Annotated in this window: 47 protein-coding genes and 2 pseudogenes (1 of these 49 running past the window's edge); 12 read left to right on the forward strand and 37 right to left on the reverse strand. The window is 64.2% G+C overall.

Annotation, left to right across the window (positions count from 1 at the left end; translation table 11 throughout):
- The 6 genes from AC1D1G_RS06565 to AC1D1G_RS06590 form a co-directional block, all read right to left on the reverse strand.
- Positions 1–912: thiolase family protein (locus AC1D1G_RS06565; protein ID WP_477951542.1), on the reverse strand; the 912-nt coding region annotated here is incomplete at its 3' end.
- 175 nt (positions 913–1,087) lie between these two features.
- The gene (locus tag AC1D1G_RS06570; protein ID WP_167114268.1) at positions 1,088–2,107 is read right to left on the reverse strand and encodes a fumarylacetoacetate hydrolase family protein; all 1,020 of its coding nucleotides are present in this window, start codon (positions 2,105–2,107) and stop codon (positions 1,088–1,090) included.
- Positions 2,108–2,178: 71 nt separating this feature from the next.
- Positions 2,179–3,456, reverse strand: a complete 1,278-nt coding sequence (locus AC1D1G_RS06575; protein ID WP_477951543.1) for an MFS transporter — start codon at positions 3,454–3,456, stop codon at positions 2,179–2,181.
- Between the two features lie 457 nt (positions 3,457–3,913).
- A complete protein-coding gene (locus AC1D1G_RS06580; protein ID WP_477951544.1) occupies positions 3,914–5,155 on the reverse strand; it encodes an NAD(P)/FAD-dependent oxidoreductase in 1,242 nt (413 codons plus the stop codon).
- A 1-nt stretch (position 5,156) separates the two neighbouring features.
- Positions 5,157–5,483, reverse strand: coding sequence for a 2Fe-2S iron-sulfur cluster-binding protein (locus AC1D1G_RS06585; RefSeq protein WP_477951545.1), 327 nt, complete (start codon positions 5,481–5,483; stop codon positions 5,157–5,159).
- A gap of 18 nt (positions 5,484–5,501) precedes the next feature.
- On the reverse strand, positions 5,502–6,800 hold the full coding sequence (locus tag AC1D1G_RS06590) for a cytochrome P450 (RefSeq protein ID WP_283351854.1): 1,299 nt from the start codon (positions 6,798–6,800) through the stop codon (positions 5,502–5,504).
- A 122-nt stretch (positions 6,801–6,922) separates the two neighbouring features.
- On the opposite strand from AC1D1G_RS06590, the gene AC1D1G_RS06595 reads away from it, so the two are divergent.
- Positions 6,923–7,888, forward strand: a complete 966-nt coding sequence (locus tag AC1D1G_RS06595) for a LysR substrate-binding domain-containing protein (protein ID WP_167114277.1) — start codon at positions 6,923–6,925, stop codon at positions 7,886–7,888.
- Positions 7,889–8,145: 257 nt separating this feature from the next.
- On the opposite strand, the gene AC1D1G_RS06600 is transcribed toward AC1D1G_RS06595, so the two are convergent.
- Complete coding sequence (locus tag AC1D1G_RS06600) at positions 8,146–9,045, reverse strand: ABC transporter substrate-binding protein (protein ID WP_166680756.1); 900 nt, start codon at positions 9,043–9,045, stop codon at positions 8,146–8,148.
- 130 nt (positions 9,046–9,175) lie between these two features.
- Between AC1D1G_RS06600 and AC1D1G_RS06605 the strand changes: the two genes are divergently transcribed.
- The 3 genes and pseudogenes from AC1D1G_RS06605 to AC1D1G_RS06615 form a co-directional block, all read left to right on the forward strand.
- Entirely contained in the window at positions 9,176–10,696 is a 1,521-nt protein-coding gene (locus AC1D1G_RS06605) for a bifunctional 3-(3-hydroxy-phenyl)propionate/3-hydroxycinnamic acid hydroxylase (RefSeq protein ID WP_477951546.1), read from the forward strand.
- Positions 10,697–10,745: 49 nt separating this feature from the next.
- Complete coding sequence (locus AC1D1G_RS06610) at positions 10,746–11,684, forward strand: VOC family protein (protein WP_477951547.1); 939 nt, start codon at positions 10,746–10,748, stop codon at positions 11,682–11,684.
- Positions 11,685–13,040: 1,356 nt separating this feature from the next.
- Positions 13,041–13,850: pseudogene (locus AC1D1G_RS06615) on the forward strand (IS481 family transposase); the annotation flags it as partial.
- Here the strand turns inward: AC1D1G_RS06615 and AC1D1G_RS06620 are convergent.
- From AC1D1G_RS06620 to AC1D1G_RS06635, 4 genes are read right to left on the reverse strand one after another with little or no spacing between them, the layout of a single operon-like run.
- Positions 13,847–14,800: a fumarylacetoacetate hydrolase family protein gene (locus AC1D1G_RS06620; RefSeq protein WP_477951548.1), complete on the reverse strand. Its 954-nt coding sequence runs from the start codon at positions 14,798–14,800 to the stop codon at positions 13,847–13,849. The pseudogene AC1D1G_RS06615 and the gene AC1D1G_RS06620 overlap by 4 nt on opposite strands.
- Positions 14,801–14,802: 2 nt before the next feature.
- Positions 14,803–15,246, reverse strand: coding sequence for a hotdog fold thioesterase (locus tag AC1D1G_RS06625; RefSeq protein WP_167114286.1), 444 nt, complete (start codon positions 15,244–15,246; stop codon positions 14,803–14,805).
- On the reverse strand, positions 15,243–17,222 hold the full coding sequence (locus AC1D1G_RS06630; RefSeq protein ID WP_206031599.1) for an acetoacetate--CoA ligase: 1,980 nt from the start codon (positions 17,220–17,222) through the stop codon (positions 15,243–15,245). The genes AC1D1G_RS06625 and AC1D1G_RS06630 overlap by 4 nt, the downstream gene beginning before the upstream one ends.
- Positions 17,219–17,824: a cupin domain-containing protein gene (locus AC1D1G_RS06635; RefSeq protein ID WP_143548761.1), complete on the reverse strand. Its 606-nt coding sequence runs from the start codon at positions 17,822–17,824 to the stop codon at positions 17,219–17,221. Before AC1D1G_RS06635 ends, AC1D1G_RS06630 begins: the two co-directional genes overlap by 4 nt.
- A gap of 230 nt (positions 17,825–18,054) precedes the next feature.
- Between AC1D1G_RS06635 and AC1D1G_RS06640 the strand changes: the two genes are divergently transcribed.
- The 5 genes from AC1D1G_RS06640 (at position 18,055) to AC1D1G_RS06660 (ending at position 24,051) form a co-directional block, all read left to right on the forward strand.
- A complete protein-coding gene (locus tag AC1D1G_RS06640) occupies positions 18,055–18,720 on the forward strand; it encodes a TetR/AcrR family transcriptional regulator (RefSeq protein WP_164060999.1) in 666 nt (221 codons plus the stop codon).
- A gap of 19 nt (positions 18,721–18,739) precedes the next feature.
- Positions 18,740–18,886 (forward strand): hypothetical protein, encoded by a 147-nt coding sequence (locus tag AC1D1G_RS06645; RefSeq protein WP_167114292.1) that lies wholly within the window; start codon positions 18,740–18,742, stop codon positions 18,884–18,886.
- A 10-nt stretch (positions 18,887–18,896) separates the two neighbouring features.
- On the forward strand, positions 18,897–21,215 hold the full coding sequence (locus AC1D1G_RS06650; protein WP_477951580.1) for an ATP-binding protein: 2,319 nt from the start codon (positions 18,897–18,899) through the stop codon (positions 21,213–21,215).
- 226 nt (positions 21,216–21,441) lie between these two features.
- A complete protein-coding gene (locus tag AC1D1G_RS06655; RefSeq protein WP_095869839.1) occupies positions 21,442–22,407 on the forward strand; it encodes a LysR family transcriptional regulator in 966 nt (321 codons plus the stop codon).
- A gap of 666 nt (positions 22,408–23,073) precedes the next feature.
- Entirely contained in the window at positions 23,074–24,051 is a 978-nt protein-coding gene (locus AC1D1G_RS06660; RefSeq protein WP_241031738.1) for a LysR family transcriptional regulator, read from the forward strand.
- Positions 24,052–24,060: 9 nt separating this feature from the next.
- Here the strand turns inward: AC1D1G_RS06660 and AC1D1G_RS06665 are convergent, their stop codons facing one another.
- From AC1D1G_RS06665 to AC1D1G_RS06715, 11 genes and pseudogenes are all read right to left on the reverse strand, one after another.
- Complete coding sequence (locus tag AC1D1G_RS06665) at positions 24,061–24,984, reverse strand: dioxygenase family protein (RefSeq protein WP_477951549.1); 924 nt, start codon at positions 24,982–24,984, stop codon at positions 24,061–24,063.
- Positions 24,981–26,054: a maleylacetate reductase gene (locus tag AC1D1G_RS06670; protein ID WP_095869836.1), complete on the reverse strand. Its 1,074-nt coding sequence runs from the start codon at positions 26,052–26,054 to the stop codon at positions 24,981–24,983. The genes AC1D1G_RS06665 and AC1D1G_RS06670 overlap by 4 nt, the downstream gene beginning before the upstream one ends.
- Complete coding sequence (locus AC1D1G_RS06675) at positions 26,051–26,770, reverse strand: alpha/beta fold hydrolase (RefSeq protein WP_241031739.1); 720 nt, start codon at positions 26,768–26,770, stop codon at positions 26,051–26,053. The genes AC1D1G_RS06670 and AC1D1G_RS06675 overlap by 4 nt, the downstream gene beginning before the upstream one ends.
- Positions 26,767–27,564 (reverse strand): SDR family NAD(P)-dependent oxidoreductase, encoded by a 798-nt coding sequence (locus AC1D1G_RS06680; RefSeq protein ID WP_095869835.1) that lies wholly within the window; start codon positions 27,562–27,564, stop codon positions 26,767–26,769. The genes AC1D1G_RS06675 and AC1D1G_RS06680 overlap by 4 nt, the downstream gene beginning before the upstream one ends.
- Positions 27,565–27,615: 51 nt before the next feature.
- On the reverse strand, positions 27,616–28,821 hold the full coding sequence (locus tag AC1D1G_RS06685) for a VOC family protein (protein WP_095869834.1): 1,206 nt from the start codon (positions 28,819–28,821) through the stop codon (positions 27,616–27,618).
- 2 nt (positions 28,822–28,823) lie between these two features.
- Positions 28,824–29,843 (reverse strand): fumarylacetoacetate hydrolase family protein, encoded by a 1,020-nt coding sequence (locus AC1D1G_RS06690; RefSeq protein WP_095869833.1) that lies wholly within the window; start codon positions 29,841–29,843, stop codon positions 28,824–28,826.
- 67 nt (positions 29,844–29,910) lie between these two features.
- Positions 29,911–30,336, reverse strand: coding sequence for a nuclear transport factor 2 family protein (locus AC1D1G_RS06695; protein WP_240960383.1), 426 nt, complete (start codon positions 30,334–30,336; stop codon positions 29,911–29,913).
- A pseudogene (locus AC1D1G_RS06700) lies at positions 30,328–31,803 on the reverse strand (aldehyde dehydrogenase); the annotation flags it as partial. The pseudogene AC1D1G_RS06700 and the gene AC1D1G_RS06695, both read right to left, overlap by 9 nt.
- Before the next feature lie 414 nt (positions 31,804–32,217).
- Entirely contained in the window at positions 32,218–33,072 is an 855-nt protein-coding gene (locus AC1D1G_RS06705; protein ID WP_241031741.1) for an HpcH/HpaI aldolase/citrate lyase family protein, read from the reverse strand.
- Positions 33,073–33,074: 2 nt separating this feature from the next.
- The gene (locus AC1D1G_RS06710) at positions 33,075–34,238 is read right to left on the reverse strand and encodes a CaiB/BaiF CoA transferase family protein (protein WP_095869831.1); all 1,164 of its coding nucleotides are present in this window, start codon (positions 34,236–34,238) and stop codon (positions 33,075–33,077) included.
- Positions 34,239–34,281: 43 nt separating this feature from the next.
- Positions 34,282–35,490, reverse strand: a complete 1,209-nt coding sequence (locus AC1D1G_RS06715; protein WP_095869830.1) for an FAD-dependent oxidoreductase — start codon at positions 35,488–35,490, stop codon at positions 34,282–34,284.
- Positions 35,491–35,605: 115 nt separating this feature from the next.
- On the opposite strand from AC1D1G_RS06715, the gene AC1D1G_RS06720 reads away from it, so the two are divergent.
- A complete protein-coding gene (locus tag AC1D1G_RS06720; RefSeq protein ID WP_095869829.1) occupies positions 35,606–36,565 on the forward strand; it encodes a LysR family transcriptional regulator in 960 nt (319 codons plus the stop codon).
- Here AC1D1G_RS06720 and AC1D1G_RS06725 read toward each other — a convergent pair.
- The 8 genes from AC1D1G_RS06725 to AC1D1G_RS06760 all read right to left on the reverse strand — a co-directional run bounded on the left by AC1D1G_RS06725 (position 36,529) and on the right by AC1D1G_RS06760 (position 43,534).
- Positions 36,529–37,743: an NAD(P)/FAD-dependent oxidoreductase gene (locus AC1D1G_RS06725; protein WP_133987365.1), complete on the reverse strand. Its 1,215-nt coding sequence runs from the start codon at positions 37,741–37,743 to the stop codon at positions 36,529–36,531. The genes AC1D1G_RS06720 and AC1D1G_RS06725 overlap by 37 nt on opposite strands.
- A 5-nt stretch (positions 37,744–37,748) precedes the next feature.
- Positions 37,749–38,561 (reverse strand): HTD2 family dehydratase, encoded by an 813-nt coding sequence (locus AC1D1G_RS06730; protein WP_095869828.1) that lies wholly within the window; start codon positions 38,559–38,561, stop codon positions 37,749–37,751.
- Complete coding sequence (locus AC1D1G_RS06735) at positions 38,558–39,949, reverse strand: MmgE/PrpD family protein (protein ID WP_133987367.1); 1,392 nt, start codon at positions 39,947–39,949, stop codon at positions 38,558–38,560. The genes AC1D1G_RS06730 and AC1D1G_RS06735 overlap by 4 nt, the downstream gene beginning before the upstream one ends.
- Positions 39,946–41,142 carry a cytochrome P450 gene (locus AC1D1G_RS06740; RefSeq protein ID WP_095869826.1) on the reverse strand — a complete coding sequence of 399 codons (1,197 nt, stop codon included), beginning with the start codon at positions 41,140–41,142 and terminating at the stop codon, positions 39,946–39,948. The genes AC1D1G_RS06735 and AC1D1G_RS06740 overlap by 4 nt, the downstream gene beginning before the upstream one ends.
- Entirely contained in the window at positions 41,139–41,330 is a 192-nt protein-coding gene (locus AC1D1G_RS06745) for a ferredoxin (protein ID WP_095869825.1), read from the reverse strand. Before AC1D1G_RS06745 ends, AC1D1G_RS06740 begins: the two co-directional genes overlap by 4 nt.
- A 185-nt stretch (positions 41,331–41,515) precedes the next feature.
- Positions 41,516–41,800, reverse strand: coding sequence for an antibiotic biosynthesis monooxygenase family protein (locus AC1D1G_RS06750; protein ID WP_095869824.1), 285 nt, complete (start codon positions 41,798–41,800; stop codon positions 41,516–41,518).
- Positions 41,797–42,333 carry a flavin reductase family protein gene (locus AC1D1G_RS06755; protein WP_095869823.1) on the reverse strand — a complete coding sequence of 179 codons (537 nt, stop codon included), beginning with the start codon at positions 42,331–42,333 and terminating at the stop codon, positions 41,797–41,799. Before AC1D1G_RS06755 ends, AC1D1G_RS06750 begins: the two co-directional genes overlap by 4 nt.
- 1 nt (position 42,334) lies before the next feature.
- Entirely contained in the window at positions 42,335–43,534 is a 1,200-nt protein-coding gene (locus tag AC1D1G_RS06760) for an acyl-CoA dehydrogenase family protein (RefSeq protein ID WP_095869822.1), read from the reverse strand.
- Between the two features lie 288 nt (positions 43,535–43,822).
- On the opposite strand from AC1D1G_RS06760, the gene AC1D1G_RS06765 reads away from it, so the two are divergent.
- Complete coding sequence (locus AC1D1G_RS06765; RefSeq protein WP_095869821.1) at positions 43,823–44,764, forward strand: NAD(P)H-binding protein; 942 nt, start codon at positions 43,823–43,825, stop codon at positions 44,762–44,764.
- A gap of 237 nt (positions 44,765–45,001) precedes the next feature.
- Complete coding sequence (locus AC1D1G_RS06770; RefSeq protein ID WP_477951581.1) at positions 45,002–46,333, forward strand: MFS transporter; 1,332 nt, start codon at positions 45,002–45,004, stop codon at positions 46,331–46,333.
- Between the two features lie 445 nt (positions 46,334–46,778).
- Here AC1D1G_RS06770 and AC1D1G_RS06775 read toward each other — a convergent pair whose 3' ends face one another.
- From AC1D1G_RS06775 to AC1D1G_RS06805, 7 genes are all read right to left on the reverse strand, one after another.
- Positions 46,779–50,054, reverse strand: coding sequence for a protein kinase domain-containing protein (locus tag AC1D1G_RS06775; RefSeq protein WP_477951550.1), 3,276 nt, complete (start codon positions 50,052–50,054; stop codon positions 46,779–46,781).
- A 358-nt stretch (positions 50,055–50,412) separates the two neighbouring features.
- The gene (locus AC1D1G_RS06780; RefSeq protein ID WP_095869818.1) at positions 50,413–51,255 is read right to left on the reverse strand and encodes a bifunctional 5,10-methylenetetrahydrofolate dehydrogenase/5,10-methenyltetrahydrofolate cyclohydrolase; all 843 of its coding nucleotides are present in this window, start codon (positions 51,253–51,255) and stop codon (positions 50,413–50,415) included.
- Between the two features lie 34 nt (positions 51,256–51,289).
- Entirely contained in the window at positions 51,290–52,162 is an 873-nt protein-coding gene (gene purU, locus AC1D1G_RS06785) for a formyltetrahydrofolate deformylase (protein WP_095869994.1), read from the reverse strand.
- Between the two features lie 82 nt (positions 52,163–52,244).
- Positions 52,245–53,615: an aminomethyl transferase family protein gene (locus AC1D1G_RS06790; RefSeq protein WP_167114317.1), complete on the reverse strand. Its 1,371-nt coding sequence runs from the start codon at positions 53,613–53,615 to the stop codon at positions 52,245–52,247.
- Between the two features lie 64 nt (positions 53,616–53,679).
- Complete coding sequence (locus tag AC1D1G_RS06795; RefSeq protein WP_477951551.1) at positions 53,680–54,678, reverse strand: NAD(P)H-binding protein; 999 nt, start codon at positions 54,676–54,678, stop codon at positions 53,680–53,682.
- Between the two features lie 1,596 nt (positions 54,679–56,274).
- Entirely contained in the window at positions 56,275–56,805 is a 531-nt protein-coding gene (locus AC1D1G_RS06800) for a winged helix-turn-helix transcriptional regulator (protein ID WP_477951552.1), read from the reverse strand.
- A 154-nt stretch (positions 56,806–56,959) separates the two neighbouring features.
- Positions 56,960–57,671, reverse strand: the 3' portion of a protein-coding gene (locus AC1D1G_RS06805; RefSeq protein WP_477951553.1) for an FAD-dependent oxidoreductase. Its footprint extends 1,025 nt past the window's final position; the window shows 712 of its 1,737 coding nt (coding positions 1,026–1,737); the start codon falls outside the window, past its right edge — the gene reads right to left on this strand; the stop codon is at positions 56,960–56,962.

The following is a 57,671-nucleotide window of genomic DNA, read 5'->3' on the forward strand; positions in this document are numbered from 1 at the left end:
GATCTTCTTGGTCGCCGGGATCGGCGCGGTGAGCATGAAGACCGGGTCGTCACCGGCAACGGCGAACGAATGGAACCGGGCCCGCGGGGTCAGCCCCAGCTTCGACGCCATCTCCTCGCTCATGATCAGCGCCGCGGACGCGCCGTCGGTCAGCGGCGACGAGTTGCCCGGGGTGATGTGCCACTGCGCCTCGGGGAACCGGGCCGCGTACTTCTCGGAGTAGAACGACGACTTCAGCCCGGACAGTCCCTCGGCGGTGGTGGAGGCGCGCACGGTCTCGTCGACGAGGTGCGTCACCGTCTCCCCGGCCTTGTTCGTGACGGTGATCGGGACGATCTCCTTGTCGAGCAGCCCCTTCGCGGCGGCGTCGGCGGCCCGCTGGTGCGACTGCGCGGAGAACGCGTCGAGGGTGTCCCGGTCGAACTTCCACTTCGCTGCAATCAGTTCCGCGGAGATGCCCTGGTTGACAAGACCTTCGGGGTAGCGGGCGGCGATGCCCGGGCCGGACGCGTCCTGCCCGAGGGTCGTCGTACCCATCGGGACGCGGGACATCGACTCCACACCGCAGGCGATCACGATGTCGTAGGCGCCGGCGATGACACCCTGCGCGGCGAAGTGCGCCGCCTGCTGGCTCGAGCCGCACTGGCGGTCGACGGTGGTGGCCGGAACCGAATCCGGGAATCCGGCCGACAGCAGCGCCGTCCGGGAGATGTTGAGGGCCTGCTCGCCGGCCTGCCCGACGCAGCCGCCGATGACGTCGTCGACCTGTGCGGGGTCGATGCCGTTGCGTTCGACGATGCTGCGGAGCACGTGCGCCAGCAGTTCGACCGGGTGCGTGCCGGACAGCGCGCCGCCCGGCTTGCCCTTACCGGAGGCGAGGCGAACAGTGTCCACGATGACAGCGTTCGTCATGGAATTCCTTTCGCGCCGTTCACTTGTATTTGGTGACGGCGTGGGGTCTCGGACAGACATGCATCCTGATTGAGTGTGGGGCTTGCCGGAGGCCGAGGGGCTCGCAAGAGTCCGGCGGGAGGTGCCGCGCTCCCTTTCACCACCCCGGCCTCCGGCTCGGCACCGCGAACGTCGTTCAGTTGACGTCCTGGACCTCGAAGGGATACGGCCGGGGCTCAGGCCACCACGGCGCCTTTTCGCGGGTCTTACTGATAGGTGACCGCAATGTACCAACGGATTCGAGTTCGAGTTCGACGACGTCGCCGGGTGAGAGCGTCTTGCCGAGTTCGAGTCCAGACCCGAATCCCAGAGTGCCGGAACCGATCAGGTCGCCCGGCTGGAGGTAATCGGCGATCGAGACGTACGCGACCAACTCGGCGGGTGTGTACACCATGTCCCCTGCCACACAGGTGGACCAGGTCTCGCCGTTGACCCTCACGGAGCCGGTCAATCCTTCGATGGATGAGACCTCGTCCATGGTGGTGATCCATGGGCCGATGCCGTAGGCGAAGTCCTTGCATTTCTGCGGGCCCATGCCGATCGCCATCTCGGCGCCCTGCACGTCGCGCGCACTGAAGTCGTTGAAGATGGTGATGCCGAAGAGGTGATCGAGCGCATCGTCCGGCGTCAGATTGCGTCCGCGCCGGCCGACGACGTAGCCGATCTCGAGCTCGTAGTCGAATGCGTCTGTGAAGTCCGGGTAGGGAATTTCTTCGTTGTGCCCGTACACCGTTGCGGTCGAGCCCTTGAAGTATCCCGGAATCTTGTAGATGTTGGGATTGGGCAGCGCGTGCGTGACCTTCTCACTGAAATTGATGATGTGCTGACTGAAGGTCAGCCCATCCCGAATGACCGGGGAATCGACCGCCGCACACCACTGGACCTCGAGTAACGGCAGTGATGCGTCGTCCGCGGTCTCGAGGGCATCGTGCGCAGCATCCAGAAAGACATCGCCGCCACCGATGGCAGCGGCCATGCTGGACGGAAAGATGGAGCGGGCGATCTTCGACGCGCGCTCCGGTTCCGCACCAGAGCGTTGCAGCGTCAGCGCGTATGCCTGCGCCAGGTCGATCACCCGTTCGGAGTCGGGCTGCACCGCGACGATTCGTGCGCGCGGACCGTCAGGGGTCGGTCGCACCACCCTGCCTAGCTTCATTTTGGCCTCCTAGTTTGTCCCTGGGAATTCTATACGATACGTCTCGAACCGCAATGGGTTTTTGACTTCATCTACAACGCCGTTTCGGCGGGCTGCGGGAGGGCGTAGGCCGGCGACGTCCGCGGAGGGGGTGCCGGCAGTGTGGCGAAGGCGAAGGCACAGATGGTGGCCAAGGCTCCGCACAGGATGAGTGCTGCCGAGTACGCACCGTGGGCATCGAACACTATCCCGATGAGCAACGGTGAGACTCCTGCCGCGATCACGAAACCCGTGTACATCCAGGAATACGCGCGGGCGTATCCCGCGAGTGCGAAGTAACGAGCGGTGAAGAAGCCGATCATGTCGATCTCTCCGCCGATGGCCAGTCCCAACGCGATTGCAGCGAGTGGAGCGAAAGCGGCGCCTCCGACGATCAGGAAGGCTGTGCCGACAGCGCTCGAGGCGCACACCCCTGCGGCAACCAGGCCCGGGCGGAAGCGATCGAGCAGAAAACCCACCACGATCCGACTGCCGATGACTGCGAAGCCGATCAGGGACGCCAAGGTCGCGGCCTGCGACGGCTCCACATCCATCGTCCGCAGCATCGGAACGAAATGTGTCAGCAAACCCACGAAGGCGAATGACATCATGAAAAACGTGCTCAACAATCTCCAGAAGGTCCAATCCCGACGAATCGCGGCGAAAGACGCGCGGGCACGCGCAGGCGCAGGCGCATCGAGCTCGACACGCTCGGTAGAGTGGCCGTCCTGTCCCCCATTGGCCGTTGCCGAGGGCTCTTTCAAAAAGGCGAGCACGGGAGCGATGCCGCTCGCCGCGATCGCGGCGAGCACGAGGAACCCCGCCCGCCAGCCGTGCTCGGCAATGACGCTGTTGACGACGAGCGGAACGACGGCCGCCGCGACACCGATTCCGGTCATCGCGAGTCCGAGGGCGAACCCGCGCGACTTGACGAACCACAGGCTTACCGTTCGCGTGAATCCGACCGGGCCGGATGCGCTGGCGAGGAAGCCGAGCGCGAACATGACCGCGAGGAAGGCGGGAACGGTGTCGACTATCGTCGCGAGGGCCAGATAGCCGGACGCGAAGGACAGTTGCCCGAAGACAATGACCCGTCTCGTTCCAAAGCGGTCGATCGCGCGCCCCGTGCACACGGTTCCCGCTGCGACCCCCGCACTGACCACCAGCAAGCCGAGACCGTAAGAGGTCTTGCTCAGTCCGATGGCGTGTTCGAGGTCGGCCGTGAACAAACCGATCGTGTACAACAGCAATCCGGAGATACCGACCGCCGACCCGAAAGCGGCGATGACGATACTTGGCCATCCGCGACGGATCTCTTCATTACACACCATGGGTACACACCTTCGACAGGGAGGAAATCGAGCGAGACGAGCGAGGATCGCTTCGTGTAATCGGCGTCACATCGCCTGGGGCTATCTCAGCCCATCCCGCGGAGTTCGTAAATTTCAAGCAACCGTGGAACTTCCACGGTGAAACGGAAGAAGCTGCCCCCAAGGGATGCGGAGGAATACGTCGAACCACCGTGCTCCCCCGCAGGGTGCCGACCTTCGGATAGCACTCCTGCTCCGGCGGTGCCGTTCGTTGTCCCTCCGTAGGCGTTCCGCCAGCCAGAGAGAGCTGCCGAAGGTTCAGGTGCGGATCCGCCGAAGGCACAGGTGCGGCGTGACTGTCCCGGATGACACTTGGAAGGGGTTGTCGCAGTTGAATTTCAGCACTCCGGTGCGCATGGCGTTGCGCGGGTGCGGCACGCGGGCGTGTGCCAGTCGAGCGGGGTGGTGCAGGGACTGTTCAGCCCATGGAGATCGCGGCGGATCGAGCTGGGGAGAGCGATTTGAGATCGAAGCCGGCCCGGGTCAGGTCGGCGAGGCTGGGCCGTTGGGGCGCCGATAGCGCTTTGCGGGCGGCCAGGTGCACGGCGGGCTGGTTCACCGATTCGACGGCGACGAGAATGTCGTCGCGGAAGCAGAAGGTGGAGAATTTTCCGGTGCCGGGGTCGGTGGGGAGCACGGTGCGGTCGATAGGTCCGCCGGCGCCGGCGATCTGGACCTTGCAGGCACCCTGGTGGCTCCAGAACCAGGGTAGATCCCGGTATGTGGTGGGGGTCCCGGTGAGTGTGGCCGCCAGGGCCCGGGCCTGGTCGACCGCGTTCTGCACCGATTCCCGCCGAACCCTGGTCCCGGCGTGTGTGCAGGGAAAGCTGACGCAGTCGCCGATCGCCCAGATGTGCTCGTCGCTGGTGCGTAGGAATTCGTCGACGTGGATGCCGTTGTCGATCCGCAGGTTTGCGGAGGCGGCCAGATCGGTCTGAGGGTCGGCGCCGATACCGATGACCACGAGGTCGGCGGGGAATCGGCGGCCGTCGTGGCCGACGACGGCGGAGACACGTCCGTGGGCGTGTTCGATCGCCGACACCTGCACGTCGAATTGAAAGTCGATACCCGCGGCGCGGTGAGTGACGGTGAGCTGGTCGGTGGTGGCATAGGTCAGGGCGCGGGCGAGTGGCCGGGGACCGCATTCGACGACGGTGACGTCGATGCCGCGCCGGGCCGCTGCGGCGGCGAATTCGAGTCCGATGAAACCGGCGCCGATGACGACGGCGGCCGTCGCGCGGTCGAGGTCGTCGTGCAGGAGGGCGGCGTCGGCGGCTGTCCGCAGGTAGTGCACCCCGGGTCCCTGTGCGCTGGGAAGGGTGAGGCGTCGGTTGCGGGAGCCGGCGGCCAAAACGAGATCGTCGTAGTGCATCCGGGTGCCGTCTGCGCACCCGATGGTGCGGGTGCGCGGGTCGATTCCAGTGACAGCGGTGCCGCGCCGCAGGTCGATCTCGTGATCGTGATAGAACTCGGCGCCACGCAGCGGCAACGGTTGCGGATCGCCTTCGGCGAGGTAGTCCTTCGACAGCGGGGGGCGTTGGTAGGGCAGTTCCGATTCGGCGCTGAGCACCGTGATCGGGCGATCGTGGCCGCGGGTTCGCAGGGAGTCGGCGAGCTGGATCCCGGCATGGCCCGCGCCGATGATGACCGTCGCGCTCATGTCAGATCTGGCTTTCCGGGAGATCGACCTCGAGACCGTCGAGGGTGGTGGTGACGAGGATCTGGCAACCCAGACGGGACCGCTGCGGGTCGCGGGCGGTGGCGGTGCAGTCGAGCATCTCGTCCTCGTCCTCGCCGACGTCGGGTAGATCCGTCAGATGCGCGGATCGGATGTAGACATGGCAGGTGGCGCACATGGCCTGTCCGCCGCATTCGCCGACAATGCCGGGGATCGAGTTGGTGACCGCGGCGCGCATCAGGGATGTGCCGTCGGGGACGTCGAGGACATCGCTGCGCCCGGCGGGCTGGTGGAAGGTGACTTTTGACATGGCGGTCTCTCTCTTTTCTCAGTTGTCCCAGGTGACCGGAAGATCGGTCAGTCCTCGGAACACCCATCCGTCCCATCGGGTTTCGCGGGTGATATCGATGCGCAGGTCGGGGAAGCGCTCGTAGAGCAGGGGCACCGCGATCTCGCCGACGGCGCTCTTGGCCGCCCAGTGGCCGGCGCATAGATGTACCCCGCTGCCGAACGCTAGGTGCGGGCGGCGTGGGCGGGAAATGTCGAACACCGCGGGATCGGCGTCGAAGTAGCGTTCGTCGCGATTGGCGGAGCCAACCACCACACCGATGGCCGCACCGGCGGGAAGGCGCACCCCCCCGAGCACCACCGGGCGGGTGGTCTGACGGGGGTACATGCCGATCGGCGACAGCCAACGCACGGTCTCGTCGAACACCGCCGGCCACAGCGACCGGTCCTCGGACACCCGCCGCTGCTGGTCCGGATGCCTCGACAGCGCCCACACCATGTTGGTGATCATGTGCTGCGGCTCGTTCATTCCCCCGGTGATGGTCAGCTTGACGTTCGCGGCCACCGCCTGCCGAGGCAGTCCGCTGCCGACCAGTGCCGAGGTCATCGACTCATTCGGATGCTTCTCGTAGAAGGGAATCAAGACATCGAGCAGGGCGTCGACCTCGGTGCGGGCCTGCTCGCAACGGACCCAGATGTCCGGATCGTCGAGCAGGTTGCCGGTGCCGGCGATGAAAGCATGAGACCACCGCCGCATGTCCTCGACATCGACATCCGGCAGCCCCAGCAGATCGACCAGGTTCTGCGACGCCACCGGCGCTGCGTAGTCCCGGTTCAGTTCGGCAGCCCCAGGACCGGCATCGGCAAGGACGTCCAGGTAGGTACGCGCGTTGCGGGTGAACACCTCGGACCATACGGACTTGACCATCTTCGGACGCAAGGTGGGATTGATCGTCGATCGTTCGGACGCATGGTCGGGATCGTCCTTGCGCAGCATCGGATGCCCACCCAGCGCTCGCAGCATGGTCGCGCCGCTGCCCCCGACATCGGCGGTGTAGATCTGCTGGTCGCACTCGATCTCGTGGCATTCGTGGTAGCTGGTGACCAGGTACTTGTTCACGGCCGGGACCCACGCCACCGGCGCCTCGTGGCGAAGACGCCGGTACGTCGGGTACGGGTCGGCGGCAAGTTCACCGGGTGCCACCCAGTCGACTTCGGGTGCCGGGGGAAAGTCAGCCGGGTCGACGGTACCTCTCAGCGGAAGTGCGCTCTCGCCGGCGGAAGCCGGGGCGTGGGTCACCGGACAGGACATTGGCCGCGTGGCTGCCGTGTCGGTCATGTCGTTCTCCATCTTGTGCGTGTTGTGCACCACATTGGGGTTGAGACTTAGTTCACATCACCGAGTACTTCTCGTAAAGTGAATAAAAATGGCAAATATCTTCAGTTGAACGGAAGTTTCACATGGGTCAGCTCACCGTCCGCCAGCTCGAGTTGTTTTCCGCCCTCCCGCGATATGGGACGTTGTCGGAGGCTGCGGCGGCGTTGCACATATCCGAATCAGGTCTGTCACAGTCGGTTTCGGAGGTAGAGCGAATCGTCGGGGAGCAACTGTGCGTGCGCCGCAAGGCGAAGGGTTTGCAGCTGACGCCGGCGGGACAGTACTTCGCCCATCGTGCGCGTCATCTCGTCGACGAAGTGTCCTCCCTCGTCGGTGATCTCGCTGCCACGCGTGGGGAGATCACCGGCCCCATCCGGGTCGGCTGCTATGTAGGGTTCGCCGCCACGGTGCTGCCGCCGGTGCTCGCGCACTTCGCCGGCGCACACCCGAAGGCCAAGGTCGGGGTCCGGGTCGGTGGGGACGACGAGCTGCTGCCGTCACTGGCCGACGGCACCTTGGACTTCGCGGTTCTGTACGACATGTTTCTACCCTCGGACCTAAACAAGCGGGTGGTGTACGAGACCGAGGTCATGGCCGTGCTGCCGGCCGACCATCGACTCGCCGACCGGATCAGCGTGGCCTTGCACGAGCTCGCCGAGGAACCTCTCGTTCTGCTCGACTCGGCGCCGAGCACGGCCAACACCCATCGAATCTTCGCCGAGCAGGGGGTACAACCCACTGTCGGCACCGCCGTTCCCACAATCGATCTCGTCCGGGCTCTGGTGGGGCGAGGAGTCGGATACGGCCTGCTCATGTCCCGTCCCAACTCTCCCGACACCACCTCCGAAGGACGACCCCTGGTGACGCGACCGCTCACCCCTCGTGCCGGCCGCACCAGCGTGGTCGCGACCTGGCCCCGGCACATGACCCTCAGCCCGCGGGCACAGGTCTTCCTCGATCATCTCGTGCACAGCTTGTCCCGGGCCGGGGAGTCATCGCATCAACACTCCGATGCGCCCGACCTGATGTCGGCGAAAGTCACTCCGTGAACCCGTCTCTCGTATACCCACTCCCCCGTCAGACGTGCTGCGCACCGCCGACATCTCTCGGACACGTGGACGCGGGTTCGCGCCAGTTTCGGTTCGGTGGCACCTGCAGCGTTCCCGGTGCGCCCCGGTGAATCGCAGAGTGCCACTGGCGCGCGCCGACCCAGCGCACACACGCCGCCGCGATCTGCGCTCGAGGGCCGGCCATTTTCTGCTTGCCTCGGCGGCGTCCATTCGACCGGTGTCCCGGATTCGGACCGTCAGAGCGGTTCGCAGCCGTCCTCGCGGTTGTGTATCGGCACGAGCCCGGCGGCCTGCAGCGGGCGGAGGTCGATCAGATCACCGGCCTCCGGTGCACCCTGGACGATCATGCCGAGGTCATCGCGCAGCTGGGCGAGCGCCCGAATGCCGATACCGGAGGGGGCCAGGGTCTGCGGCACCGCGGCGAGAGCAGAGGCGACCGCAGCCTGTCCGAACCCCGTGGCGAGCAGTTCTTGCTCGACCTCGGATGCCGCCGCCTGTTGCATCCACCGGTGGGCCGCGGCCAAAGCTCGGAGATACCGGACAATTTCGTCCATTTTTCCCGAGAGGACCTTTCGGGTGGACACGATTCCGAGGCCGGGGTAGGACGGCACCAGTTCCGCTATCCGCATGGCAACGGTCATCCCCTGATCGCGGCCGATCTCGTCCAGCGGCGGCGCCAGGAGAGTCACGTCCGCCGTGTTGGCGATCAGTGACTCGAACCGTTCGCGCACGCCACCCACCTCGACGACCTCGTACTGGTCTTTCGTCCGGCCGAGCCGCGCCATCATCGAGTACGCGACGATGGCGAAGCCGTTCGTAGGGGCGTCGACCGCCAGACGAATCACGTCGAGACCATCGGTCGATAGCAATTTGGGCCGAAGCGTCAAGGCAAGATCGGTGGTCGTTTCGATCTGTGCTATCACCGCGATGTCCGAACCCGTTGCATTCCAGGCGAACAGGTTGTCTGTCGCGGTGATGCCGACATCCGCTCGGCCTTCGTCGAGTTCCCGGCGCTGTTCGTGGGAGGACCCCACCAATTTTGTCTCCACATCGACGCCCGCTGCGGCGAACAGCCCCCGATGCTGCGCCACCGCCACGACCGGGGGGACGACGAACACCGACTGCTGCACCGTCATCGACTGTGCCTCCGTGTGAGTTGTTTCGAAGCCCTCGTACATATCGCTACAGAAAGTGATTGTGATCCACATCGCATGGGGTTAGAGTACGGAAATCGATACGAGACGTCTAGTACAGCAAGGAGCTCACGTGTCTTGGGATTACGAAGTGGTGGTCGTCGGCGGCGGCCCCGTGGGGGTGGCCGCCCTCGCTCTTCTCGGCCAGGCCGGGATCTCAGCGATCGGGATCGAACGCGAAAGTAGCATGTGGCCACAGGCTCGGGCGGTGCACTTCGATGGAGAGACCCTTCGCGCATTTCAAGCCCTCGGCCTGGGCGAACAGGCGATGGCTCGATGTAAGCCGATGACGGACTTCCGCATGGAGAATGAAGCACGCGAGACGCTGTTCTCACATCCAACGGGGAAACTCGGAACACAGGCATGGCATGACGACGTCATGTTCCATCAGCCCGACATTGAGGTACTGCTGCGCAGCGAGGTGGACCGCCAGGCCGGCGTGTCACTTCGCTCGGGGACCACCTTGACCGATCTGGAGCACATTGCCGACGGGGTTCGCTGTGTGGTCACAGACGCCGAGGGCTCTACGGAGACCCTCACCGCGCGATGGGTCATCGCAGCTGATGGGGCTACCTCGACGGTGCGGCGACTGCTCGATGTCCGGACCGAAAGCCTCGGTAGCGATGATCCGTGGCTGGTCGTTGACGGATTACTGGACGGGGAGCCCGACATCAGTGGCGACATGGTGTTCCTCGGTCATTACAGTCGGCCGGCACTGTGGGTTCGCCTTCCCGGCAAGCGGGTCCGGATGGAGTTCAAGGTCATGCCGGACGATGATCCCCAGGAGATCACCACCGCGGCCGCCATCGAGCGCATCAGCCACGGCGTTCTGCCGACGGACCGATTCACGCCGGACCGGGCCGCGATCTATACCTTCCGCGCACGGGTTGCCAAGCGGTGGCGTGCGGGCAATGTGTTCCTCGCCGGGGACGCCGCCCATCAGGCTCCGCCACTGTTCGGCCAGGGACTGTGCGCCGGCATGCGCGATGTCGCCAACCTGATCTGGAAGCTGAGTCTGGTCTCGCGGGGTCTCGCCGACGTGGACCTGCTCGACACCTACGAGAGCGAGCGGCGTCCGCACGCCCATTACTGGGTGGAGCAGGCGGCGACGATGGCAGGCATTCTGCAGACCACGTACCGCAAGACCGCCGAACATCGCGACGCCTACGTGCGCGCGAACCCCGGTGCATCTGCACCCCCGTCGCCGGCGCTCGGTCCCGGCTTGCATACCGCCGAACTCAACGACAGTGCGGGCCGACTTTCCCTGCAGCCCCGGCTGTCCGACGGAACACGCCTCGACGATCTGGTCGGCGTCCGGTTCCTCGTGGCAGCACCCGAGGACATGATCGCCGGGTTGTCACCACAGCTTCAGGGGGCGCTCACCGGTGATGGCGAGACCGTGGTGCTCACCGACCCGGAGACGTTCTCCGACCTGCTCGCCTCGGTGAATGGCAAGGCCGTGGTCCTGCGCCCGGACCGGTACGTGCTCGGTGTCGCCGACACGTGTGAGGAGCTCGGGCTACTGCTCGAACTCGTCCCCACCCTCAAAGCGGCGCTCGCCCCCGCCGTCCAGGCCGCGCCCCTGCCACAGTGACGAGCCCTTGCCCGTCACTGCCCTGAACTGGTACCCGAAGGAGATTTCCGTGTCATTCAGTCCGATCACCCACCTACGTCACGTCGACATAGCGGTCCCCGAATACGACAAGCAGGTCGCGTTCTACGGCAACAACTGGGGCCTGACCGATGTCGGCGGCGAAAGCAATTTGACGTACTTCGCGGCCGAAGGCTCGCCTGAGCAGTACATCGTGCGTGTCAGACGCGCCGACGAGAAGCGACTCGATCTCGTGTCCTTCGGCGCAGCAGACCGCAAATCCGTCGATCAGCTCGCCGACCGCCTCGCCGGTGCGAACGTCACGCTGATCAGCGAACCCGACATCCTGCAGACGCCCGGCGGAGGCTACGGATTCCGGTTCTTCGACCTCGAAGGTCGCGTCCTCGAAGTTTCCGCCGACGTCGAGACCCGCACACACCGCAAGATCGAGGAACGTGAAGCCATTCCCGTGCGACTGTCGCACGTGGTACTCAACTCGCCTGAGCCCGAGAAGATGTTGGCCTGGTACGTGAAGCACCTCGACTTGCGTCTCTCCGACACCCTCGTCCATCCCCACATGGGTGGGCTCATGTGGTTCCTGCGCTGTGGACCGCAGCATCACAGTATGGCGATCGCCCGGTGCCCCCATACCGCGCTCAATCACGTGTCGTTCGAGATGCGTGGGCTCGACGAATACATGCGCGGTAGCGGACGGCTCATTCGAGCCGAGGTCCCGAAGATCTGGGGACCGGGCCGACACCGCGCCGGCGACAACACCTTCACCTACTTCCACGATCCCAACGGCAACACGATGGAGTACACCACCGAACTCGAACTTCTCGACGAGGACACCTGGCACCCGAGCCTGTACGACACCAGCGAACCGGAGACCTCCGATGAGTGGGGCACCGCCGACTCAATGAACGAATGGATCAGCAAGCAGATGTTCAACGATCCGGACAAGGGCCTGTTCCAGGCACCCCCGGTATAGGGGCCTCGCGTACCGACACCGCAGCCCGGGCTACCCGGGCACCCGCAAGGAGCCCTCCGGTCGCGTTCGCACCCCACGGTGACGACAGATGCGACCGGAGGGCCTCCGTCGGATTTCAGGCCCACCAATGCGGCGTACACACCGATCGCTCCGAAATTCGTCGCACCGAAGAGAACATCAGCAGTCACGACTGCCACAGACGTCACCGGAAGAATTTATGACAGACTCCGCCCGGGCCTTGTTCGTCCGAGCGAAGGGCTCTTCCAGCCACCGAGTATCAACGGCCTCGAGATCGCCAACCGCATCGTCAGGGTCCGATGGCGGTCCTGCAGCAGCACAAGGGCGGACGTCCGAGCAGACAAACGATTGCGTTCCTCACCGAGCGCGCCACCGGCGTCGGCGCATCGTCGGAGGGTCAGCGGCGACGTCACAAGGAGTTGACGAGGCACCGTTCCAGCCACTGCTCCGTGTCGACTCCGACAATCTCATCCCCGACCTGGAGCGGCTCACCGCCGCCGTGCACTCCCACGGGACCGCGATTTTCTCCCAAGACTTCGCCGGATTCGGGCGGATGGGAAGCCCGACAAGGATTGGCCGATTCTCACCGCAAGCCCGAAGAACGTTCATGACCGAGGACCGCCTCCCACCGGGAACCTCACCGGCGGGAGGCGGGGCAGTCGGCGATGTCCCGCTGTTCCTCAGCAGCACAACCGATCCGCAGACGGGTGCCGACGCGATCGCATCCGGCCACGGAGATGCTCTGATGCTTGCCCGGCAACTCCTCGCCGATCCCGACTATGCCAACAAGGTGCGCGACGGAAGAATCGACAAGATTGTCATGGTGCGACCACCAAAACTCCTGCCTGCGGCGGCTGATCGACGTTCCCGTCCGCTGCCACCAGAACCTCCGCATGGGTAGGGAAGGGCGTGAGCCGGGTGTGCGGTCCCCGCTCCCCCGCATCGTGAAACGCCCCGCGGAAGACGCTCTGATCTGGTTGACCGGTTCAGAGCCGGTCATGGCTTGGCGAGCAAGCTCGCCTCCAAGAATGAGTCCGCGGGGTCAACGATGGGATTCACACCTCCGGTCCTACACCGTCGGTGAGTGAGATCGTATGTACGAGAATGGGTGCGGGCTTGCTGGTCGAGCGAGCCCGCACCCATTTGCATACGTCAACCCGCAGCGGTGAGGCGATCAACAGCGTGGCGTACATGGAAAACGGCCGTCCGGACGCGTTCGCATTCGAGCTGACGAACCTCATAATTTTTAATGTCCACGTTTTCGTAGCCAACGCAAGCACCCGGCCTCTCCAGCGGGCAGCTTCCGCGGCGACTAGGTGTACTGATCCAACGTTGGTGACGTCACGACCACATCGCAGCCCGAACCAAACCCGACGCGCACCGAGTGGCGCATCATCAAGGTCCGCGTCATCCGCCGCTGGGGTCCGGCCCGGATCGCGTATCTGCTGGGTTTGAATGTTTCGACAGTGCACAAGGTCCTGAGCCGCTACGGGTTGGCTCGACTGCGGTGGCTCGACCGCCCGACCGGACGGGTGATCCGTCGCATGCACTCACCGCACTGCGGCGATCTCGTTCATGTCGATGTCAAGAAACTGGGCAAGATCCCCGCCGGCGGCGGATGGCGGAAGGTCGGTCGCTCGGCAGGCAGCCGCAATGCCCGAGCCGACAAAAGCAGCGGCGAGTTCGACAAGTACCACCGTCCGGTCCGCGGCTACCACTTCCTGCACACCGCGATCGACGCACACTCACGGTTGGCCTACTCCGAACTGTTAGGCGACGAACGCAAAGCCACCGCCGCCGCGTTCTGGCTACGCGCCAACGCATGGTTCACCGAGCACGGCATCACGGTCGAAAAAGTGTTGACCGACAACGGTTCCTGCTGATCACACGCGTTCCGAGACGCACTCGGTGAGATCAAGCATCGCCGAACCCGCCCCTACCGACCCCAAACCAACGGCAAAGTCGAACGCTTCCACCGCACCCCGGCACGACGAATGGGCCTACGCCCGCCTCTACACCAGCGACCGCGAACGCTGCGACGAGTTCCCGCGATGGCTGCACACCTACAATCACCACCGCGGCCACACCGCACTCGGCGGCCAACCACCCGCCACCCGCGAACCCAACCTCTCAGGTCAGTACAACTAGGCGTCGATACAGCGGGTGCGTTGCATGCCCAGACCATCGATCTCGCATTCGAGGACGTCCCCCTGGCGGAGGTACCGGCCCCAGTGCGAGCCGTTGCCGGGCGGGGATCCGGTGATCACCATGTCTCCGGGCTCGAGCTCGACGAAGCGCGAGATGTAGGAGATCAGTTCCGCGGGGCCGAAGACCATGTCGCCCGTGGTGCTGTCCTGCATCGTGTCACCGTTGAGGCGAAGCCGGATACCCAGGTTCAGTGGGTCCGGCACGAAAGCTGCCGGAACGAGCCACGGGCCGGTCGGGTAGAACGTCGGGAAGTTCTTCGCCCGCATCCAGTCCGTTCCCATCATCGCAATATCCCTGCGCGGAACCAGGCTTCGTGTGGTGAGGTCATTGCAGATCGTGTAGCCGGCGACGTAGTCGAGTGCGTCGGCCACCGTGACGTTGTGAGCACGACGACCGATGACCACGCCGAGCTCGAGTTCCCAGTCGTGGTCGGACCATCCGGTAGGAAGAAGGATGTCGTCGTAGGCGCCGCTGATCGCCGAGGGGACACCGGTCCACACATACGGTTCGCCGTGCGCTTTGCGCTCGTCGATGTCGTGGCCGGCCTCCTCGGCGAGCTCCTCGTCCGTCAGTCCGGCGGTGCCCAGCTTGTGCGCTACCGCCATCTGGATGATGTGCTCGCGATAGTTCGCTCCGGCCCCGTAGATCTGGCCCGGCCGGGTCACCGGCGGCAGCGTTCGCAGTTCCGATGCGGGTGTTCCGGGCGTAGTGGGTGAGACCGCGGCCTCGGCCAGTGTCTTGAACGCGGAGTCCCAGTCCTCGAGTAGCGCGGCGGTCGAGTCGTAGGCTGTGAATGCACTGATGTCGTACACGTCGTCGTCGACTACCAGTCCGGGGAATGGGCCGTTGCCGGCGTCGAAGGTCCCCAGTGTGAATCGTTTCTGGTCCATCCTCATCTCTCTTCCGATTGGTCGGCGGTTCGGTTGCCGACCGCACTGTCCGGGCGGCGCAGGACTGCCCCCCGGCCGCGGTATTCCGCGACGACACGGGGGCCGCTGCGGACGGTGACGTCGACCAGGGAGTGCCGACCGGTGTGGTGCCGGACGATTGCCTCGGCCACCAATTCCTCTCCGACGTGTGCCGGGGTGTAGTACTCGATCGACGCACCGGCGGTGGCTGTTCCGGGTGTGCGGCTGTTGGCGGCACACGCGAAGGCGCTGTCGGCGAGGACATAGATCACCCCGCCGTGGGCGATGCGGTGGCCGTTCGCCACGGACTCATCGATCACCATGTGCAGTACCGCCCGCCCCTCCCCCGCCGAGAGCACCTTGATTCCGAATTCGGCCAGGCTCGAATCCTGCGCCAGCAGCCTGCGGACCGGCTCGGTGATCGTCATGGCACGCTCACCTGTCGCTGTCGTATCGTGCGGTCACGGATCTCGATCAGCACCTGCGCATCGTCGACCGAACCCGGGTCGACCACCTGGTCCACGGAGTGCCCGAGCAGAATCCGCTTGACCGGAACCTCGAGCTTCTTGCCCGTGCGGGTGTGCGGAATCCGCGAGACAGCAATTATGTCGTCGGGGACGTACCGTGGTGACAGCGCCGCACGAATCGCGTTGCGGATGGCCGTGATCGCGGCTTCGGGATCGGTTCCGGTGTGCAACTGCACGAACAGCGGCATGTAGTAGCCGTCGGTCTCCTCGACACCCACCACGAGTGCCTCCTCGACCTCCGGCAACGCCTCGACCACCCGGTACAGGTCCGCTGGGCCCATCCGGATGCCGTTGCGGTTCAGTGTCGAATCCGATCGTCCGACGATGACCGAGCTGCGATCGGTATCGAATTCGACCAGGTCTCCGTGGCGCCACACACCGGCGTACGTCGAGAAGTAACTCTCGCGGTAGCGCGAGCCGTCGGGGTCGTTCCAGAAGTACAGCGGCATCGACGGCATCGGGCTGGTGATCACCAGCTCGCCGGGTTGGCCGACCACCGGGTGGCCGGCGGTGTCCCATGCTGCGGCGGCAACCCCGAGCGCAGGCGGCTGGAGGCGTCCCAGACGCACCGGTTCGGTCGGCGCGCCGCCGAGGAAGATTCCGGCGATGTCGGTGCCCCCGCTGACCGATGCCAGCCACACCGGCCCGACGGCGTCGTAGACCCACCGGAATGCGTCCGGTGCCAGGGGGGAGCCGGTGACCTGGATCATTCGGAGCGCGGAGAGGTCGTGGTCGGTTCCTGGGCGCAGCTGAGCGCGCATACTGGCGTGTGTGTAGGCAGCGCCGAGGCCGAGCATCGACACCTTGTTCTCGGCAGCGACTCGCCAGACCCGGTCGATGTCGGGATGGGCGGGGTTGCCGTCGAGGAGAACGATGGTGGCCCCGCGCAGAAGCCCAGAGACGAGCATGTTCCACACCACCCAACTGGTGGTGCCGACGACGAACAGCTTGTCTCCGGGGCGAAGGTCGGCGTGCAGGGTCAGGGTTTTCAGGTGCTCGAGGACGACGCCGCCGTGTCCATGGACGATCCCCTTCGGGATGCCAGTGGTGCCCGAGGAGAACAGCACCCACAGGGGATGGTCGAACGGTAGTTGGTCGGCTTCCCATTCGTGCTCGGCGGCCACGACGTCCTGCCAGGAGTGCGTACGCATCGACGTGGCCGGAACACCCGCAGCGGTATCGACCCAGACGATTTCGCGCAGGCTCGGCAGTTGAGCGACGATGTCGGCAAGGACGTCACTGCGATCGAGACGGCGGCCACCGTAGGTGTAACCGCTCGCCGCGATCAGCACGACGGGTTCGAGTTGCTGCAGCCGCGAAACGATGGCGCCGACGCCGAACTCGGGCGCGACGATCGACCACACCGCCCCGACCGAGGCTGCGGCGAGAAACCCGACCACCGCTTCGGTGCGGTTGGGCAGGATTGCAACCACGCGGTCGCCGTGCTGGACCCTGGATTGTCGCAGGAACGCGGCGAGGGCGCCGACTTGCCGGCGGAGCTCGTGCCATGTGGTCGTCGTTGTCGTACCGTCCTCGTCGATGGCCACAATGGCCTCGTCGGCGTTGTCGTGGTCGGCGAGCGCATACGAGGCGTAGTTGACCGTCGTTCCCGGGAACCATCGCCCGCCGGGCATCGTGTCGGGCACGACAGGTTCGCCGTCCGGGGTGTCGACGACGATGCCGATGTAGTCGGCGAACGCGCGCCAGAACGCATTCGGGTCGGTGACCGACCAGTGCCACAGTGCGTGGTAGTCGTCGATCGTGCCCGGCGTCACGAGACCCGATGTGGTCAGCCAGGTGACGAATCTGGTGAATTCACTGCCCTCTGTGCGGGCCTGATCGGGGCACCACAGAACCTCCCCCGGTGTTTCTGTCACGACGACTGCCCCGCCAATTCGCTCTGGGTGTCGTCGGTCGATACCGGCAAGGCGCCGAACAGAAGGAACGCCACCCGGCAGTTCTCGTCGGTTCGGTTGGACCAGGCATGCGCGGTGCCGCGCTGGACGATCACGTCACCGGCCTCGAGCCGGCACTCGCCCTCATCGAGAAGTAGCCAGATCTCGCCCTCGATTACGACGGCGAAGTCGATCGAGTCGGTCTTGTGGAACCAGAAGTGGCGGTTGCCGCTGTGGGTCGCTTCCTCTCGCGCGTGGTCGCCGCCGATGTCGGAGAATAGCTGGTCCTTCCCGGCCTTTTCGTACACGCTGTCGGGTGGGAAGTCGGCGACGCGGAAGATCGTGCCACCCAGTTCCGGGTACATCGGGATCTCGGCGTCGACGGAAGCTGGGTCGAGGCGGCCGTCGTTGGACACCGGTCCCGGTTCGGTGGCCCACACCTGCGCGGCGCCGAATCCGGGAACCGTCGGTGACCTGAAAATGTTGGGGGCCTTGCCGTCGGCAAGGACGTATGACCGGCCCTGCTCGTCGACCGCCGTCACCACCCGACGAATAGAGGCGGTTCGCGCCTGAGGCTGATTCATTGTGTGCTGCCTTTCTGAAATCAGTTCACTGCCTGAGTGGCGAATGGGTACGGCTTTTCCTCGGGAGCCACGACGCGACCTCCCGTTCTCCGATGGGGTACGCAGGATTCGATTCCGTCGAGTTGCGTCCCGGCTCGCGTCGACGATCGAGCTCGAGACCGACCGTTTCCGAGGGTTCCGGTTCAACCACTCCTTCCAATTCAATTCGATACGTACCGTACAGCACTGTGGTGTCCATCACCAGCGCCAGTGCAAACCACCACCACGAGGCCAGGGCCCGGGTAGTTGCGATCCGAGACGGACCGGATAGCATTTCGGGCATGGCCGTACGGAGTGAAGCAAGCCGCAAGGCGGTCCTGCAGGCAACCATGGAGTTGCTCAACGACACCCCACCTGGGCCGGTGTCGCTGCAGAAGCTGTCCATCGAAGGCATCGCCAAGCATGCCGGTGTCAGCAAGATGACGATCTATCGGTGGTGGCCCAGCAAGACGGCTGTAGTCATCGATTCCTTCCTCGACAACCACGTGGCGCAGACCCCGATCCACGACGAGGGTCCAGCTATCGATGCACTGCGGGCACATCTGGCGTCACTCGCACGCGTCTACAGTGGGCCGGAGGGGCGACTGATCGCGCAGCTCATCGCAGAGTGCCAGCATGATCCGGCAACCCTCGAGGAGTTCAAGCAACGGTTCTGGAAAGGACGCGCCGACGCCGCAAGGCTTTTGATCGAGCGCGCCGTCGCCGAAGGTGCCGTGCGGGATGACATCGACCCTGATGTCGTCGCCGAAATGCTCTACGCTCCAATTTACTTCCGACTTCTGTTCCAGACCGGGGACCTGGACGAGGAGGCCACCGATGCCATGGTCGACGCCGCCCTGAAAGGCATCGGCAGGTAGGAGGAGGCGCAAACATTCCGTGGCCTCGTTCTTTGGCGAAACCGTGTGGGAGCAGGACGACGTTCGGCACCCAATGCGGCACCCCCTTGCAGGCCTGAAGGCCACCGATCTGGCGCTGTCCGCGCTCGACTACGCCCTGCTCACTGCGCTGTCGGCGCTGGAGTAAAATGCCCGAGATGGGTAGGCAAGTCTCGCGGGCTCGAGCACTGACGCCACCAGCGGCGGAATTGTTCGGGCGCCAGCGCGAGCTGGCGAGCGCACGTGAACTTTTTGCTTCTACCCGCCTCGTTACACTCACCGGACCCGGGGGCGTGGGCAAGACCGCTCTGTCTGCGGCGTTGTCCGCCAAGCTCGACCGGGCATTCCGAGACGGCGTATGGTTCGTCGAGCTGGGCGCGCAACGCAGTTCAGACACTGTAGCCGAAGCCGTGGTGACACAAATCGGCCTGAGCGCACCGGCCAGCGTGGATGCCGAAGAACAGCTCCGGCGGCATGTGGCCGATCGCTCAATGCTGTTGATACTGGACAATTGCGAGCACGTCCTTCCCGGATGCCGGCGATTGGTGTCCGCGCTCCTCGCCGCCTCCGCCGAGCTGCGAGTATTGGCTACCAGCAGAGAGCCATTAGGAATCCGAGGCGAGCGTGTAGTCGCCGTTCGCCCGCTGGAAATCCCCCCGAATCATCGCGGCCTCACCGCCGACGAACTTTGCGAGTATCCGGCCGCGGCCATGCTGAAAGCCCGGGCCAAGGCGGTCAACGATCAATTCGAGATCACCGACCGGACTGCGGCGGAGATCGCACAGCTGTGCACCTATCTGGACGGAATGCCGCTGGCTATCGAGCTCGCTGCTATGCGGCTGCGATCGCTGTCGGTGCACGAGCTGCTGACTCACATTGACGACCGATTCGCACTGTTGACCTCGGGTGACCCCACCGCCGCGCCGCACCACCGGTCTTTGGATGCCCTGGTGCGGTGGAGCTATGACCTATGCTCCTCCACCGAACAGCTGCTCTGGGAGAGAATGGCCGTGTTCAGCGGCAGCGTCGATCTTCCCACGATCCGCGCCGTGTGCGGGCTCCCTCCACTGCAAGGAACCAAACTGTTCGACGCGCTCGATGGCTTGGTATCCAAGTCGATTGTTCTCACCGAGACGACGCACGGCGACATGCGCTATCGGTTCTTGGAAACTCTGCGCGAGTTCGGGCGGGCCCAAGCCGGGGCCGGCGAAGACTACGGTCGCGTCCGGCGTGCCCACACGGAGTATTACCGAACGTGGGCGAGCAGAGCCGCCGAGAACTTCTTCGGCCCGCGCCAACTCGATATGGTCCAGCGGTGGGAGTCTGACCTCACCGACCTCGAGTTAGCCTTTGACCATCTCCTCCACGCGGCTCCGGGCTCTCATGGCGCCCTGGAGCTCGCTGCGGACCTCCGCTTCTTCTGGATGAATGGCCATCTCCGTGAGGGTCGCCGCTGGCTGGAGCGTGCCCTTGCCAACGATATGACCGTCTGCGCCGAGCGTGGCAATGCCCTGTGGGCAGCGGGGTGGATTGAGGCGCTGCACGGCGAAACGCATACTGCCCGGGAGCTTCTTGACGAAGCGGACACGATCGCCCGGAAGATCGGTGATCCGCGAATTGCTGCGCGGGCCGCGACGTGGACAGGATTGGCCGCGTTGATCACCGGGGATTTCGAGGTTAGCCGCTCATCTCTGGAAATGGCTTACACCGCCCACCTCGAGCACGCGGATGCCGAGGGTCTGCTGATGACCTTGTTCCTGCTCGGATTCGTCAGGAGCATATCCGGAGATCATGTAGGTGCCACGGACGCCGGCCGGGAAGCCGTCGAACGAAGCGAACGTCTGGGCGATACTTGGGGCCGCTCCTATTCGCTGTGGATGTTGGGATTCGACGCGTGGACGCGTCAGGACCTCGATGTCGCTGAGGAGTACGCCGAGCAGAGCCTCACATTGCGATGGGACTATCACGATGACTTCGGCAGTGCAGTCGTCCTCGATCTGATGGCAGGCATCGCGCTGGACGACGGCGATCCCAAGAAGGCGGCGAAGATGTTGGGCGTCGTCGCTGAACTGCTGGCCATTGTCGATACTGAGGTACCGGGCATGCTTGGCTCGCGCTATCAGGCGATCAAATCCGCCGTCCAGGATCGGCTCGGGGACGACCTGTTCGCCCGCCATCACGACATCGGTCGGCGACTGGACCGCGGTCAGCGGATGCGCTTGGCGCTGGGGTCGGTCGCCGCCGTCCCATCGGACCCGACGGACACGGTGGCTGCGGCTGGCTTGCTGACGCCGCGGGAAACGGAGGTAGCGGCGCTGTTGGCGGAGGGTCTCAGCAATCGTGCCATTGCCGGCAAGCTGGTGCTCTCTCCGCGCACAGTCGAGGTTCATGTCGAGCACATTTTGGCCAAGCTTAGCGTCAAATCACGCACTGAGGCCGGTCTGTGGGCAGCCGCCGCCCTCGGCAAGAAGGCGTGACGCGCGTCCCCGGATCGGTGTCCCATGTCACAGGGTACGTAGATGCCCAATTACGTAGCTTCTAGGTGTTCCCACGCTGTCACGGACATGCCGCGCGGGGGAAGGTGGAGTTCCCATCCCGAGGACCCAGGTGCGAGGGATGGTCCTAATTGTCGACTGGAACCCCAGCGCTGGACCACCGGTAGGTATCCGCCAGCGACGGCGTTCTCCCCTAGGCAGGTTCACCATGCAATTGCGCGAGCTTCAGTGGTTCACGACGCTGGCCGAAACCGAGCACATCACGGAGGCTTCGATACGGTTGAATATCAGCCAGCCGACCCTGTCGCGGGCGTTGGCCCGAATCGAGCGCAAGCTTGGAGTGCAGCTTTTCGACCGCCACCAGAACCGGCTGCGACTGAACAGGTACGGCAAGCTCTACCAGGCCCACGCGTTACGGGCACTGAACGAGTTAGACCGTGCGGAACAACGGATCGCCACCCTGGTCGATCCGGATCGAGGCTCGGTGTCGCTTGGGTTTGCGCATTCCTTCGGTGGGTGGCTGATACCGGATCTGCTCATGAGGTATCGCGGTGTCGCGTCAAGTACGTCCTTCGAATTACATGGGGGTGCTTGCGATTCCGTGGTGGACAGTGTGCGGCAGGGGAAAATTGATATCGGCTTCGTAGCTCCTGAGCCGGCCGCGGACGATCTCGTGTGGATACCGCTCGGGCATGAGGCCCTGTGTTTGAGGGTTCCCGCGGGCCATGCGTTCGAGGGCCATGACCATATCGCGATGACCGATGTCTCAGACGAGCCAATGGTCGCACTGAAGGCTGGACACGGTCTACGCCAGGCCACGGACCGCCTATGCCGGGAGGCGGGGTTCAGGCCTCGCATCGCGCTCGAAGCCACCGAACTTCCCACACTGCATGCCCTTGTCGCGGCCGGACTGGGCGTGGCGGTCGTGCCCGCCGCCCCATCGGGACACCCGTCCGCCACTGGTACCGTCCCGCTCAGCGACCCGACTGCGTTCCGGTGCTACGGGGCGGTCATCCGCAGGCATGGTCCGAGTAGCCAGGCCGCACGGCGTTTCCTGAAATTCGTCGCCGGTGTCTCGGCGATTCCGGCGCGAGCAGACCGCGCGCCGTCCGAAGGAACTCCGAGACGGGTGCTGCGGCCAGCAGTACCTGGCGCCTGGCCGGTGTCGGCTTGAGTACCGAATACGTGTCGTGCCCGAATGAGGGACCGCTCGGGGAGCAAATTTCCGCCGCGGCGCGCGGCTTAGGTCACCTCTCCGCCGTGGGATCGGCGACGTTCCGCGAGCGGCACGTTCACGTCGCAGTCGATCTCGTCGACGGTGGCCATCATCCTGCCTTCACGGTCGGATACGAACGCAGCCGGACCGCTCCGGACGCCTCATCCCGAATTGCGCCACCCGGTGACGAACGAACGCAACGATTCCGTGCCCGCGATCTGCAACTGGCCACGGACGCGTACGCAAGGAGGCTGGTCGACCACGCGCAGGCATCCGCAAATCGGCCCTTCGTGCTGCTCGACGTCGAAATTCTGCTCGCTTCGACTGCGCGGAAGGCGCGGCTGGCACTTCGAGAACTCGAATTGGCGACCCCCTCTAGTCCGACAACCTTGCGATTCGTGGGAACAGCGAGTGGTCTCGCATGTTTGGCCGCGGATATCCGCACAGCGGGAGTCGCAGATGGGGTCACGCTTCTCCCTCTCTGGAACGCTGGCACCGTGGAACTTCTTGCCCAGGTGACGGTTCCGGAACTTCACCGTGCAGGCTTCGTCAACTTTGACACCGCGAGCGCGCTCGTTGCGACCTTGGGCGGAACCACCTTGGGGTAGGCGCTGTCCGATCCGAGTGGACACGCGGTTCGTCTGCGGGTCGTGGACACCGATACGCCTTTGGCGCTATGAGAGGAAGTGCTTTACAACCATGGAATTACGTGAGCTTGAATGGTTTGTCATCCTGGCGCGAACCGAGAACGTGACCAACGCCGCCACACATCTCCACATCAGCCAGCCGACTATGTCGCGTGCACTGGCGAGAATCGAACGTCAATTGGGCGTCAAGTTATTCGACAGGAATCAGAACCGGATCCGGCTGAACAAATACGGTGAGATCTACCGGGCCCACGCGGTCAGAGCAATGCAGGAGCTCACCCAGGGCGAAGAACGGATCCGAACTCTGGTGGATCCTGAGCGCGGAGTGGTGTCCCTCGGATTCCTCCATTCCTTCGGATCCTGGCTCGTCCCCTCCCTGTTGGACCAATACCACCTGGTTGCACCGCTGACCACGTTCGAACTCGAGGGAGGGGCCGCGGACGCCATAGTTGACGCCGTGCGAAACGGCCGGATCGACGTCGGGTTCGTCGCACCTCGACCAAACGCGGAAGATCTGGCCTGGGTGCCGCTGGGCCGAGAACTTCTCTGTCTCGAAGTCCCGCCCGGGGACGAATTCGCCGATCGCGAGTCCATCACCATTGCCGAAATTGCTGGGCGGCCAATGATCGCTCTCGGCCCGAGCTACGGGCTGCGCCAAGTCGTCGACCGCCTCTTCGACGAAGCCGGCCTTACTCCCACCATCGGTATCGAAGCCACCGAATTGTCCACGCTGCGCGCACTGGTCCGGCACGGCCGCGGCATCGCCATCGTGCCGGTTCCCCAGGCCGATCAGCAGTCACCGACGGTCACGATTCCGATCAGCGACGCCAACGCATTTCGCTTCTACGGCGCGATCACCCGGAATTACGGGCCGACGGGAACCCCAGCGAGAGCATTTCTCGAATTCGTGACGGGCCACTTCGCCAGCTCGGATATCGACCGAGAGGACGAGTGACCCTTACCATCAGGTCCCGGGGGGGAGGACGATGTCGAAGGTGACGTCGCTCCACGAGCCGTTCACCACGCGCCCGTCGGGAGTGGGTCCCGACGGGTGACGCTCGAACGCCTTGATCAACGACTCCTTCACGCCGAACACGGCATCCTTCCAGCCGATCTCGTCACCGTCGACGAAGATGTGAGTCACCAAACGCCGTAAGCCAGGCGCAGTCACCATGAAATGCAGGTGACTCGCGCGCATGGGGGAACGACCTACGGCCGAAAGCATCCGCCCCACCGGACCGTCGTGCGGAATCGGATAGGGAGTTGGAGTCATACCCCAGAATCGAAACTCCCCGCTGTCGTCGGCGAAAAGGTGCGCACGTGCCGCGACGCGGTCGTCGCCGTACTGCACGTCGTACTGCCCGTCCTCATCCGCCTCCCACACCTCGATACGCGCGCGGGGAACGGGTTTACCGTGAACGTCGCGGACACTGCCGGTCACCCAGCACGGCTCCCCCTTCGCGCCGAACGACATGTCCTGTCCAAGTTCGATTCGGGGTGAACCTTCCACGAAGAACGGGCCGAACACCGTCGCCTCGGTGGCGTTCGCGACCGATGGATTGTTCATTCCGATCACCTGCATGGACAGTCCGAGTACGTCGGACAGCAGAATGAACTCCTGCCGGGTGTCCGTACACGTCTGGCCCGTTTCGGTGAGGAACGCGATCATCGTGTTCCATTCGGCTTCGGTGAGCCTGACCTCGCGGGCTGCGGCATGCACGTGCCGAACCACCGCCTTCATGACTTCTTTCAATCGGGCGTTCGGCGATTCGCCGAACGAGCCGAGGACGGTGTCGACCAGTGCCTGCTCACGCGCGGCCTGCTCACGCGCGGCCTGCTCGGTCGACGGGTTCAGCTCGGCGTTCGCTCGCTCCTGCTCGATCGTCATACTCGCTCCTGCTCATCGATCGGGTCGCCCGCCCACGCGGCGGCGAGAAGAGTGCGCAGATCGGCCAGCGCGACCGGGCGCGGGTTAGAGGCAGGAACCGCCGCGATGATGCGCTCGGCGGCGGTGTCGATGCCGTCCTCCGGCATACCCAACTGTGAGAGAGAGTCGACGACACCCAGGTCCCGGCGGAGGTCGTAGAGCCCGCGTGCAGCCGACGAGCCACCGAGGGCGTCCGACACTCGGCGCGCTGCATCGGGCGCGGCGGGGCCGTTGAAGTCCATCACGTAGGGCAGCACCACGGCATGCGTGTCGGCGTGTGACAGCCCGAATGCACCACCCAGAACGTGGCAGATCTTGTGATGCAGCGCGCTGCCCGCCGAGGCGAACGCCACGGCCGCGAGGTAGGCCCCGTAGAGCGTGGCCTCTCGCGCGTCAAGATTGTCAGGGTTTTCGGACATAGCCCGCAAGCCGGGAACGAGCGCACGGAGGCCCTCGGTGCCAAGTGCCGTGTCGATCGGGTCGGCACGCGGCGCCCAGAAAGCGTCCACCGCATGGGCGACGGCGTTGAGCCCCGACGCCACCGCCAGTCGGGCGGGCAGCGAGGCGAAGAGAGCCGCGTCATAGACCACGACTCGGGGCAGAACTTTCGGATCGGATCCGGTGGTCTTGCGATCCCCGTCCGTCTGTCCCCACACGTCGGTGGCTTCGGAGCCGGCGAACGTGGTCGGGACGGCAACGATCGGGATCCCAGTGTCGCGGGCAACGAACTTGGCGAGCCCCGTCGACGAGCCGCCGCCGATGCACACGACCGCGTCGACAGCCTCTAAACGCGCGAGGTCGACAGCAGCGCGACCGTTCGCGACCGGCACGTGCTGGACGACATCGTCGATCCGAGCCACGACCGGTACCCGGTGAGCCATCTCGTCCGCGAGGCTCGTCACGAACGAATCAGCGACGAGCAGCACGCGCGACGCGGACAGGTCCCCCACGGCCGAGACGATGTTGTCGACCGCTTGCCCGCGGGCGAACAGCACCCGTTGCCCGAGTGTGGTGTGGTCGAACTCGATCACAGCCCCGTCCTCGCGGAAGTGACCTGGCGCGACAGCCAGGACAGCAGGTGCGAAGCCACGGCGTCCGGCGCTTCGAGAGTCGAGAGGTGGCCGACCCCGGGGAGGACGACCAGTTCCGCATGCGGGACCGAGTCGACGACTTCGGAACCGAGCGCGAGCGGGGTGATCGCGTCGTGTTCACCCACGATCACGAGTGTGGGCACGTCGAGCGTGGCGATTTCGGAGCGCCGGTCGCGTCGGTTCGACACGGCCGTCTGCTGTGCGATGAACACCTCGTCACCGAGATCTCGCGCCATCGTGGCCGCGGCTTCGGCGACGTCCGGCCGCTGCGGGGCGACAGCGCTCGAAATCATTGTCACCGCTTCGTCGAATTCCCCTGCTCGAACTTTCTCGACGAGGCGCTGGGAATTCGCGCGCCGATCGGAATCGGCAGCGATTGCGGACGAGTTGAGCAGTACCAGGCCTCGCACGCGACCCGTTCTCCGGAGCGCGATCTCCAGTGAGACGTACCCACCCATGGAGTTTCCCACGAGGAAGAATTCCTGCGGGCTCTGCTCGAGTACGCGGTCGGCCATGTCCTCGATCGAACTGCCGTGACCGCGCACCACGACGCTGGTTACCTTGTCGCCGAGGATGTCGGCTACCGGCCGCCACGAGCGAGCGTCCGATCCCAGCGCCGGAACGAATACCAGGGGCACGTCGAGCACGTCGCTCATGATGCAGCTCCGTCGACCGCGAGGATGCATCCCGACGTGAAACCGGCATGTTCGGACACGAGGTATCCGACTGCGGCCGCGATCTCCGTACCGGTTCCTGTGCGGCCCAGTGGAATAGCTGCGCGTGTCGCGTCCTGCGTCTCGTCGGACAGCGCCTCGAAGATGGTCCGCACCCGGCCGGCGGTCGGTAGAACCAGACCGGGCGAGACCGCGTTCACGGTGATGCCCGTTGCGCCGAGGTCTTTAGCCAGCTGCTTCGTGAAGCCGTTGATCGCAGCCTTCGATGCGGCGTACGGCAGCCGGGCACCTACGGTGCCCGAGGGACCTGCCAGGCCGTTGGCGACCGCGGACGAGAAGTTCACGATCCGGCCGTAGCCGTGTCGCAGCATGAGTGGCACTGCCTGTCGGCTGCAGAGGAAGGCGCTGGTTACGTTGTTGTCGAGCACCCGCCGCCAGACGTCGGCGCCGAGGTCGTCGAGCGAGCGCACCGGATCCGTTCCGCTGCCTCCGGCGGTGTTGACCAGTGCGTCGAGACGGTCGAACCGCTGGTCGATCTTCTCGAACGCAGCGACGACGGCTACCTCGTCGGTTAGATCGACCGCTAGCGTGAGCACCTCGACGCCGGACACGATGGTCTCGATCTGCTTCTTCGATGTCTCGAGCCCGTCCTCCTGGATGTCCAGGAGGACGACGGAGAATCCGTCTTCGGCGAGTTGCTGCGCGATTTCGGCGCCGAGTCCCTGCGCTGCACCGGTGACCGCCGCGACTCGCCTCTCAGCGTTGTGCTCAGGCACGTACTTTCCTCACTTCGTGATGACGATGAATGGTGATGGTCGGATGCGTGGTCACCCGAGCGGACCCCAGAACGTTTCGCCGCCATAGGTATCGGACATGGGTTCGAGCGTCTCGGGCCAGACTCCGGGTTCGACGCGGCGTCGGCTCTCAGGTGAGCGCACTGTGCCGTCCCACCCGACCTGCTCCATGTAGTAGTAGAGCTGCATCACGTGACCGTCCGGCGCGACCGCGTGGATGGCGTAGTCGATGCCCGGGTGAATCTCCTGCGGCAGATCGATCAGCTTGACGCCGCGTTCTTCGAGGAAGGTCTTCGCGTCCCGCAACTGCTCGTAGGAACCGAGCTGGACGCCGAAGGACAGCAGGGTCGTGTTGTCGCTCAATCCCAGTGCACTCCGGACCTCGAGCGGGAAGAGTGCGATGCTGTGGTGTTCGGTGTTGGCGCGCAGAAAGAGCACGCGGTGACCCTCGACGGTCGACTCCTCGCTCTTCACCAGTCCGAGCGTTTCGGTATAGAAGTGTTCCGCCGCATCGAGATCGGCAACGAAGATGCTGACCGGACCGATGCGGACCGGTTTGAAGGGACGGGCGAGCAACACTCCGCCGACGTCGTAGGTCTTGGGTAGCGTGTCGATCCAGCGGTGCCCCGAGGTGAGGTCGATGCCCTTTTCCTCGGCTTCCTCGAGCTCGCTCGCCTCCGACTTCGTGGGAAGCGCGGGATGTTCGTTGGCCCAGGGCCACATCACTTCCGGCTTGCTGACGCCGTCCCAGCCCACCTGCTCGATGCCGTACTCGAGTTCGTTGGTGTGACCGGTGGGGTCTGGGAAGTAGGTGTGCCAGTTGGAACCGGGGTCGCGGCCGTACCGCTCGATCGTGGAGCCCTGCTCCTCGAGCCACAACCTAGCCTGCACCACCTCACGCAACGATCCTGCCTGCCAGGTGATCTGGTTGACCGTGATGTCGTCCCGAGCAGGGTTGTCGTTCTTGTCCACCCACGAACGGGGCATGAGCACCAGCGTGTGGTGGTCGCTGTTGTGCCGCAGGAAGTAGATCTTGGTGTCGGACAGGCCGTCCAACCACACACCGGGATCGTACTTCTGCAGATCGAGCATGTCTGCGACCACGAAGCCGAGGACATCACGGTAGAAGCCGACGGCTGTTCCGGTGTCAGTGACGCTGATGCCGAAATGGTTGAGACGACGAATTTTGAATGGTCGGTCGTACGAGACACCACCGACCGAGTATTTCTTCGCGGCCATGACTACTTCTTCCCGCCGCGCGATCCGGAGATCGTGTTGGTGATGGAGCCCAGTGCGGTGGAGCTGACCTCCACAACATCACCCGGGTTCAGGAAGAGCGAATCGTCCGCGAACTTCCCCTCGGCGTCGCGGGTGCTGGAATCGACGGCCGTCCCCTTGGGCGTCCCCCCACTGATCAGATCCCCGGGGAACAGCGTCGAATCCCTGGACAGGTACTCCCCGAGCGAGGCGAAGCTATGGATCATCGACTTGGTGTTCCCGCTCTGCCGAACCTCGCCGTTGATGCGTGCTTCCACCGGGATGTCCTGCGGATCCAGGCTCTCGTCGACGACGATCCAGGGACCAACCGTTGCGGCGCCATCGAAGTTCTTCGAGTACTGGAAGTCCGGTCCGAACGAGACGTTATCCCTGATGGACCAGTCGTTGACCAGCGTGTAACCCCAGATGTACGAACCGAAGTCGTTGGCCGCGATGTCCTTGGCACGCTTACCGATCACGACGGCCACTTCCGCCTCGTAGTCGAGCAGGTTGGTCCGGCGCGGGTAGGCCAGGTCGTCACCGTCGGCCGAGACGACTCGCGGGTCCTTGATGAAGTACTTCGGACCACCGGACACCAGCCGGTCGAGGGTTGCCTTGTCACTCCCGTTAGAGGTGTTGTCGGCAGCGGCCTGCATGTGGTCGGCGAAGTTGGCCAGTGCGGCGAAGATTCGCGACTGCCCTTCGATCGGCGCGTGCAGCGTGACTGCGTTCAGGGGGAACACGAGCTGTTCGCCGTCGACGCCCGTCTTGTCGCTGTCCTCCGACAGGAAGTCGAGCGCCGTGTTTGCACCGGCGAGTGCGTCGTCCCCCTGCTCGATGAAGGAATTCAGCTCGGCTGGCACCTCGTGCGCCGCTCGCGCCGCCGGACGCACGCTGTCCGTGCGCTCGGTCAGATATTTGGCGTACGCACCGTTGACGTCGACGACGTCATCGCCCACGACAACGCCGACTCGTCGATTCGGACCGAAGACTGCGATCTTCATTATGCTCCCTGTGATCGTTTGATGCTTGGTGTGGTGGTGCTGACAGACCCGGGGTCACTGCCACCGATTACGGCGTGCGGCTGGACGGATCGACACCCACGTCGTTGAGCAGGCGCCCGCCGTCCGGGGTCAGACTGTAGATCGCGAGCCGAGTGATCTTGCCGTCTCGAACGGTGAAGAAATCTCCCAGTACGATCTGCGAGCCGTTGGCGTTCAGGTCGATCTCCACTGACACGTTCTCCCCGTCGACGACGGGTGTCCTGGGCGAGGGGATCATCTTCCCTGCCTTCAAGCCACCTTCGTACATGCGTCCGATAGCTTCCGCGCCGGAGAGGGTGCCCGCTGCGTTATGCAACAGGGCATCCGGGGCGAACAGGTCCGCCACCGCGGCGGCGTCGCCGGCGGCGACACCGGCGAAGTACGCGGCGACGACCTCGGCGGGGCTGGATGCCGTTGCGTTCCGGGCAGCTCCGGCCGACGTGGTCGACTCCAGGTACCGCGTCGAGGCGTACACGGACTGGTACTCGAGGTAGGGATCGAGGCCCTCGGGGCCGAGTTCTCGTCCGAGGCCGGAGTCCTTGAATCCTCCGAAGGGTGCGCCGAGATCAAGGGTGTAGTAGTTCAGGCCGATCGTGCCCGTGCGGACCTGACGAGCCACTCCGAGGGCGCGATCCTCGTCAACGCTCCATACGGATCCACCGAGGCCGTAGTTGCTGTCGTTCGCCATTCGGACCGCTTCGTCGTCTCCTTCGAACGGGATCAGAGCCATGACCGGACCGAATACCTCTTCGCGCGCCAGACGGTCGGAGTTGTCGACATCGGCGAATACCGTGGGCTGGACGAACCATCCTTGATCGAGACCGTCGGGCCGACCACCGCCCGTCACCAGGCGTGCGTTCGAGTTCTTCGCGATGTCTATGTAGCCGAGCACCTTGTCTCGGTGGGTGGGGGTCGCCATGGGTCCCATGGTTACCGACGGGTCCAGCGGGTCGCCCAGTGTGTACGAGTCGGCGAAGTTCGCGACGGCATCCACCACTTCGTCGTAGCGCGAGCGTGCGATGAGGATGCGTGACTGCGTCGTGCAGGTCTGGCTGTTGTTCAGGAACGATGCGTTGTCCAAGCCCGCGAGGAAGGTCTCGAGGTTGGCGTCCTCGAGGACGATGGCCGCGGACTTTCCGCCCAGTTCCAGAGTGGAACGGCGAAGCAGCCGACCGCACTCCTGACCGATGATGCGCCCTGCTTCGGTCGAGCCGGTGAACGCGATTTTGTCGACCAGAGGGTGTGAGACGAGCGCCGCGCCGGCGTCGCGGTCGCCGAGGACGATGTTGAGGACACCGGGCGGCAGGCCCGCCTCCTGCGCTGCATCGGCGAATACATATGAGTCCAGCGCAGTCTCGGGGGACGGTTTGAGAACAACGGTGCACCCGGCGGCCAGCGCCGGCGCAATCTTGAACATCGCCAGGGCCTGCGGGAAGTTCCACGGAGCGATCGCACCGACGACGCCCACTGGCACGCGGCGGACGATGGTCGATCCCGCCTGGCTCGGGCGGACCGATTCGAGCGGCAGGTTCTCGACGATGTCCGCGTACATGCGCAGCAGAGCCCCCGGGGCTCCGCCGTTCAGTGCCTGCGACAGCCCGAGAATCATCCCGTTTTCGCGGCTGACGAGCGTTGCCGTGTCAACCGCTCGGGCGTCGAGGGCGTCAGCGAAAGCACGAAGCACGGTGGCGCGCTCGGCAGCCGTGGTTCGGCCCCATGGGCCCTCGTCCAGGGCCCGACGGGCGGCGCGAACGGCTGCGTCGATGTCGGCCTCGCTCCCGAGCGCGGCCACCCCGATGCGCTCGCCGGTGGCAGCCTCGATCTGGTCCCGGAGTTCTGTGCGCACCGGGTCGATCCAGGTGCCGTCGATGAAGAAGCGGGTGCGGTCGAGGCTGCTCGGCCGGTCGACGGTGACGGACATAAGTTCTCCTTGCTGCGAGGTCGCGTGATCCCGAACTTCGGTGTCGGCGGGCGCATACGGCCGGCTTGTCGCCTGCACCGGCGAGATCCCGATCACTGTCGATCCTGTGCTGACGTGCCCGTCATCGCAATGCCAGGATGTTCCCCGTCCTCATACTCTGGACGCATTGTCGCTGGTTGAGCGATATGGGAGGACACACCGAGACCTGACCGCCGGTTATTGTCGAGACATGACGGGTGAGAGAAGACGCTACGTGCAATGTCCGTGCGGGGAGCTCATGGAAGGGCGCACCGACGACCTTCTGGTCGACGAGGTTCAGCACCATCTGCGCGAGCAGCATCCGCGTCTCCGGTACGACCGCGACCAAATCCTGTCTATGTCGTACTGACCGGCGTCGTACCGACCAGCATCGTCTCAGTCGACGTGGGGGGTCGGGGCGCCCGCAGCGCGCAGAACCGCGTGGGCGCGGGCCAACACCGGCGCGTCGACCATGAAGCCGTCCACACGCACCGCCGCACCCGACGCAGCGGCGTCGACGATCTTCCGTGCGTGAGCGACGGCGATGTCGCTGGGGTGGAAAGCCGTACGGCTCGGCTCTACTTGCGACGGGTGGATCAGCAGCTTGCCGGCCATGCCCAGTTCGATGGCATAGCGGACGTCGTCGGCGAGAACCGCACCGTCGTTCAGTGCCGTCGTCACCCCGTCCACCGGTCCCGGCTTGTTCGCCACTCGTGACGCGAGCACCAGCTGTGACCGAGCGTGGAGCATCGCGATACGCGTTGGTTCCGCGCCGAGATCCACGGCGTAGTCCAGATGGCCGAACGCCAGCCGTGCAACGCCCGGGTCGGCGGCAATCACTCCCGACCGGTCCACACCGACCGCGGATTCGATCAGCGCGATGACGGGGCACCGGAGTCGCTGGCGGAGATCGAGATACCGGACGGAATCGTCCGCCTTGGGGACCATGACAGCGGTGAGTCCCGGCAGATCCGACAGTGCATCCACGTCGCCGATGTGCTCGGGGTCGCCCACCGAGTTCACGCGCACGCATGCGCGTCCGCCCTCGGACAACCACCGCACGACCTCGGTTCGCGCTGTGGCCTTGTCTCCTCGTGCCACCGAGTCCTCGAGATCGAGGACTATGACGTCCGCCCCGGTGGCGAGCGCCTTGTCGAACCGGTCGCTGCGGTTCCCGGGAACGAACAGAAACGTCGTGGCCTCCTGCACTCGCGCCGTGGTCTCCGCGAGCGCGGAGACACTTGTCGACACGGTCAGAACCCCGCCGGAACCGTGGATTCGGGTGCGATCCCGAACTCCGCCAGAATCGCCTCGGTGTGCTGCCCAACGTCCGGGATCGGACCCATGACGGGGGTCGAATCGGACATGGTGACGGGTGGAATCAGGGCGCGCAACTCCCCGACCGGCGACTGGTAGGTGCGCCACCTGCCCCGCGCTTCGAGCTGCGGATGCTCCGCGAGACCGTCCATGGTGCGCAGCAGAGCGTTGGCGATACCCGACACTTCCAGTAGCTCGGCCACCCGCTCGGCCGTGAAGGCTTGGAAGACCCCCTCGATAACGGCGCGCAACTCCGCGTTGTGCTCGACACGCAGGGAGTTGCGCACGAAGCGCTCGTCTCGCGCCAGCTCCGGCGATCCGAGGAAGGTGCAGAACGTCGCCCATTCCCGTTCGTTCTGGATGCCGAGGAAGACCTGGTTGCCGTCGCCGCACGTGAAGGGACCGTATGGAGCAATCGCCGCGTGCCGGGCTCCGGTGCGGGAGGGGGACGCGCCCCCGTATATCGCGTAGTTCAGCGGAAAGCCCATCCACTCCGACAACGCTTCGAGCATCGACACCTCGATCGTGGCGCCCTCGCCGGTGCGCTCCCGTTTAATCACGGCGGTGAGCACACCCGAATACGCGTACATTCCCGACGCGATGTCGGCGATGGAGATACCGACCTTGGACGGTTCGTCCTCGGTACCGGTGATGGATACCAGGCCAGCTTCGCACTGGACGAGCAGGTCGTACGCCTTCTTCGACGAGTACGGCCCACCCGTTCCGTAACCCGAAATGGACACGTGGATCAACCGCGGATTCCGAGCACGGAGCTCCTCGGCGCCCAACCCCAGCCGATCCGCCGCCCCGGGGGCGAGGTTCTGAACAAAAACRTCGGCCCGGTCGACCAAAGCCTGCACCGCTTCTCGGCCCTCCGCACTCTTCAGATCCAGGGCCACGGACTCTTTGGACCGGTTCAACCACACGAAATGACTGGCGAGGCCGTTGACGGTCTCGTCGTAGCCTCGCGCGAAATCACCGACGACCGGTCGTTCGATTTTGATGACGCGCGCGCCGAGGTCGGCCAATTGTCGTGTGGCGAAGGGAGCGGCGACGGCCTGCTCCAACGACACGATCGTGAGTCCATCAAGAGGATTCATGTTGCAGTTCTTTCGTTTCGAGTGGCGTCCGAGGCGGCGCGTCCTACACGGACGAGAGCAGAGACGGACTTTCGAGGGTCTTGGTGAAGTACAGAACTTCTGCGGCGAATTCTGGGTCGCGAGACATGCGCCGGAACATCTCGAGGTCCTGGTCGCGCGTGACGGGATCCGACGAGTGGAAGAGCAGCTTCTTGTTCGACGATGCGCGCGGACTCGCCTTGTCCACGAACGCGGCCCGACGCTGGTCCGCGTACGCGGTCAACACCTCGTCGTCGGCGCGGTGCTGCGCCACTGCCCCGAGGCCCTCGATGAGCGCGTAGGAATCGAACAAGCCCATGGTCAGCCCCAGTCCGCCTGTGGGATTGGTCGCATGCGCGGCGTCGCCGGCAAGAAGCACCCTGCCGGCTCGAAACGACGACGCGGAACGCTGGTGCATCCGATACGGCGATGCCGCGACCACCTCGGTCCGGGCGGCCACTTCGGGTCCGAACACGGCGGACAGGAACCGCGGCATGCGTTCGTCGATGGAATCGGCCGGAAGCGAGGCATCCTCCATATAGGTGTAGCGCCACATCCCGTGATCGCCGGACTCGTCGATCTTCGCGATGATTGCCCCGTAGACATCGTCGACGTAGAACGTCGACTGGGCCCAGCCGTCGCGGTCGTCCGGGAAGCGGACGTTCGTCGCCACGAAGCGCTCCGGCCACGTCATACCTTCGAAGCCCAGGTCTAACGTGCGTCGAACGGCCGAGCTCGCACCGTCCGCTCCGACCAGCCACTGCGACCGGAGAACCGTGTCGCCGTCCACGCCGCGCACGGAGACGGTCACGCCCGACTCGTCCTGATCGATGCCGGTGACCTCGTGGTCCCACAGCACCCGCGCGTTGGCGAACGTGTCGAGCTCCTCGAGGATGACTTTGGCGAGCGCACCCTGCCCCAGATGCAGGTTGTACGGTCGTTCGACCTTGCCGTTCAGGGCAGCAAGCCCGTAGGAGATGATCTCCCCGGTGTCTCGAACCCGATATGCATAGTCCTGCTTGAGGAAGCCCGCCCCACATGCCTTCTCCAACAGGCCGAGCCGTGACAGACCGTCCAGCGTCGACCAGTGGTAGACGATCGCTCGCGGTGTGTCCTGCAACGCGGGCGCACGCTCGACCACCGATACACTGATTCCGTGCTGGGCCAAACCCAGCGCGGTCAGCAAACCGGTCGGCCCGGCTCCGACGATTGTTACCTGCTGGTCTTCTTGCACGATTCCTCCGTACTGCGTTCACGACAACTCTGGGCTGTCGCTCCGATGTTCACGATCCTTTACTCGGCCCCGTAAGGCCAATACCATTGCAGCACCGTTGCCATACACTTGGCGCATGGACATCCGGAGCGTCAAATACTTTCTGGCCGTCGCGGATGCGGGGTCCATCACCGAGGCGGCGCGCATTCTGCACCTCTCGCAACCGCCTCTCAGCAGCGCGATGACGAAGCTGGAGGCCGAGCTCGACGTTCGCCTGCTGGACCGGCACCCTCGCGGTATCGCCCTGACCGATGCGGGCCGCTATCTGCAAAGCGCCGGCCGGCGGCTCGTCGCCGAAGAACAGAGAATCACCTCCGCGCTTCGGTCAATGGGGCAGGGCCTCGAGGGCGATCTTCGGATCGGCGCGGAGCCGATCGGGATGTGGCGGGTCGTCAGTGCCGCAGTTGCGGTCTTCCTCGCCGAACACCCGCGCATCACACTGGAGCTCACCGATGCCAATCCCCAAGTGCTGCTGGAGAACCTGGCTACCGGGTATCTCGACCTCGCTGTCGTGCCCGTTCTCGCCGAGGAGCCGCTGCCGACGATCAACGATGTCGCGTTCTCCATGACGATCATCGCCCACTCGTCGCTGACTCTCGTCGTGCCGCGCTCATCGTGGCTCGCGACGCAGGACCGAGTGCACCTGTCCGACCTCCGACACGAACGGTGGGTCCTTCCGTCGCGGTTACCGGGCGCACGGAGCTTGTCCCGGCTGCTGGACGACCGGTTCGCAACAGCAGGAGGCAGCCCGGCGTCGGTGATATCCGTGCCTACCGTCGAAACGGCCGCCAGTCTCGTTACTGCCGGTGTCGGGGTGTCCGTTCTGAGTCGCGAGCTGGCCGAACAGCATCCCGGCGTGGCGAAAGTTGCCGTCGAAGAGGGATGGCCGGACCTTCCGCTCGGCGTGGTGAGCCGCCGAGACGGCGTCATCACCCCCGTCGCCGAACGGTTCGGCGACATTATCCGGAACCTCGATAACCACGACCCCACCAGCCCGGATCAGACGAGCGAGGACCCGACGGGTAGCATTCCCTGAACTGTGTCCCAGCGGGTTTCGCGTCGCAGCATCGCCCGAATCCTGACGAATTCCGCGCGACGTTCGAATGCCAACACTCCGGTCACGGTGTCGCCGAGCTTGTACACGAACAGCGAACCGCCCGGTTCCTTACTCTCGACGATCTCCTCGGCACCGGTCAGAAACCCTGAGAACTGGATGCGGACACCGTGTTGATCCGACCAGAAGTACGGAACGGTGACGCATTCCACGGGCGGCAGCCCGGACACCGTATTGGCAGCATTCGTTCCCGCGACACGCCCCTGCTCCGCAGCGTTGGTCCAGTGCTCGACGCGCATCGAGGTACCGAACCGACCGTTCGGCCAGCGCACGAGGTCACCGGCCGCGTACACACGATCCGCTGCGCGCAAGTGCGCGTCGCACTCCACACCGTTGTTCAGGGTTATTCCGGAATTCTCCAGCCATTCGGTCGACGGGCGCACGCCGATACCGACGAGGATGACGTCCGCGGGTACGGTGTCACCCCCGGCGAGACGGAGCACGCGGCCATCCGAACTGTCCTCGACGCCGACGACCGCGTCACCTAGGCGCAGTGTCACTCCCGACTCACGGTGCAGGGCTGCATAAGCCGCCGCAACCTGGTCGCCGAAGCGCCCGAGGGGTTTCTCCGCGAGGTCGACGATCGTGACATCGCGGCCGTCCTTGACCAACGTCGCCGCGAACTCGCCGCCGATGAATCCGGCTCCGATCACAGCGACTGACTTGGTGTGATCGGACACCGCGGCACGCAAAGCTTGTGCATCCTGGAATCGCCTGAGCGCGAACACGTCCGGCAGCCCGCGGAACATCTCCGGGAAGATGGGATCGCACCCGGTGGTGATGACGACGGCTCCATACTCGACCTCGCCGTTCGACGTGACGACGCGGCGACCCGCCACGTCCAGTGCGGTGGCACGGGTGTTCAGAGCGAACTCGACCCCCCGTGCGCGCAGATCCGCCACGGACGGATACGTCAACGCCGCGAGATCCAGGTCGTCGCCGAGCCCGATCTTCGAGAGCGGAGGACGCTCGTATGGGGGATGCGCTTCGTCGCTGACGATGGTGACGCCGAGGTCGGGCGCATGCCGGGTAACGGTCTCGGCCGCGCGGATAGCGGCGACCGATCCTCCGACGATGAGGACGTCCGTTGTGGTGGACATAGCGATCAGCTCCCCGTCACCGTACTGGTGGCGCACACGACACCGGCGGCGCTGTGTGCTTCGGCACCGCGTTCCAGGCCGTCGACGTGCGGAACCACGGTGAAGGTCTGCGGGCGGGTCATCGGCGACACCAAACGGTATCCGAATGTTTTGCCCTGCAACGAGATGTCCTGTCGACGCATGTGCTCGGCCATCATGAAGGCTAGCAACGGCCCATGGATCACCAGGCCGTCGTATCCCTCTCGGCGGCACCAATCGAGATCGTAGTGAATGCGGTGCGTGTTGTAAGTCAGTGCCGAGAAACGGAACAACAGTTTCTCGTCGACAGCGAGGGACAGCGTGGGGCCGTTCACCTGGGCCGACGACGGAGCAGGCGTGGGAAGCGGGGTCGACCCTCCCTCGCGGTAGACGATGTCCTGCTCCTCGCGGATGATCAGTTCACCGCCCTGCGTGATCTCCTGCAGAACCGTGACGAGCGTCAGGGCGCCGGTGCGTCCCACCTTGTCCACGGACTTGGCAATGGACGTCACCTTCGTGGCGGGCTCGCCGATACGTAGACTGCCGAAGGCGGTGACGCGGCCACCACCGAACATCCGGCGGCGTCCACCGCCGGGAGGCGCGGGGATACCGACAACGGGGTGGCCATCCTCACCGAGGTCGCTCTCAGCGTCGCGGGGAAGCAGGTGGAGCCAATGCCAGATCGGTGGCACCGTGTCACCGATCGCATGAGGAACATCGATGTCCAGCAGCGCAGCCATCGCCTCAACCGGTTCGGCCGAGATGACCTCCGTGCGTGCGATCTTGTCTGGGGAAGTCATGGGGTCGGCACCCTTTCGGCGGCGAGAACGGACAGCAGTTCGGACAGGTTGGGTGCGTCGTCGAGTGCCTCGACGGCGGCCACCAACCGGGAGGCGATGTCGCCTCCGAGAGGTTCGAGCAAGAGCGTTGCCTTCGCGACGACCTCGTCGTGTGTCATCGGGTTCTGAGCGGACCCACGTGCATACGTCGGGTTCCCGGCCTCGACGACGAGGGTTTCGCCGTTGGTCAACTCGATGTCCAACCGGGGTCCGTCCTCGATCTCGATGGCGTCGTCGACGCGCATGGAGACCTTGGCGAAAGTCGCGGCGATCCGCGGATCGTTCAGCCGTGGTGGGTCGTAGTCATCGAGTCCCAGGGCGCTTGCGCACAGCGCGAGGCTCACCGCGTAGGGAAGGCTGAATTGGGCGTCGAACACGGTGTCGATCGGGTACACCGACAGCATGTTCACCGCGGTCGTACCTGCAGTGATCACTATGGAGCGAACGTTTTCCGGCGTCAGGCCCCGATTCGTCACGAGGTCCTTCATCACGTCGACGGCCGAATGGCAACCGCGGCAGCACGCGTAGGGCTTGAGGTACGACGAGGCGACGTTGAAGTCCGTCCCCAGTCCAGTCAGCGCCCGATCGGTATGGCCGGTGCCGCCGGCGATAACAGCGTAGAGGCCGCCCCACTTCGCTTCGAATATTCGCCGGGGGCCGGTGATTCCCCCGGTCGCCAGCACGGCGGCGTCGACACCCGTCTCACCCGCTTTGCCCGGGTGCAGACGCTTGGTCAAGGCACCGTCGTCGATGAATGCCCACACCCCACCGGTGAACGATCCGGCGATTCCCAGTGCATCGGCGAAGGCATTCTTATCCGCGTCGAGGCATTTCGCTGCCGCTGCCGCCGCGGCGAAGCTGCCCATCGTGCCGCTCGAATGCCATCCTCGGTCTGTGTGTGCTGCGAATCCGCCGACCGCTTGCAGGGTTCGATACCCGATGTCGTAACCGGCGACCGTGGCGGCGATGACCTGCCGACCGGTACTCCCTGCTTTTTCGGCCACCGCGAGCGCCGCGGGCAGTACGGTCGACCCCGCGTGACCGGGCCCGCCTCCGTCGTCGAAATCTCTGGCGTGCGCGGAAGTTCCATTGACCAGGGCTGCGTGCGCCGGGGTGAGGCGTGTGCCGGTCCCCCACACCAGGCTGCCGGCATCGCCGGCCGAGAAGCGTGACAGCGCGTCGACGACACCGCTCACTTCGGGAGTTGTCGTGCCGACCAGGGCGACGGCCAAGGTATCGAGGATGTGGTCCTTGATTCCGTCGACGACGTCTTTCGGCAGATCGTCGTAGCCTGTTCGAGCCCAGAACGTCGCGAGCCGCTCGGTCAGCGACGGGGAGTCGCTCGTCACGATGTCGTCGCCGTCGTTGAGGGATTGAGGTCCACGGCCAGAGATCCGACCAGCCACCTGCCGCCGGCGTGTCCGATGTCGGTTCCGTTCTCCACGACTCTGGCATGGGGGTAGTGGTTCAAAAGGTAGCGCACCACTTCTTCCATCTCGACCTTCGCCAGGCTCTGACCCAGGCATCCGTGCAGACCGGTGCTGAACGTCAACGGCTGGTTTCGCTCTCGATCGAGGTCGAACGCGTTGGGCTGCGCGAAACGCTCTGGATCGCGGTTCGCCGACCAGACGGCGACGTGCACGTCGGACCCGGCGGGAATGACCGTGCCGTCGAGCTCGATGTCGACCGACGCGATCTTGCTGACGATGCCGGGGCGGGGGTACAACCTGCAGGCCTCGACGACGGCGGCCGGGATCAGCGACTGATCCTCGACGAGCCTGGCCCATGCCGCCCTGTCACGGAGCAGCGTCCATACCACGAGACCGGTCTGGTGTGCCGTGTTCACGGAGCTGGCTTCGAGCATCGCCGTCGCTTCGCTGAGCAGTTCCTCGGAGGTCAGTTTTCCTTCGGCCTCCTGACGAATGAGGAAAGACAGCATGTCGTCACCGAGTCCGGCCTGCCGCTTGCGCGCGATCAGGTCGCCAAGGTAATCGAACAATTCGTCGTAGGCCTTGAGTATTGACTCGGTAAGACTCGGATCCCTTTGCAGTAGAGCAAGTGTCCGCGCAGACAGACTGGCCACGACAGGGGCGTCCTCGGCCGGCGCGCCCGCCAAGTGGCAGTACACCCTCGCGGGGATCTTCTGGTCGACGGCCGCGTGGAAATCGACAGGTCCGGCGGCGTCCTTTCCCGGATCGATGTCTTCGAGGATGCCGCGCAGGACCGCGCGGATGTCTTCGACCGTGGTGGGACCCATGAAGCGCGCCAACGGGGTTCGGAGCCGCATGTGTCGGGGGCCTTCGGCCATGATCAGACTCTTGGCACGGAAGTCATGGACGGGCCCGTCGGTGATGCCGAACTGTTCCATCAACGTCAGGGCGGCATTGATGAAACGGGTGTCCCGAAGAACCTTGGTCGCGAGGTCGAAGTCGAGAACGGCGTATCCGTAGTCGCCCTGTACGAGCGACGCGCCGTCCGCGGAACCACCGGTGTGGCTGGGCGAGTCGGGTGCAAACGGGTCGAAAGCGTGAAGTGTGCTCATGCGCGCGAGATCGCCCCCATCGGGCAGCAGAGGATAACTTCGTCGAGATCCTGGTCCCGGTCGGCCGGCACGGTCGTCGCGACCTGCTCGAGTAGGCCGTTGTCGGCGATCTGGAACACATCGGGCATGAGGGCGGCACAGGTGCCGTTCGCGTCACACCGCGCGAAATCTACTTTGACCTCGATCATCGCGAGAATCCTTCGTGATTGGGATGGCTGCGACCGTTGCGCCTGAGCTGCAGGAGCGGTCGGTATGTCGTACACCACATTCTTGACCCGGATGAGCTATCCGACAAATATCAATATGGCGGACCGGTCATAGCTTTTGCGTATGCCAGGGCGCCACGCGAGACCGCCCCGACGGCGCGGCGGAGTCAGTGCTCGTAGTGCGTGACCCGTGGTACGGCAGCGCACAGCGGCTGAATCAACTCGCGGACGCGCGTTCCGGCAGCGGACGCGGCGAACAACTCGGTGTGATCCTCCACGCGGTTCCACAAAGCGCGAAGGAGATACGTCTCGTCCCGATCCACGCTCCGAGACAAGGTTGCCTCCGAGCATCCCGGCGCTGCCAGAAGCAGCGACCGGATCTCGTCGAAAGCTGCCTCGAGATCGCCGCCGGCTCCCGGACGGAGCTGGATCTCGAGGTGCTCGGAGATCACGCCTCCACCGACCGGCCGGCAATTGCCGACATGTCGACGAAACCGCCCCGCAGGAAAATCAACGGCTCGTCGATTCCCTGCTGAATGAGATCCTCGACTTCACCCACTACCTGCAGGTGGTCACCGATGCGGTCGACGCGGTGCGGCGAGCACTCCACGGTGACGATCGCGTCCTCAAGGAGGGGCACTCCCCGATCTGAGGGCTGCCACACCACACCGGCGAAGCGATCCTGCCCACGTCGCGAGAACGCCCGACACACATCTCCGCATCCCGACCTCAAGATGTTGATTCCGAAGTACTCGGCTTCAGCCAGCACCGGCCAGGTCGTGGAACCCTGGTCCACGTAGAACGCGACCAACGGCGGGTCGAGCGAGACGGAGGTGAAGGTACCCACCGTCATTCCGGTGGGTCCCGCGTCGGTCATCGCGGTGATGATCGAGACGCTGGTTGGGACGTGACTCATGACCCGTCTGTAATCGGCTGGGCTCAGCACATCGGACACCTTCCCTTCGACGGCGGAGGTCATCGTCATCTCACAATCCGATGGTCGGATCATCGTTTCCGAGGAGCTGACGTCCGTACGCTTCGCGCCCGATCTCGGGTGTCACGAGTGCGTGCCGGGCCGCGGTCTCGCTGTCGCGCCACACCCGTCCGAGCACGTTGACGTCGGCGAACGAGCCGGCACCGTTCGCGGTGAGGAGGTAGTCGATCTCTTCTTTGACCAGCTCCGCCACCACGCCTGTGTCGTTGCGGATGCGCGCGAGCACCTCCAAGTTGGGCAGCTGGTGGCTTTCGGCGGCGGTGTCGATGTCAGAGCACATGCCAGCCATCAACATCTCGGCAAGGCGCAGCTTGGTGGCCGCCTTCGCGACACCGATCTGGTGGGTAGGCGACTCCTTGGCTTGGCGGTAGGCCGTGTACGCGACCGGCTTCAGCGGAAGCTTCGCGCGTGTCAACTCGAGGGCGTGACGTCCCAGTCCGATCTGCGGCGCAACCAGAATGCCGGCGGCAACGGCGTTGAAGGGCATCGATGCCGTCCGCTCCTCGGTGAACGGAGAGCGGAAGTTCGACGCGAACATGTCTTTCACTCGCTGCACGCGGTACTCCGGGACAAAGTGGTCCTTGACCACAACGGTGTCGCTACCCGTTCCCTGCATGCCGGCGACGAACCACGTCGGTTCGATGGTGAAGGCTTCTGCGGGGACGAGCGCCATTCCCTGCTCACCATCCTCCAGCGTGATCGTCAGGCTGGCCCACTGGGCGGCGAAGGAGCCCGAGGCGTAGGGCCAGCGGCCGCTCATCAGGTAGCCCCCTTCGACGGGCTCGCTGCGGTCACCCGGGGAGAAGATCCCGCAGATCCTCGCGTTCGGGTTCACCCCGAACACATCTTCCTGCGCCTGCATGGAGAACGTGCTAGCGAAGCCGGTCGCCACCATCATGAGTGCGGTGACCCAACCGGTCGAGCCGTCACCGCGGGCGATTTCGGCGGTCACGTCGACCGCAGTCTTGAACGACGCTCCCTGGCCTCCCCAGCGCGTGGGAACCATGAGATGGAACAAGCCCGCCTCCGAGATTGCGTCGATCACCTCGGGTGCGATGTGGCGGTCCTTGGTTCCCTGTTCCGCGTACTCGCGGATGAGCGGGACGAGGGCCGCAGCCCGGGCGACGAGGTCGGCATCCGAGACCTGGATCTTGTCGCGATCCGGCAGTTCCGTGCTGGCGAGCTGTGCCATGTTATGTCTCTCTTCACTCGGTAGGACGCGATCAGGCTGCTGCTAGTGACTGCGATCACGTCGGACCACACCAGCATGTGATGCCGACCGCCTCGTCGCAATGGCACAAAGTTTGCGGACCTCATACGCCAAACACATCGGCTGCGGTCGATACTCACCGCGCATGACAACGACGACAATTTTGGATGTGGACCCACGCCACAGACGGTGGTCCGATGTAGCTTGCATCACAACCAGTTTGAGCGAAGGCGGCCCAGCGGATCAGGGCCGTGCATACGAGGAGTGCACATGAGTCGAATTATCATCAGCGGAGCATCGGGTGACCTAGGCCGGAGGGTAACGGGCCTATTGCTCGCAGCCGATCCGCACCGGGAGCTGATCCTCACCACCCGCACACCGGAGAAACTGGCTGGCCTCGCTTCCGACACTGTGCAGATCCGGCATAGCGACTACCAGCACCCAGCCTCTGTCCAGGAAGCCTACGTAGGCGGCGACACACTCTTCCTCATCAGCGGCCTCAACCTCGGACGTCGAATTTCCGAGCATCGCGGCGCGATCGAAGCAGCTCAAAAGGCAGGCGTCGGTCACATCGTCTATACCTCGGTCGGCGGTGTGCAGCCGGGCAATCCTGCGCTGTCCGCTATCGACCACCATCAGACGGAGTTGGATCTCCGCGCGTCGGGGCTCAAGTACACCATTCTGCGGAACGCCCTCTACGCGGAGATCGTCAGCAACATCCTGGTGGCACCCGCCGTGCCGTCAGGAATCTTGGCCCAGGCAACCGGGGATGGGCTTCTGGCTCCCGTTGCGAAGGGCGACGTCGCGCGTAGCGCTGCCGCCTGTCTCATGGACCCCGCCCGCCACGTCGGCGCGGTCTACGAAATCACAGGCCCGGAATTGCTGGACTTTCATCAGATCGCAGCCCTCGGCGCGCAGATCCACTCGACACCGATCGAGTATCAACCGATCACCGAACGCGACCGGCTGGCATTCTTCGACTCGATCGGGATTCCCCGCACCTACGATCCGAACATGCCCCCTAGCCCGGACGGGCACCTATGGGCCAGCGACGAACTTGTCTCCGCCGAAGTGGCTGTCGCACAGGGCTACCAGGCTCTTCTGAGCCATCACGTAAAGCAAATCACCGGGCGTGCCCCAGAGCCGCTCCGTTCCGTAATGGAGCGGGTGCGTGAGGTCCGCTACGACAAGATCGACGCCGCCATCTCCTGAAAACACGGGTCTCGGCACCACTTTCTCTCACCAGATGTCCGTCACCTTCGGCTCGCCCGGCGGCAGCATCCGAGCCGGGCGGGGGCGGCCGGCGCACCGCGGCCCGCGACTGTCTCCCGCCGCCGTTGCCTCCGGTTCGAGCGATCACTACGCAGCAGCGCGCGCCCTCGAACTCCCCACAAGGAAGGCACCATGAGCTCACCCGTCGATCCGACCCCACTACGACCAACTCCCAGCATGGACCCGCCGCTCGTCACCGACGCCGACACGAAGAAGAAGGAGATTCGACGAGTGGTGCTGTCGAGTTACCTCGGCAGCACCATCGAGTACTACGACTTCCTGCTTTACGCGACTGCTGCGGCGATCGTGTTCGCGCCCGTCTTCTTCTCCGATCTCACGCCTGTAGCCGGCACCATCGCATCCCTGGGGACGTTCGCCGCCGGATACCTCGCGCGCCCGCTCGGCGGCATAATTTTCGGTCACTTCGGGGACCGATATGGCCGAAAGTCCATGTTGCTCGTCTCGATGACGGTGATGGGCAGCGCGTCGTTCCTGATCGGGCTCGTTCCTCCTGCGTCAGCCATCGGCTCTTGGGCCGCGATCATTCTCGTCCTGCTACGCGTGAGCCAAGGCATCGCCATCGGAGGCGAGTGGGGCGGCGCCACACTGATGTCGCTGGAACACGTCGGTGGACGCGGACGCGGATTCGCCGCGGCATTCACCAACGCGGGAGCACCCACCGGTTCCTTGCTGGGCACCATCGCACTCGCGATCGTGGCCGTGCTGCCCGAGGAGGACTTCCTCCTGTGGGGCTGGCGCATCCCGTTCCTACTCTCCGCTGTCCTCCTCGCGCTCGGTCTCTTCATCAGAAGTCGAGTTTCGGAGAGCCCAGTCTTTAAAGAGGCTTTGGCGCGGCGCACAGAGCGCGATTCCGCCACTGTCCCGGTCACGCCGCCGCTCATGAGCATCCTGCGCCGTCCGAAGAACGTCGTCCTCGTGGCCGGGGGATGCATGGCCAGCGTCGCGATACAGATCATGTTTGCGACATTCGCCATCGGCTATGCCACGAGGTCGGGTGCCACACGGTCGGACGTCCTCATCGGTTTCGCGATCTGCCAATTCATCGCCATCTTCGCACTGCTGGGATTCGCGCGCCTCTCGGACAGAATCGGCCGTCGGCCGGTCATGTTGGCCGGCCTCGCCGGGTTCGCGGTGTTCGTCGTCCCCATCCTGTCCATGCTGTCCTCCGGGAACGTGGTACTGGTAGCACTCGCTTTCGTGTTGGGCTTCAGCGTGTTCCAGTCGGCGACTTTCGGGCCGATGGCTGCGTACATCGCCGAACAGTTCGGCACATCCGCTCGGTACACGGGTGCCTCTCTCGGCTACCAGGCAGCCACGCTCCTCGGCGCGGGTTTCACCCCCGTAATCCTCGTGTCGTTGCAGGCTGCTACGGACGGCAGCACAGGCCTGGTGGCGGCTTACATGATCGCGCTCGCCGTGGTCAGTTCAGTGTTCATTGTCCTGACGAAGGAGAGCAAGGACCGAGACCTGGCGACATACCAGCACTGACCTACGCGACACATACGGACGAAGGGCAGGCACTCCGCAGTCGGCCGAGAGCGTGCCCTTCGCGTTTGTCTGGCGCTACCCGGTCCCGCGAGCACTATCGCAGTCACGTGCCGCTCCTCCTCATACGAGCGTGGAAGTGGGAACCGGATGCCGCGATTCGAATGCGCGTATCCCCATGTCACCACATGCCCGAGCACGACCAACAATCCAGGACCAGACTCTAGTGCCCGTACGTTATGTACTCGGTGCCGAGAGAGCCAGTGAGGTAATTGGTGCCACCAACCCCAATAACACCGCGGATTCCGATCTAGGGGCTTGACACAGGAGGACGTGCGGTGTTGTAGCCGATTCATCTGTGCTACGCGACAAGCCCGTTCGACCGCGGCATCGTCGATCTTGTCTGTACGCCAGGCCGACATTCAGCAGTCCAGTGTCGGTCGGTGGTTCAGGAGGGCCTATTGTGCGGTTCGACGACCCATGCCGCGATCTGTGCGCGTGAGCCGAACCCCAGCTTGGTCAGGATGTGTTCGACATGCCCCTGCGCGGTGCGTGGCGAGATGACAAGGCGAGCAGCGATTTCCTTGTTGGTCAACCCTTCGGCGACCAATTCGGCGACCTCATGTTCCCGCTTCGTCAGTTTCGTCGAACTAGGAGCGGATATCGATGTCGGCGGAACCTGCTCGCCCAGCGCGTAGGCGACGGCAGCGTCGAAACCGAGTGCCCCACCGCGCTCGTGGGCCGTGGCGAACGCCTGCCCGCTCATCGCCTGGCGGGTCTGCTTTTCGCACTCCTCCTGGTAGACCACCAGGGCGGATACCACCACTGTTGGACTTCCCACCGATCGGCTCAGCTGCTCTGCGGCTCCCAACAATACGGCCGCACGGCGGGGGTTGTGTTCCTCGGCTGCGATCCATGCCAGCGCTTGCAGACACCAGCTGGTGCTCAACCAGTCTTTAACTTTCCGACCGAGTTGCAGTGCCTGCTCGAGTAGCCGTACCGCTCGCGCGCGGTCATTGTGCCGCCAAACCGCAACAGCCAACGCCCACATTGCATACGACCGATACACGAATTCTCCCCGCGACTCGGTGATCGCGAGGAGGCGCTCGTAGCATTCGATGGCCCGCTCCGTATCGCCCAGTAGTGCGTAAGTCGTTCCAAGGGGGCCGAGAGCAATGACTTGGAAGGTGAGGTCTCCCTGTGTGGCTTCCGCCTCGATGGCATTCTCGAAATGCGAGCGTGTGCCGGGAAGATCTCCACTGAACAGTGCTAAGGCCCCCGCGGCCAGATCGAGGTGAGCGTGTAGCATCGGGTCGGTCGTCTGGCTGGCGAGAGTGCGACACTCCTCTACCAAGGCGGCCTGGGCGCGAAGATCGCCCTGCACGCCGGCCAGGAGGCTGCACGCAAAGAACGCCTTGGCCCTGTCTCGGGTAAGTGCGCCGGTCTGACAGGCGAGGAGGCGCTCGAGCCAGCGCCGCCCCTCGCTGAACAACCCCCGGGTATACCAGTAGTGGTAGAGCGCGGCTGCGATGCGAATTCCGGCTTCGGGACTACCGGACGCCGAAAATTCAAGCGCCTCTCGCAGATTCGGCTGCTCCAGCGCGAGTCTGTTGATCCACGCGAGTTGTCGGGGACTGATCCAGTCACCTTCAGCTTTGATCACCAACTGCTCGTACCAATCTCGGTGTCGGCGGGAGAGTTCGGGATATTGACCGGTCTCGTGCGCCTTTTCGCGGCCGTAGTCGCGCACGGTATCGAGCATCCGGAACCGTACCGTGTCGCCCGACTCCACCCGGGTCACAATCGACTTGTCGACCAGGCCGGTCACGGTATCGAGTAGCGCCTCCGATGTCAGGGTACCGCCGCACACCTGTTCTGCAGCATCAATTTCGAAGCTGCCGGCGAACACTGACAGCTGAGCCCACACCCGTTGCTCGACCGGCATACACAATCCGTGGCTCCAGTCGATGCACATCCGTAACGCCTGCTGCCGTGAAGGTAAGTTCCGGCTGCCGCGCGTTAGCAACGCGAGACGGTCCGTCAGCCGCTGCTCGATCTGCTCGGGCGTCATCACCCGCATCCGGGCCGCAGCCAATTCGATCGCTAGGGGCAACCCGTCCAGGCGCCGGCAGATCCGGGCAATGGTGACCTTGTTGGCCTCGGTGACTGCGAACCCCGGGACGGCGGCGGCTCCCCGTTCGGCGAACAACGTTACCGCGTCATTGCGGGGCAGCCCTCTGGGCAGGTGATCGGGATCCGGTACAGGCAGCGGCGGGATCAGCTGCGCCACTTCCCCGCCGATGTCGAGTGCTTCACGGCTGGTCGCGAGGATCCGAAGCTCGGGGCAGCTGCGTAGCAGGGTTTCGGTGAGCTCGGCCACCGCATCCACAATCTGCTCGCAGTTGTCCAGTATCAGTAGCAGTTTGCGGGGGACGAGGAAGTCGACGAGTACCTCGTGTATTGGTTTCGTCGACTGGTCGCGTAGTCCCAACGCACTCGCCACCATGCCCACCAACAGTGACTCGTCACGAAGCTCACCTAGCTCGACCAGGCACGCACCGTCAGGGAAATCGGGCTGCAGTTTGGTGGCGACCCGCAACGCCAGCCGGGTCTTGCCGACCCCACCGATCCCAGTCAACGTCACCAGTCGCGAGGTCGACAGCGCGTTCTTCGCCTCTGCTAGTTCGGTGCGGCGGTCAACGAAGCTGGTCAACTCCAGGGGCAGACGACCTGTGGGGGACCCCCGGCGTCCGGCTAACGTATCTGTTGCCGCGGGTAAATGTGTGCGTATCGGCGGGCTACTTTCATGTTCTTGTGTCACTCCCGTTTCGGTGCGCAGGGCCATTTTGTCGACCGCGAACCCGTGGTGAAGCTGGGAAGTCTCGAGCTGACCCAGTTCCGCGACGGACGGACGACGCCCCGGGTCTGCGGACATGGCAACTTCAATAATCGCACCGACATCGTGCGGAACGCCGTGCTCGCAGGGATCCGGGACGGGTTCTGTGGTGATCCTGAGAAACTGGGCGACCAATTGCTCTCCGCTCCGGCGCTCGAACGCTGCGTGCCCGGTCATCGCGGCGAACAGTGTCGCACCGAGACCGTAGACGTCGGCGGCCGGACTAGCTGGTTGGCCGGCCACGACCTCGGGGGCGGTGAACGCCGGTGAACCCGTCACAATGCCCGCAGTGGTCTCGAACCCGCCAGAGATGTGGGCGATCCCAAAATCTGCCAGCGCCGGCTCACCGTAGTCGGTGAACAGGATGTTCCCGGGCTTGACATCGCGATGAAGGATTCCCAGTTGGTGCGCGGTCTCCAGGGCGCCCGCTACTTTCACTCCGAGCCGCAGCGCTTCGTCCAGTGGAAGCGGTCCGCGACGTCGGATTTGCGCATCGAGAGAATCCTGGGGGTAGTACGGCATCACTATGAAGGGGCGACCGTTGTCGGTCACACCGGCGTGGAGAACGTTGACGATATTGGGGTGTCCGGTCAACCTTCCTGCCGCGCGCTGTTCGCGCAGGAACCGTGCCTGATTCTCCTCGTCGAGGTCCACGGTGAGGACCTTCACCGCTACGGTGCGGTCGAGCGCAGCCTGCGTGCAGCGGTAGACGACGCCGAACCCTCCGCTGCCGATCTCTTGGGCGTCCTCGAATCCGGCAGCAGCCAGCTCCGCCGTGACCGAACCGGCCACGTCGCGCTGCGTCGCGAACGGATCGACATCAGTCATCGATTACATCGATTCATCCCGCTCGAGGCACGGCCAACGAACGCCACATTGCTCACCTCTCGACGATGTTCCCCCAGGATATCGCCGATCCCACGAGCCGAGGCGTCCATCTCAGTTGTGTGGTCCCGTTCGGAACGCGCCGGCGCCGGATTGGCCTGAGTAAGCGATGACCTCGATTCTTGAACAAGCCGACCTACCGCACTGACGTGGACAGCGTTTTGCAGTGGGCGGTTCTCGCGCTGCCGCATGACAACGACGACGACAACCAGAATCGGCAAGGCGCGTACAGGTCGGCGCAAGAACGAGGATTTCCGTTCCGGCAGTCGTCTCGCTGCACGAGAACACCCGGACAAATCGATCAGCTCATGGAGCGCTCTCGCGCGGCGCGGACTGTCTGCTCCAACAGCGTGGTGATGGTCATCGGGCCGACGCCCCCTGGCACAGGCGTGATGTATGACGCCTTGCGAGACGCCGAGTCGAAGTCGACGTCACCTTTGTTGTCCGCGTAGCCTGCGTCGATCACGACAGCACCTGGTTTGATCCACTCGCCTCGGACCAGTCCGGGGGACCCCACCGCCGCCACGACTAGGTCGGCCGACTCGACGTGGGAGCTCAGATCCGCAGTGCGTGAGTGACAGTAGGTTACCGTCGCGTCACGAGCCAGCAGAAGCATTCCCATCGGTCTGCCGAGGATCGGGCTGCGACCTATCACGACTGCGTGCCGCCCACTGAGTGCAATGGCGTACGAATCGAGCAATCTCATGATGCCGCCGGGGGTTGCGGATTCGAAGCCCGCGGTTCCCAATGCCATGGCCGCGAACGAGTCTCGGGTGACACCGTCGACATCCTTCGCCGGATCGATGGCGTCGAACGCAGCGCGTTCGTCCACTCCGGGTGGCACCGGGTGCTGCAGAAGAATCCCATCTACATTGGGGTCTTCAGACAGCGCCCGAACTTCCGCGCAGACAGCATTCGTGCTCAACCCCGCGTCGAGATGCACTCGGCGCGATTCGATACCGACCTCGGTGCAGGCAGCGGCTTTCATACGCACGTAGGTGTGCGAGGCGGGGTCGTCGCCGACCAGTACCGTCGCCAGAACCGGGCGCCGACCGAAGTCCCTCGAGTATTGCTGTGCCTGGGTCCCAAGCTTTTCGCGCATGACTCGCGACACCTCGCGGCCGTTCAGCAATCGGGCCGACATGCCGACTCCCTCTCCTACCGTGGTTAGACGAGAATCAGAAGACAACGGTCTGGTTCCCGTCTCTGATTACCCGGTCCTCGCAGTGCCAGGCAACGGCGCGAGAAAGCACCTGGCGCTCAACGTCCGCACCTCTTCGTTGCAGCTCAGCTGCAGTCTCCACGTGCGAGACCCGCACGACGTCCTGCTCGATGATCGGCCCTTCGTCGAGGTCCTCGGTCACGTAGTGGGCCGTGGCGCCGATCAGTTTGACGCCTCGATCTTTCGCCTTCTGATACGGCCCCGCACCGATGAAAGCGGGCAGGAATGAGTGATGAATGTTGATTACCGGCACTCCCACCTGTTGTAAGAAATCACCGGACAGAATCTGCATGTAGCGAGCGAGGACAACGAGATCGACGTTGTCGGTGAGAAGCTTCAACTGCTCCGCCTCCGCCTGTGCCCGTGACGCCCGGTTTACGGGGATGTGGATGAACGGAATGCCGAATCCGCGAACGTCGTCCCCGAGATCGGGATGGTTCGCGATGACCATCCCCACGTTCATGTGGATTTCGCCACGACGCTGCCGCCATAGGAGGTCGAGGAGGCAATGATCCGTTTTGGACACCATGATGGCGACGCGCTTCGGCTTGCGAGCTTCAGTCAACCTGTACGACTGTCCCAACATGCCTAGAACGTTGTCGAGTTCGTCGGACAGGGACGGAATCTGTGCCGGTAGGTCCTCCAAGTGGAACGTCGTGCGTTGGAAGAATCTGCCGCCGGCAGGGTCGGTCGAGTGCTGGTCCAGTGAGACAATGTTCGCGCCGTATTTCGCGAGCAAGGACGAGACCGCCGCGACGATTCCCTGACGGTCGTCGCCTTGCACGATCAAAGTGCCGAGGTCGACCACGTCGCGACTGGTTCGTGACATCGTGCTGTTGTCCTTTCGTGTGAAGTGGTCGTCGCCGCCAGGATCGTGTGACGGGACGAGTAGGTCGGAGTCGGTCATGCACTCAGTGCGCGACGACTCCTGACGGAAACGACTCCAGATCGACATCCTTGTTCGCCGGGAGGTCGAGGTAGGGGAACCGCTCCACCGTCGCGCGAATCTGCTTGATTCGTTCGCCGTGGTTGCCCCAGTGCAGGACGACTTCAGTGCCGATCTCGGCGAGTTCAATGTCGATGGTGGAATGGGAGATCATCTCGCGGAAGTAGTAGGAGTAGACGGCCAGCGATGATATACCCACCTGCTTGCCGTCCTTGGTGACGATGTCCGCATGGTCGCCCGCTGGTGATTGCGGCGTCGTCGGGAACTCGAAGTGCCGGTATTCCTCCCCGGGCTCGAACTGCGACGCGAACACGTCGAGTACGTCTTCCTTGTTCCACCTGAGGACCACCGTCTTGCGGCGCGGTGCGGCAGCCTCCGCCTCGAGGGCTTCCCGGCCCAGGAAGTCGTGGTCGAACTTCGCCATCCAGCCCCAGTTGACTTCGAAGGGGGTGCGGAGTCGCGCCGTGATGTCGGTGGGATTTGCGCTCCCACTCAATTGGCCGCTCACCTGTTTGGGCGGCAGAGCAGCTCCGAAGAGGGGATGAGAGACGAATTCCGGGTCGGCGAAAGCAGCAGGGAGGAAGGTACAACCCTGCTGAGGGAAGCCACCCTCGGTGTGATTCACGACGTAGGTCCGCCATCCCAGGCGCGTGATGTCGAAATCCTCGCCCGCCCGGTACACGGCGTCGAACACCGCTGGTCCGTGTTCGAGGGGGCCACGCACCTCGTAAGCGAGGGTCCCCGACATTCCGATTCGCGACAGTTCGATTTCCACCGTGGCATCGATTCCGGGTACCTGGATTCGCCGAATGCCCAGGAATTGCAGGGAGCGCAATGATTCACCCGTGAGGCGTTCGAGTATCTGCAGCGACTTCGGGCCCGCCACCTGAAAGATGAAGATGTCCCGCATACCGATTTCTACGTCTAGTCCCAGCGACGGGGCCTTGAAGGGGGCCCAGGGCATCGCCGCGAAATGGCGATACGAGTCCTCGCTGTCGCGCACTGTGAGACCGTGATTGGCGATGTATCCGTTTTCGTCGAGCATGACGAGGTGCTTGGACTTGCCGATGGGCCATTTGTCGACGTTGTTAATACTGAGCCGTGAGAGCAAGGCCCGCGCGTTGGGTCCACTGAAGGTGAACTCGGGGATGCCGCTGAGATTCGACGCGATGTACGCGCCGGTCTTCCACGACATCGATTCTTTCTTCCACCCGTCGCCTTCCCAGATATGGAGGCTACCTAGGATGTTCAGGTAGGTCGGCACGTCGGGGTAGGAAGGAACGTCACCGACGGACGCTGCTCCGGGGCCTTGCTGGACCGCATGGTCGACACTCATGGCGCTATTACTCTCTTTCTGAACGCACTGACGTGATATGTGGTTCCGCTCGGGGTGCGAGCGGTCAGGACGCCGAACCGATTCGGTCGTACGGGGTGTCCTTTACCTTTTCGAGGACGGATCGCAACGGCGCGGGCGCCTCCCCCGTGATCTGCTCGACATGTCCGGACAGCAGTGCTTGGTAGCCCTGGGCCACCGCCAGATCGGCCGACACCAGCTCGTCGCTGGCCCACATGTGGCCTTCGGCGCTGGGGGGCATGTTCGGGTCGTACGTCCGCGGGAGACCGACCGAGTCGAAGAACTGCAGCCGTTCCTCCTCCGATACCGGCTTGTAGGCGATCTCTGTGCCGAAGACCTCGGAACCAAGTCGGACAATGTCGTCCATGCTCAACAGTTCAGGACCGGTGATCTCGTAGACAGCGCCATCGTGGTCGGCGGGGTCGGCGAGGATTGCGGTCGCACAGCGCGCGACGTCCACCTTGGAGACGGGCGCTAAGGAACCGTGGCCGGTGGCCATTTCGAGTACGCCGTCGCGTGCGGCAGGTGCCAGCCAGATCGCACTGACGATCTCCGCGTAGAGCGCATTGCGCAGGATCGTGTACGACAGTCCGCTCGCTCGGAGATCGAGCTCGGTCTGGTAATGGTCGATGGCTGAGAGCGCCGGGTTGCCGGGTTGTACTCCGCCGACCGATGTGTAGACGATGTGGCGTATCCCCGCCTTCTCTGCGGCGCGGATCGCATTACGGTGTTCGGTTGTCCGCCGCCCGAGATTGAGCCCACTGATGAGAAACAGGATGTCTCCGCCGTGGTACGCCTCGTCCAATAGCTCGGGCTTCTCGTAATCGCCCTTCCGCACGCTGACGTTCGGGCCGCCTGCTTCGATTGCCTCGGGCGATCGAGTCACAAGTGTCAGGTTGCACAGAGGAGCTCTTTCGAGGAGCCCTTGCGTCACGCGGCGAGCCAAATCGCCCGAGGCTCCACTGATGACAATTTGGGTCACATCTTCCTCCGGTTGTAGATCGCGAATCTTTGTCCATGCGGTGCAGCTTGACGGGGTCAGCATGAGCCGGAGTCGAGCGAGGCACGTTGCAAGCTTCGTTGCTGGGAGTGACGTGGGCAATAGCACGAAGTTCTAGCGAACCATGTGTGAGATGCATGATCGAGACCGCCGAACCGCGGGCGTCCAGGGCCGCCTCAGGTACTGATCCGGGGACGCTACGCAAGGTGGGTCGTATCCGGTCGAGGTGAGACGGCATTTCCCCTTCTGTGGCACCGTGCCATCGTCAGCCTCTTCGACGGCGCCTGGCGGTTCCGAAGTGGGTCTCCGCCGAGACTCCACGAGGGTCACACCGTGGTTACCAGGTCGTCCTCGGCTTGCGGTCGGCTTCACGAGGTCTTTGCCATCGATCCGGACGTTGTTGACGGTCTTGGACACCGGTCAGGTGGCCAAGGCTTCCGGGTGCCGGGCGCCATCACGGAGCGGGCTAGGCGTAGTCGACGTCGGTGTTGGTTAGGTCGAGCCAGAGGGCCAGTTTCCCGGGTCCACGCCCATCGGCATCCGATCGTGGATGTGCCCGACACCGTCGTCGCGTTGGTATCTGCACCTCGCCTCGCATAGGAGGACATTTGCATAGCGTATGTGGGGCAGACACCCCGAACAGCTATCCGCTCCGTGCGAGGCATATGCGCTCAGAGAAATGACCGCCTCCTTGACCGATCAGCCTCCTCGAACTCTCCGAACTCACGACGCAGCGGAGCCTTTCCGCACAACCTACGGCCAAGGCAACGTGCCGTGCTATGCCCGCAAGCATGGGATTCTGCGTGTTCAGCTCGGGATTGGGTCATGGGAGGCGAGTGGATCCAATCGATACGGACCGTGTGACGTGCGGCAAGACATCTACGCCAGCCTCGAAGGTCTACTCAGGGAGACCGACCTGTATGAATGCGCTATCCGGGGCTGCCTCAGGCCGGTGCCGATCTCCGAACCAATCGATGGCTGACAGCAAGAGACCCCACCTGCTGAACCGTGACGCACCGCTGGTGAGATCTCACTGCCGCCAGTCGCCCAAGGCTGCGGCAGGCGAACGGCGGGGCCTCCGCACCAACCACGGTGAGCCCGGAATCGGTGCGCGGCCGGCCTATCCGCGGCGAGCCGCCACAGCGACCATTTAGGATAAAGCTTTGACTGTCTGCTCCGTCACACGCCTACTTCAGGAATGGCCCTTACGATTCGGGTCCGCACGAGCACCACTGGGGCGATTCCTCGTCGACGGAGGTGTGCATGCCGCCCCGAATAGTAACCACTCCAAAGATCACCGCAGCACCTAGCAGGACGGTGACCGTCGCACCGAGGACAGCGTTGTCGTAAGCGTCTCCCAACAAAACACCCATAGGGACTGCAACGGCGCTCGCGACCACACACGCATTCCACAGCCAGCGATAACGCCTCACGCACGGACTGTAACTGAAGGGATCCCCTAGTTGGAGCCCTGGTCGTTGTGGCGTGCGTCGCAGGAACTCTCGAAGGGTCGTGCAGGGTTTCTACGCCCGCTATGCGGTGTTGATGCGTCGCGACATGATTGCCGATACCCGGCGCCTCGATGGTCTACTCGCCAAGAACCAGAAGCGGATAACCCGTGGAGGCCGGGGTGGATGACGCTCACACTTCGCCTGCGCCGCCATCGTGGTTAGCTGCATCGTATTCTGCACGTGCGCAATTGATTTGGTCTGATCGCGCATATCCCCACTCGATCAGGTTCATCACTAGGTCGGACAGACTCCGACCTAGTGGCGTGAGGTCATACACCACGTGCTTCCGCGCGTCGGCGACCACGGTCCGGCTTAGTAGTCCATCGCGTTCGAGCATCCGAAGATTGTGAGTAAGTATTTTCTGCGACAACGGGTGTGACGGGTCCATTGCGTCCAGTAGCCGCTGAATCATCGACGGACGCAATGGTCCGACACGTAATATGACTAAGAGCCAGTTTCTCCAGTAATTGCCAACGTGACCTACGATGCCCACAACCGGCGCACTGCGATTCCAAGAATATTCGACAAGTAGCGCCGCTACGAATCCGAATATTTCCTCGGATTCGTCGGTTACCGCAGGTGCTTGTTGGAGAATTTCACGAATCCTTGTCATCATCCGATCTACTGCGGAAAGCCGGTGCGATTCATAATCCGCGCCCATAGGTTACTCCCTTTAGACCGACGCGACCTCTCGGGCGATTTTGGTCCCGCACGAGACTGTCTCGATTGGAGGAACTATGGGCCAACGTCGCGTGTCAGTATCGATTCATGCTAACACGCAACGCTGACCGTAGCTGCTGAATTCGAGTGACTATCTAGCTGTTTTGGCTGGTCGTCAACGTATCTGCAGTGTACCGCGCACGAGCAGCTTCAGTATCGCGCGGTGCCTCCTGCACTACACTTTCGGCGGCGAGGTACGCAAATGTGGCGGCGGGCCCGAGTGTGCTCCCTAAAGATAAGTAGCCATCACCGGCTATTGATGCAACACAGTTTCCGGCCCCATACAACCCTGGAATGACGGACCCGTCCGAACGCAAGACTTGGCTGTTCGAATTCGTCTTGGGCCCTCCGTTGGTGTCCAACACCATCCCGCAGATCAGCACGCAGTAATATGGCCCGGTCTCGGCGAATGGAAACATTCCCGGATTTTTTTCGTTACCTGGCCTCGGGATGCCATGCCAGTCGTATTCGGACATGTTCTCGCAACGGTGGAAATCTTCGTCGACACCCGCGCGGGCGAAGCCGTTGAATCTGTCGACCGTCTGCTCCAGTTGCTCGGCGAAGCCAGGTGCCAATTCGAAATCACCGATGACAGAGGTGAGACTCTTCAAGCGCGCCTCGATGCGCTCGGTGATCTCCTCCCATGTCTGACCTTCGATAATGTAAGGTTTAGGGGTGCGAAACGTATCCCAGAACAGGGTCGGCTTGGTGTCGTGGGCGACGTAATCGTCGTAAACCATAAAGAGAACCCTGTTCGGATAGTCGCCGTTCTTGTCGCGGTCCCATATGACGCGGTTTCGGTCCTGG

This window comes from Rhodococcus sp. P3_B8, from assembly GCF_056402775.1.

Coding starts and splice junctions, on each gene's coding strand:
- AC1D1G_RS06570 (WP_167114268.1), bottom strand. CDS start 2,107: ATGAAGCTAGGCAGGGTGGTGCGACCGACCCCTGACGGTCCGCGCGCA.
- AC1D1G_RS06575 (WP_477951543.1), bottom strand. CDS start 3,456: ATGGTGTGTAATGAAGAGATCCGTCGCGGATGGCCAAGTATCGTCATC.
- AC1D1G_RS06580 (WP_477951544.1), bottom strand. CDS start 5,155: ATGAGCGCGACGGTCATCATCGGCGCGGGCCATGCCGGGATCCAGCTC.
- AC1D1G_RS06585 (WP_477951545.1), bottom strand. CDS start 5,483: ATGTCAAAAGTCACCTTCCACCAGCCCGCCGGGCGCAGCGATGTCCTC.
- AC1D1G_RS06590 (WP_283351854.1), bottom strand. CDS start 6,800: ATGACCGACACGGCAGCCACGCGGCCAATGTCCTGTCCGGTGACCCAC.
- AC1D1G_RS06595 (WP_167114277.1), top strand. CDS start 6,923: ATGGGTCAGCTCACCGTCCGCCAGCTCGAGTTGTTTTCCGCCCTCCCG.
- AC1D1G_RS06600 (WP_166680756.1), bottom strand. CDS start 9,045: ATGACGGTGCAGCAGTCGGTGTTCGTCGTCCCCCCGGTCGTGGCGGTG.
- AC1D1G_RS06620 (WP_477951548.1), bottom strand. CDS start 14,800: ATGGACCAGAAACGATTCACACTGGGGACCTTCGACGCCGGCAACGGC.
- AC1D1G_RS06625 (WP_167114286.1), bottom strand. CDS start 15,246: ATGACGATCACCGAGCCGGTCCGCAGGCTGCTGGCGCAGGATTCGAGC.
- AC1D1G_RS06635 (WP_143548761.1), bottom strand. CDS start 17,824: ATGAATCAGCCTCAGGCGCGAACCGCCTCTATTCGTCGGGTGGTGACG.
- AC1D1G_RS06650 (WP_477951580.1), top strand. CDS start 18,897: ATGGGTAGGCAAGTCTCGCGGGCTCGAGCACTGACGCCACCAGCGGCG.
- AC1D1G_RS06655 (WP_095869839.1), top strand. CDS start 21,442: ATGCAATTGCGCGAGCTTCAGTGGTTCACGACGCTGGCCGAAACCGAG.
- AC1D1G_RS06665 (WP_477951549.1), bottom strand. CDS start 24,984: ATGACGATCGAGCAGGAGCGAGCGAACGCCGAGCTGAACCCGTCGACC.
- AC1D1G_RS06675 (WP_241031739.1), bottom strand. CDS start 26,770: ATGAGCGACGTGCTCGACGTGCCCCTGGTATTCGTTCCGGCGCTGGGA.
- AC1D1G_RS06685 (WP_095869834.1), bottom strand. CDS start 28,821: ATGGCCGCGAAGAAATACTCGGTCGGTGGTGTCTCGTACGACCGACCA.
- AC1D1G_RS06690 (WP_095869833.1), bottom strand. CDS start 29,843: ATGAAGATCGCAGTCTTCGGTCCGAATCGACGAGTCGGCGTTGTCGTG.
- AC1D1G_RS06720 (WP_095869829.1), top strand. CDS start 35,606: ATGGACATCCGGAGCGTCAAATACTTTCTGGCCGTCGCGGATGCGGGG.
- AC1D1G_RS06725 (WP_133987365.1), bottom strand. CDS start 37,743: ATGTCCACCACAACGGACGTCCTCATCGTCGGAGGATCGGTCGCCGCT.
- AC1D1G_RS06730 (WP_095869828.1), bottom strand. CDS start 38,561: ATGACTTCCCCAGACAAGATCGCACGCACGGAGGTCATCTCGGCCGAA.
- AC1D1G_RS06740 (WP_095869826.1), bottom strand. CDS start 41,142: ATGAGCACACTTCACGCTTTCGACCCGTTTGCACCCGACTCGCCCAGC.
- AC1D1G_RS06745 (WP_095869825.1), bottom strand. CDS start 41,330: ATGATCGAGGTCAAAGTAGATTTCGCGCGGTGTGACGCGAACGGCACC.
- AC1D1G_RS06755 (WP_095869823.1), bottom strand. CDS start 42,333: ATGACGATGACCTCCGCCGTCGAAGGGAAGGTGTCCGATGTGCTGAGC.
- AC1D1G_RS06760 (WP_095869822.1), bottom strand. CDS start 43,534: ATGGCACAGCTCGCCAGCACGGAACTGCCGGATCGCGACAAGATCCAG.
- AC1D1G_RS06765 (WP_095869821.1), top strand. CDS start 43,823: ATGAGTCGAATTATCATCAGCGGAGCATCGGGTGACCTAGGCCGGAGG.
- AC1D1G_RS06770 (WP_477951581.1), top strand. CDS start 45,002: ATGGACCCGCCGCTCGTCACCGACGCCGACACGAAGAAGAAGGAGATT.
- AC1D1G_RS06775 (WP_477951550.1), bottom strand. CDS start 50,054: ATGACTGATGTCGATCCGTTCGCGACGCAGCGCGACGTGGCCGGTTCG.
- AC1D1G_RS06780 (WP_095869818.1), bottom strand. CDS start 51,255: ATGTCGGCCCGATTGCTGAACGGCCGCGAGGTGTCGCGAGTCATGCGC.
- purU (WP_095869994.1), bottom strand. CDS start 52,162: ATGTCACGAACCAGTCGCGACGTGGTCGACCTCGGCACTTTGATCGTG.
- AC1D1G_RS06790 (WP_167114317.1), bottom strand. CDS start 53,615: ATGAGTGTCGACCATGCGGTCCAGCAAGGCCCCGGAGCAGCGTCCGTC.
- AC1D1G_RS06795 (WP_477951551.1), bottom strand. CDS start 54,678: ATGCTGACCCCGTCAAGCTGCACCGCATGGACAAAGATTCGCGATCTA.
- AC1D1G_RS06800 (WP_477951552.1), bottom strand. CDS start 56,805: ATGGGCGCGGATTATGAATCGCACCGGCTTTCCGCAGTAGATCGGATG.